The organism is Buchnera aphidicola (Brevicoryne brassicae) (assembly GCF_005082825.1).
In the GTDB taxonomy this organism is placed as follows: Bacteria; Pseudomonadota; Gammaproteobacteria; order Enterobacterales; family Enterobacteriaceae; genus Buchnera; species Buchnera aphidicola_AK.
Window position 1 is genome coordinate 281,932 of sequence record NZ_CP034882.1, and the last position, 57,671, is coordinate 339,602.

Here is a 57,671-nt window from a genome sequence, read left to right on the forward strand (position 1 = left end):
AACAATTTTCATGTGTATATTCAACCTAATAGATTAATAGATACCGCAGCATTTAAGATACATGGTATTAGTAATAATTTTTTATTAGACAAACCCTCTTTTAAAGATATTTCTGATACATTTTTAAAATATATTAACGGTTCTGAATTAGTTATTCATAATGCCTCATTTGATGTTGGATTTATTAATCAAGAATTAGAGATATTAAAAAATAATATAAATATAGAAAAAATTGATACTATTTGTTCTATAATTGATACATTAAAAATAGCACGAAAATTATTTCCTGGAAAAAAGAATACTTTAGATGCTCTTTGTAAACGTTATAAAATAAATAAATCTCAGAGAAATTTACATAGTGCAATTATAGATGCTAACCTTTTAGGTAGATTATATCTTTTAATGACTGGTGGTCAAGAGTCTATGTTTTTCGATAACAAAAATAATAATAAAAATTTTTTTCAGAAAATAAAACATTCTGTTGTGACAACAAAAACTTTAAAAATATTGAATAGTACACAAAAAGAAATACTCTTACACAAAGAGTATCTTAAATATATGGAAAAAAATAGTATATGTTTATGGAATAAATTTTTTCATAAATCTTAAAAAGATTATTGACTGCTTTTTTAAAATATGTAAAATAGTAGTATACTAAAAAATAAGGTGCGGTAGTTCAGTTGGTTAGAATATCGGCCTGTCACGCCGGAGGTCACGGGTTCGAGTCCCGTCCGCACCGAAAAAATAAAGTATTTTTTTATAAAAAACAATAAATTTAGATTTTTTAGAACTAAGATGTTTAAATTATGTATAAAAAAACAATTTTTTCAGAATTAACTATTGCATCAAAGGTATTACAAAAATTTTTAAAAGATAAAAATCAAATATATAACATTCAAAAATCTGCTATATTAATTTCAAAATCATTTAAAAATGGGAAAAAAGTTATATCATGTGGAAATGGAGGTTCTCATTGTGATGCAGTACACTTTTCAGAAGAATTGACTAGTCTATATCGAGAAAAAAGATTAGGATATCCTGCAATATCTATCTCTGAAAGTAGCTATATGTCTGCAGTAAGTAACGATTTCGGATACGATCAGGTATTTTCACGATTTATTCAAAGCATAGGATGTTCAGGTGATACTCTTTTAGCTATCTCTACTTCCGGAAATTCCTTAAATGTTATTAAAGCAATAAAAGAAGCTAAGAAAAAAAATATTAAAACAATAGCATTAACAGGAAATAAAGGAGGACAAATTAAGGGATTATCTGATATAGAAATTTGTATTCCCTATTCTGGATATTCAGATCGAATACAAGAAATGCATATTAAAATTATTCACATAATGATATTAATTATTGAAACAGAAATGAAAAAAAAATAATTTATTTTAAGTATTAAATTCTTTTTTTTAAAACTAAAATCCTATAATAATTACAACTTATTTCCACTTTCTTAATAAATACTATTTTATAGTTTCGGAATTTCTTTATATGAGTGAGAAATACATTGTCACCTGGGATATGCTTCAAATTCATACTAGAAAACTAGCTAATCGATTACTAAAAATAAAATATTGTAATGGAATTATTGCTGTAAGCCGAGGCGGTCTTGTTCCATCTGCTTTATTAGCAAGAGAATTAGGCGTTCGATGTGTAGACACTGTATGCATTTCAAGTTACAATTATGATTGTCTAAAAAAAAATAGAAAAATTATCAAAAAAGCAGAAGGTAATGGAGAAAAAATTATTGTAATAGATGACTTAGTAGATACAGGTGGTACTGCAAGAATTATTAGAAATTTATATCCAAAAGCATATTTCGTTACTATTTTTGCAAAACCCATGGGTCGTTTATTAGTTGATGATTACGTTATAGACATTCCTCAAAATGTATGGATCGAACAACCATGGGATATGTCAATTTCTTATATTCCTCCTCTAATTCAAAACTATAAAATTCAACAAACATCTTAAAAATAAATCATATAATATTTTCTAATAGATTTTTAAAAAAATTAAAAATAACATTGAAAAATATTTTTTTTTATAAAATAAACACATAGTGAAAAGAGATATGTTTATGATAAATAAAGAAGAAAAAAAAGCAGAAAATATTAAAAATGAAGAATGCAAGCATGAAAATGATGATTTTGTGCAAACTAATTTAGTTAAATTTTTAGAAATTCAATTAAAAGAATCTAAAGAAAAAATACTAGAAAAAAAAATTTCTTCTGAAAAAGAAATAGTAATTATCACAAATAGATTAAATAAAGAAATTGATCAAACTAAAAAATTCGCATTAGAAAAGTTAATTATAAATTTTCTTCCTATCTTTGATAATATTGAACGCGCATTAAATTTAATAGAAAATAATAAATCCAACAAAGTCTTTAATAAGATTAAAGATAAATTAGAAGTTATATTAAATTTATTCAAAGAATGTTGCAAATTATTTCATATAAAAAAAATAGATAATATAAACGTATCTTTTAATCCAAGTATTCATGAAGCTATGTCCGTTCATTATACAAATGATATGGAACCTAATAAAATAGTAAATATTATGCAAACTGGTTATATTTTATATAATACGCGTTTATTACGTCCAGCGATGGTTATAGTTTCAAAACAAAAAATATAAATATAATATTTTTTAGATTTAATAATTTTATAAATATTTATAATTTTTATTAAATCTAAAATTAATATTTTTACTTTAAAATTTATTGTTTTTTAAATAATTTATGTTTTTTTATTCTTCTTTCTTTTGGATCAATTATTAAATTTCTATAGATTTCAATTCGATCTCCATCTTGTATTGTTGAATTTAAACTTACTAATTTGTTATAAATTCCAACTTTTAAACTGTATAATGAAAGATTATTTACTGAAATTAATACATTTGATTTTAATATAACATCTTTTACAGTTGCTCCTATTTTTGTATTAACCTTAAAAAAATATTGAATATCTGGTAGAGCGTATACAACTATTACTTGAATAATATTCATATTTTACTTATCTTTTATATTTTATAAATTATAATTATTTTTTAATAAATAATATTTTTGAGTTTTAATATTTATTAAAACTTATTATTTTGGAATACATTTAGTTATGTTAAATAAAAAAAAATATCATGTAAAATCTTTTAAGATTGTTAATAAAAAAGCTTATTATAATTATTTTATAGAAGAAAAATTTCAATCTGGTTTAGTGTTAGAAGGATGGGAAGTAAAATCTATTAGATCAGGTAAAGTTAACATTACAGAAAGCTATATAATTAGTTATCTTAATGAAATGTATCTTTGCAATTCTTTAATTCAACCATTAAAGGTATCTTCGACACATATTTTATACAATCCCATACGAAAAAGAAAATTATTATTAAACAAAAATGAAATAAATTTTTTATCTAATAAAAAAAAATATGTAGGATATACTCTAGTTTCATTATCTTTATTTTGGAAGAACTCTTGGTGTAAATTAGAATTCGGATTAGCAAAAGGAAAAAGTATTCAAGATAAAAGAATAGATGCAAAAACTAAAGAATGGAAAAAAGAAAGACTTAATATAATTAAAAAAAAATGAGGTGTTAAAAACATTTTATGATACATCATAATAAAGATGAAAAATGGATGAAAGTTGCTTTGAAATATGCATATTATGCAGAAAAACAAGGTGAAATTCCTATCGGTGCTGTATTAATTTTTAATGAACGTATTATAGGAATAGGTTGGAATAGTTCTATTTCTCAAAACGATCCTACTGCACATGCAGAAATTATGGCATTGCGCTATGCAGGAAAAAGAATAAAAAATTATCGATTAGTTGATAGTACATTATATGTTACTTTACAACCTTGCATAATGTGTTGTGGAGCAATTATACAAAGTCGTATCAGACGTTTAGTGTTTGGTGCAAAATCTAAAAAATTAGATGATCAATATCATTTAAAAAATATTTTTTTAAAAATTCAAAAAAAAACAAATTGAATATTACAAAAAACGTTATGAAAAAAGAATGTTCTAGTATTTTAACAAACTTTTTTCAAAAAAAAAGAAACAAATAATATTAAAATATATAAATAAATTTTAAATAATATTAATTTTCTAGAATAACTAGGGCACATGCATATAATTTTTGATCAGATATACTTACATGTATAGACGTACATTGTATTTCTTTAGATTTTTTTAAAGCACGTTTTAAAAAACGTAGTTGAGGTTTTCCCAATTTATTATTATATAATTCTAATTGATTAAATGTTATTCCATGATTTATTCCTACCCCTAAAGCTTTGGAAGCGGCTTCTTTAACTGCAAATTTTTTTGCAAGAAAAGTAATTTTATTTTTACTTAAAATATACCTTTTCAATTCTTTTAAAGATAAAATTTTTTTAGCAAAAATATCTCCATAATTAAAAAAAATTTTTTTTATACGTAAAACTTCTACTATATCTATACCTACACCTACAATTGACATTATAATAATACTCTATAAGATAAAAACTACTTTTTTAGATATAATTATTTTTTTAAAATTAGTTAAATATTCAAGTTTTTAACTAATTTTGAAAAATTAGCAATGTGTTTAGATTTTTTGTTTTTATCACATTTTATTTTTTTTAAAATTTACTTTCACCCATAAAGCAAGATGAGTTTTTATAGAAAATTCTTTTTCTATATTATATCTTGATATAATACTAATTTTTTTTATTTTTTCTGCATTATTACCAATAACAATTTTTTTTTGTCTTGTATTTTGTACTAAAATAATTGCTCTAATATATAATTCCTTATTTTTTCTTTGAAAATATTCAATTTTTACTTTTACTATAGAAGGTAATTCATCAGCTAAAAATGATATTAATTTTTCCCTAATGATTTCAGAAGTTGTAAAAAAATGAGAATTTTCTGTAATATAATCTTTAGGATATATATGAGTATTTTTTGGTAAATAAGATTGAATTATCTTATTTAATAAAACAATATTTTTTGTTTTTTTTGCAGAAATAGGTACAATTTCTGTAGTAATATTTTTTGTTTTTAAAAAATCAATAAAGGGTAATAAAATATTTTTATTTTGGATTTTATCAATTTTGTTAATTATGATAATAATAGGAATTTGAATTTTTTTTATTTTATATAAAATATGTTCATCATTTTCTGTCCAAAATAATCTATCTATAACAAGTATTATCAAAGCAGAACTTTTTATTATTTTATAAAAATAATTTTCTTTATATGTAATTTCTTTACCTTTTTTGTCAAAAATTATTCCGGGTGTATCAATATAAATACTTTGATAAGACGTTTGTGTTTTCACACCTATGATATTGTTTTGTGTTGTATTTTTTTTTCTTGATACAATAGAAATTTTTTTTCCAATTATTTTATTAATTAATGTTGATTTACCAACATTTGCTTTTCCTATAATTGTTATGTATCCGCAATATTTTTGTTTTATATTCACTCTACACCTAATTTAATTAACGCTTTTTTTGCTGCATCTTGTTCAGCTTTTCTTCTACTTGAACCAGTTCCAATTAAAAATTCTGAGATGATGCTAATTTTACAATGAATAGTAAATAATTGATTATGAGCTTCTCCAAAAATTTCAACTATAAAATATGTAGGTAAAGACAAATGTTTTGATTGTAAGTATTCTTGCAATCGTGTTTTGGGATCTTTTTGTGTATCTCCAGGACTTATTTTTTCTAAACGTTTTTCATACCATTTTAATATTAATTCTTCTACTGTTTTAATATTACTGTCTAAATAAATACTTCCAATTAATGCCTCTACAGTATTTGCTAAAATGGATTCACGACGGAAACCTCCACTTTTTAGTTCACCTTGTCCTAATTTTAAATATTCTCCTAAATCGAATTCATATGCAATTTCAGCTAAGGTATTACCACGTACTAAAGTAGCTCGCATTCGACTCATATCTCCTTCATTGATATACGGAAAATGTTGATATAAAGCATTAGCAATTACAAAACTCAAAATAGAATCACCTAAAAATTCTAATCTTTCATTATGTTTACTACTAGCACTTCTATGTGTTAATGCTTGTCTTAAAAGATCTTTATGAGTAAAAGTATATCCTAGTACTTTTTGTATTTTTTTTGTTACGATATAGTTCATGTTATACCAGTTTTAATGATATTTTAATTAATTTTACATATATAACAGGAAAAACAGAAAAATTTGATAAATTTGAAGATATACATCAATATTTATCTTAAAAAACTAATCAAATAAAAAATTTCTAATATATATTTCCAATTCTATTGATACGTATGCCAGTAGGCCATTCGTTTTCATTTTTATCAAAACTCATCCATATTTTAATAGCTTTTCCTACTAAGTTTTTTTCAGGTACAAAACCCCAATAGCGACTGTCTAAACTATTATCACGATTATCTCCCATCATAAAGTAATGATTCTCAGGTACAATCCAATTTAATTTTTTCATGTTTTTTTGTTGATAAAAATCTTTTTGAGAGTTTTTAATTATATTCAAAAATAGTATATTATGTTTTATATTATTAATATTTTCCTCTACAAGATCAAAATTAAATGAATTATATATTTTTTCTTGTGGTATTGAATTTTTTCTATCAATGAAATATATTTTTTGAATAAATTCACTTGATTGAGGATTTGAATATTTAATAGATAATTTTTCTTGACAATGATTCTTAATTAAATAATTTTGACAAATTTTTATATGCTTAGTTTTTGTATCATATTCAATTTTATCTCCAGGTAATCCTATTACACGTTTAATATAGTCGGTATTGTAATCGATAGGATGTTTAAACACTACAATATCACCACGTTTAGGAAGATTCATTTTTATCAGTGTTTTATGTGTAATAGGATCTTTAATACCATATGAGAATTTTTCTACTAAAATAAAATCACCAACTAAAAGTGTGGGCATCATAGAACCCGAAGGAATTTGAAAAGGCTCATAAATAAAAGAACGTATAATAAATATTATAAAAAAGATTGGAAAAAATGAGGCTAAAGATTTAAAAATTTTTTTTTTATCTTTTGTTTCTATTACACATTTTTTATTTAAATTATCTTTAAAAAATTTTTTTTCTAAATAATAATTTTTAATCTTTTTAAGATTATAATAAACCCAGAATACACCAGTAACTAATGTACTAATTAATAAAAAAATAGTTAATATATTAGCCATTTTAATTCCTTATATTATTTTTTACTAATATTTAAAATTTGAAGAAAAGCCGTTTTAGGCATGTTAACATTACCTATTTTTTTCATTCTTTTTTTTCCATCTTTTTGTTTTTTCAATAATTTCTTTTTTCTACTGATGTCACCACCATAGCATTTCGATAGTACATTTTTTCTTAATTGTTTAATAGTTGATCGTGCTACAATAGAATTATTAACAGTAGCTTGAATAGAAATATCAAATTGATGTCGGGGTATTAATTCTTTCATTTTATCTACTATTTCTCGTGCATGATATTGTGCTTTTTCTTGATGAGTTAAAGTTGTCAATGCATCTATTCTTTCTGAGTTAATCAAAATATCAATTCGTACCATTTTTGCAGATTTAAAGTATTTAAAATCATATTCTAATGATGCATATCCACTAGAAACAGATTTTAATTCATCAAAAAAATTTAATACCACTTCATTCATAGGTATATGATATTTTAATAAAACTTGATGAGTATGATAAACCATATTAGTTTGATAACCTCTTTTTTTTATGCATAATTTTATTACTGCGCCAAGAAACTGCGGTGGCGATAAAATATTACATTCAACTATAGGTTCTCGAATTTTTTTTATAGTATTCATCATAGGAAAATTAGAAGGCGTATCCAAATAAACTATTTTCCCGTTTATTAATTCTATTTCATAAATTACTGTTGGTGCTGTTGAAATTAAATCAATTGAATATTCTCTTTCTAAACGTGCTTGAACAATTTCCATATGTAATAAACCTAAAAATCCACATCTAAAACCAAATCCAAGAGCACTAGAATTTTCTGGTTCATAAAACAATGAAGAATCATTCAAACTTAACTTTCCTAACGCATCTCGAAATGTTTCATATTGATCAGATGATACAGGAAATAAACCAGCATATATTTGAGGTTTAACTTTTTTAAATCCAGTTAGTATATTTTTTGATGGATTTATTGTTGTTGTCAATGTATCACCAACTCGTGCTGCAGAAATATTTTTAATTCCACAAATAATCCAACCTACTTCACCACATTTCAATTCTTTTCGTTTAATTTTTTTAGGAGTAAAAATTCCCATTTGTTCAACAAAGTAATCTTTTTTTGTACTCATAACTTGAATTTTATCTTTTTCAAATAAAATTCCATTTTTAATTCTTACTAAGCATACTACACCTAAATAATTATCGAACCATGAATCGATAATTAAAGCTTGTAAAGGTGCTTCTCTTGAACCATTGGGAGAAGGGAATCGTTCAATAATATGTTCTATAAGATCCTCTATACCTTCACCTGTTTTAGCTGAACATCTAATTATATTTGATGTAGATATACCTATAACGTCTTCAATTTCTTTAGATACTCTTTCTGGGTTTGAATTAGGTAGATCTATTTTATTTAATACTGGAATAATTTCTAAGTTCATATCTAATGCAGTATAACAATTTGATAATGTTTGTGCTTCTACGCCTTGAGTAGAATCAACAATTAATAATGCTCCTTCACAGGCTGATAATGATCGAGATACTTCATATGAAAAATCTACATGACCTGGTGTATCAATAAAATTTAAATTAAAAATATTACCTTCTTTGTTTTTGTAATTAATCATAACACTTTGAGCTTTAATGGTAATTCCTCTTTCCCTTTCTAAATCCATTGAATCTAAAACTTGATTGAACATTTCTCTTTCAGATAACCCGTTACATATTTGTATTAATCGATCAGACAAAGTGGATTTTCCATGATCAATATGAGCTATAATAGAAAAATTCCTTATATTTTTCATATTTAATATTATACCGTATTTATTTTTTATATATTTTAACACGCACTAAAAATATTTTTTGTGATTTTTTTTTGAGTTTTTAATTAAAATTTTTTTTAAAAAGAATTTATAATATTTTTTAAGATTTTTAATATATAATGTATTTATTTTTTTTATAATATATAATATATTTTCTTATTAAAAAAATATACGTTAAAAAGATAATATAATCAGCAATTTATGAGTCTAAATAAAAACAAAAAAGTAATTGTTGCTATGTCTGGAGGTGTAGATTCATCAGTTTCTGCTTGGATTTTAAAAAAACAAAATTATCAAGTAGAAGGTTTATTTATGAAAAATTGGGAGGAAGATGATAAAGAACAACATTGTAACTCAGCTCAAGATTTATTTGATGTTGAAAATGTATGTAAAAAGTTAAATATATATCTTCATAAGATAAACTTTTCTGTAGAGTTTTGGGAAAACGTTTTTAAAAAATTTTTAAATGATTATAAAAATGGTAAAACACCCAATCCCGATATATTATGTAATAAAGAAATTAAATTTAATGTTTTTTTAAAATATGCTATTACAAATCTTCAAGCAGACTATATTGCAACAGGTCATTATGCACGTATAAAAAAAATTTCTGGGGAATATTTTCTTTTAAAAGGTATAGATCTTCATAAAGATCAGACTTATTTTCTATATACATTAAATAGTTTTCAACTTAAAAAAATTTTATTTCCGATTGGATCTTTAAAAAAAAGTAAAGTTCGTAATATTGCTAAAAAATTAAATTTAACAGTCGCTGAAAAAAAAGATTCCACTGGAATTTGTTTTATTGGACCTAGAAAATTAAGAAATTTTCTTAATCGATATATTTCTGAAAAACAAGGTGATATAATCACTACTTATGGAAGAGTTATTGGAAAACATTATGGTGCTTTTTATTATACATTAGGTCAAAGAAAGGGATTGGGGATTGGTGGAATTAAAGGAGAATATAATATTCCATGGTATGTAGTAGATAAAAATATTAAAAAAAACATATTAATTGTTGCTCAAGGATCTTATAATAAATATCTTATGTCTATTGGTTTAATTGCTAAAAATATTCATTGGATAAATAAAAAAAATTTATCTTTTCCAATGTCATGTATGATAAAAACACGATATCGTCAAAAAAATATCAGTTGTAATATAGAATATATAAATGATATTTATGTAAAAATTTTATTTGATGTACCAGTTTCAGCAGTTACACCAGGACAATCAGTTGTATTCTATTTGTCAGAAATATGCATAGGTGGTGGAACTATTAAATCTAGATTACCATTATTATAATTTTTTAATAATTTGAAAATAGTAAGGAGATAATTGTGATTAAAAAAATACATTCAATTACATTATCACTTGCAGGTATATGTCAATCAGTTTATTTAGTACAACAGTTAGCTCATTCAGGAAAATGTAATAATCATGCATTTAAAGCATGTTTAGAAAGTACTTTAGAAATAAATCCTACCTCCGTGATTGCAATATACGGGAATGATGAAAAAAATCTTAATTTAGGATTAAAAATTTTAATATCCATTTTAACGTTTTCTAGTTTTTCTTATTCATATTCTGAATTTATTAAATACATTTTTAACATGATAATTCTTGAAAAAAAGTTCAAAAAAAATCGTATAGCCATCTATGCATCAAAAAAAAAATTGTCAATTATATCTAGAGAATATTATGTTCATCGTAATATCAATTGTTTAATAAATCATTTAGCAAATTTATACGTTGAAATTATTAGTCCCTTAGGTTCTAGAATTTCAGTGAATGGAACAAAAATGTTTTTACAGGATAGTGAAATACAAAAAAAAATCCGATGTTTATTATTATCAGGAATTCGTTCTATAGTATTATGGAAACAATTTGGTGGGAATGAATTAAAGTTAATACTTTTTAGATGCTATATTATTAAAAAAGCAAAGAAAATATTATATAATTAAAAAAAATATAAGTTAAATCTTTAAAAAATCAGGATATAACATATGAAGTTAACTTCATTAACAGCTATTTCACCGATTGATGGTCGATATAGTAATTCTACTATATTACTAAGAGACATTTTTAGTGAATTTGGTTTTTTAAAATATCGAATTAATGTAGAAATTCAGTGGTTTAAAAAAATAATAAGTATGTCTAATATTTTAAAAATTGAGTGTATCAATTATAAAGAAACATATTTACTTGATGATATTGTTAAAAATTTTAATGAAAAAGATGCAATTTCAATTAAAAATATAGAAAAAACAACTAACCATGATATAAAATCATTAGAATATTTTTTAAAAAATAAAATTTCTAAATTAAATATTTTTTCATCAATTTTAGAGTTTATACATTTTGGTTGTACTTCAGAAGATATTAATAATATAGCTTATGCATTAATGTTAAAAGATGCTCGTGATAAAATAATTTTACCATTATGGCACAAAATAATTAAATGTTTAAAGGAAATAGTTTTTAAGTATCAACATATTACCTTATTATCTTTAACTCATGGACAACCAGCTACTCCATCAACTATGGGAAAAGAAATAGCTAATTTTTATTACCGAATGAAACGTTGTTGTATAAAAATCACAAATATAGAAATTTTAGGAAAAATGAATGGAACTACTGGTAATTATAATGCACATTTAGCTGCATATCCTAAAGTTAACTGGCATGAAATAAGCAAAAATTTTATAACATCATTAGGAATTTCTTGGAATCCATATACTACACAAATTGAACCTCATGATTATATTGCAGAATTTTTTGGCTGTATGTCATTGTTTAATACCATACTAATTGATTTTAATCGCGATATGTGGGGATATATTTCTCTTAAATATTTCAAACAAAAACTAGTAGATGATGAAATAGGTTCTTCAATTATGCCTCATAAAATCAATCCTATTGATTTTGAAAACTCTGAAGGCAATTTAGGCTTATCAAATGCTTTAATGAATCATATGATCAATAAACTACCTATTTCTAGATGGCAACGTGATCTAAGTGATTCTACAGTATTACGTAATTTAGGTGTAGTTATATCCTACTCTGTTATTGCATATAATTCTCTTTTATCAGGAATAAAAAAATTACAAATCAATGAATCGGAAATATTGAAAAAATTAGATGAAAATTGGTCTGTTTTGTCTGAACCTATACAAACGATTATGCGTCGTTATGGTATTAAAAATGCATATGAAAAATTAAAGAAATTAACTCGTGGAAAAAAAATAAATAAAAATATTATGCATATGTTTATTTCTAGTTTAGATATACCAGAAGAAGAAAAACAACGTTTAAAAAAAATGACACCTTATAATTATATTGGTTATGCAAGCCAAATTATCAATGAATTGAAATAAACAATTGATTATTTATTTTATGATACTTTATTTAAGTAATTATTTTAAATAATTTAATAAAAAAAACTAAGGAAAATTTTCTTGTGATATCGGTAATGTTAATTATCTCTCTTATTTTTTTAACTGGATATAATAATTTTATTCATGTAGAAAAAAAATTAAAAATTAATTATTTTTTAAATAAAAATATTATAGAAAAGAAGATACATAATTGGAAGAGTTTTATAAAAACTTCATCATATAAATACAATGTTGATGATAAATTAATCAAATCTGTTATTTATGCTGAATCTTCTGGTAATCCTTATGCTAAAAGCAATTCGAATGCAATCGGCTTAATGCAAATAAAACCATCTTCTGCAGGTGTTGAAATATATCGTTTAAATGGGAAAAAGGGTCAACCTTCTATTCAAGAATTATACAATCCAAAAATAAATATTGATATAGGTACTGCTTATATTAGTTTATTGCAAAAAAAAAACTTTTTGGTATCAAAAACAAAGATATAATGAGATGTGCTACTATTGTTTCGTATGTTAACGGTACTAACGCACTTCTTAAAATATTTTCTAAGAACAGAAAAGAAGCAATATCTATAATAAATAGTATGACAATAAAATCTTTTTGTGCATATATAAAAAAAAACATCCAGCAAAACAAGCATCTCATTATTTAATGAAAGTTATAATGATTTATAATTTGCTTTAAAGTGTTTTTTAGATATTTCTTAATAATAAAAAACATTATAAATTAATAGATTAATATATAAAAGATAATATCTTTTTTAGAGATTTAAAAATGGGATTTTTAAAAGACAAAAAAATTTTGATAACCGGAATTTCTAGTACAAAATCAATTGCTTTTAACATAGCAAAATCTATGTATAGTCAAAAAGCAGAATTAGGATTTGTATGTCAAAATGAAAAAATTAGCAATAGAATAAAAAAAATAGCAGCATCAATGAAATCTAATATTGTACTTTCATGTGATTTTAGTGATGATAAAAATATAAGAAAAATGTGTTCAAATTTATTTAAGGTGTGGAAAAAGTTTGATGGATTAGTTCATTCTATTGCTTATTGTCCTAAAAATTTTTTTTATGGAGATTTTATTGATAATATTACTAGAGAGGGTTTTAATATTTCTCATGAAATTAGTTGCTATAGTTTTTTAGGATTAGTAAAAGAATGCAGAACAATGTTAAATGATTTTTCTTCTTTATTAACTTTATCTTATCTAGGGTCACAACGTGTAATACCTAATTACAACATCATGGGTTTAGCTAAAGCTTCATTAGAAGCAAATGTTCGTTATATGGCTTATACACTAGGTAAAAAAAATATTCGTGTTAATGCTATTTCATCCGGTCCCATTAAAACTGTTTCTTCTTATAGTATTAAGGATTTTAGTAAAATACAAGAATATCATCATTCATGTTCATTGATAAAAAATCCTATTACTGGTAAAAATATAGGAAATGTTGCATCTTTTTTATTGTCTGATTTATCTATTGGTATTACTGGTTCAGTTATTTATGTTGATAATGGTTTTAATGTTAGTGCTATAAAATAATATATTTTATTGTTTACATATATAAAAAAAATCATATATTTTTTAAAATTAAAAAATGTATATGTTTAAATAAAAAATTTATAATTTTTTATTTTTTAAAAATAAGTTATTATATAAAATCAATAATTAAAATTTTTTATAAATTTTATCTAAAAAAATATCTATGCTATTTTACAAATAAGTTATATATTTAAATCAATTTTTAAATTTATAAAATTATTAATTTTTTACTATGACAATTAGGTTTTACTATTATGTTCCAAAACAATCCATTACTTGCACAGTTAAAAAAAAATATACATGCTAAAATACCTCGTGTTGAAGGCATAGTAAAAAGCACTGAAAGAGGATTTGGATTTTTAGAAATTGATACCCAAAAAAGTTATTTTATCCCTCCTAAAAATATGAAAAAAGTTATGCATGGAGATCGAATAATCGCTTTATTAAAAATAGAAAAAGATAGGGAAATAATTGAACCTGAGAAATTAATTGAACCTTTTTTAAATAGATTTGTAGGGAAAATAGAAAAAAAAGATAAAAAAATATTTATTTTGCCCGACTACCCATTTTTAAAAAATCTGATTATATGTCAAAATGAAAAAAACTGTACAAATATTTTTCAAGATGGAGATTGGGCTATAGCGAGACTAACAAAACATAAACTTAATGGAGATCATTTTTTTTATGCCGAATTAATTGAAAAAATAATAAAAAAAGATGATCCTTTTATACCATGGTGGGTAACTTTAGCACGTCATAATCTTGCAAGAAATGAACCTTTAGTAAATACAAAAAATTTTGAACTAAGAGAAGATTTTGATAGAAAAGATTTAACAAATTTAGATTTTATTACTATAGACAATAGTAACACAAAAGATATTGATGATGCTCTTTTTATTGATGAAACTCCTAATGGAGAATTTTGTTTAACTGTAGCAATAGCTGATCCCACTGCTTATATAAGAAATGGTAGTAAATTAGATCTCATTGCATATAACAGAAGTTTTACAAATTATTTACCTGGATTTAATATTCCTATGTTACCTAGAAACTTATCAGAAGACATATGTTCATTAAATCCAAATGAACGTCGTCCAGTATTAGCATGTCATATCAATATTTTAAAAGATGGAAGTATATCAAATAACATTAAATTTTTTTTAGCATGGATAAAATCCAAATCGAAATTATCTTATGAACATGTTTCAGATTGGATCGAAAAATCTGGACCATGGATACCACCTACAAAATCTATAGAAAATCAAATAAAACGCTTATATCATCTGTGTTTACTACGAATAAAGTGGCGTTCAAAACATGCTGTATTATTTAAAGATAGTCTAGAATACCGTTTTCATCTATCTGAAAACGGGAAAGTTATAGATGTTTTTGTAGAAAAAAGACGTATTGCTCATAAAATTGTTGAAGAATCTATGATTATTGCAAATATGTCTGCAGCTAATTTTTTATCTAAAAATCTTGGTTTTGGTATATATAATGTACATTCTGGATTTGATCTTACTAATGCTGAAAATGCAGTTGCTTTTTTAAAAAATTACGATTTAAACTTTACTGTTCAAGAAATTACTACACTAAAAGGTTTCTGTAAACTTAGACGTATTTTAAATATGTTATCTAATAGATATATTGATAGTCGAATTCGTCGTTTTCAATCTTTTGGTGATTTTAGTACAGTACCAGGACCTCATTTTGCACTTGGTTTTTCAGAATATGCAACTTGGACTTCTCCTATCCGTAAATATAGTGATATGATTAATCATCGCTTATTAAAATCTATTATTAAAAAAGAAAAATCAATTAAACCCAGTGAAGAAATTAAATTAAAAATAAGCGAACAAAAAAGACGTAATAGAATTGCTGAACGAGATGTTTCAGATTGGCTCTATACTATATTGTTACAAAAAAAAGAGCATAGAAATAAAAAGTTTAATGCTGAAATTATTGATATTTCAAAAAATGGAATGAGAGCTCGTTTAATAGAAAATGGTGCTAATGTTTTTATTCCCGGTGCTTTCTTACATACAATTAGAGATGAATTAATATTTAATCAAGAAATGGGGAAAGTTTTTATCAATGGTGTTATGAACTATAAAGTTTCTGACTTAATCCCTGTGACTTTATCAGATATTCGATTAGAAACTCGCAGTATTATTGCTAAACCTGAAAATTAATTTATATATTAAAAGATATTATACACATAAAAATTTTTTTAAATAAAAAAAATATTTTCAAAAAAGTTATAAAAATTTAACATACATTAGGAGTATGATATATGAATATTTCTATTTTTGATTTATCTATATATATAAAGTTTTTTATAGGATTATGTGCTTTAGTTAATCCAATTGGAATGATTCCTATTTTTACAACTATGACTCATGGTCAATCTGTTCTAGAAAAACAAAGAACTAATTTAGTTGCCAACTTCTCAGCATCATTAATTTTAATTATATCATTATTTTTTGGAAGTAGTATTTTAAATGCATTTGGCATATCTATTAGTTCTTTTCGCATTGCAGGAGGAATTCTTATTATTAGTATAGCTTTTTCTATGATTACTGGAGAATTTATAAATCAAATAAAAAAAATAAAAGAAAATAAAATATCACAAAACATAAGTGTAGTTCCATTAGCTATGCCTTTAATTGCAGGACCTGGAGCAATTAGTTCAACTATTGTCTGGAGTACTTATTATTCTACTTGGATAAATTTATTTGGATGTAGCCTAGCGATTTTTTTATTTTCATTAGTATGTTGGTTATGTTTTCAAGCAGCTCCATGTGTAGTAAAAATTTTAGGCCAAACAGGAATTAATATTATTACTCGTATTATGGGTTTATTATTAATGTCTCTAGGAATAGAATTTATTACTATTGGTATTAGTACTGTTTTTCCTGGGTTATTAAATTAATTATTTTTTATATAAATCTTATGAATGATTTTTTACAAAATAAAATTATTTTTTTTCGTAATTTAGGAATAGAGAATTGGTCAACAACTTTTAAAAAAATGCATGATTTTACGATATTACGTAATGTTTATACATTTGATGAAATATGGTTTGTAGAGCATTATCCAATTTTCACACAAGGTCAATCATATAATAATGAAAAAGAAAAAAATTTAATTCATATTAATAATATACCTTTGATAAAAACTAACAGAGGGGGGAAAATCACTTATCATGGACCTGGTCAACAGATAGTATACTTTTTAATTGATCTTAAACGTCGACATCTTACTATTCGTCAATTAATAAATATAATGGAAAAAACGATAGTAACTGCTTTAGAGAAACTGTATATAAAAGCATATACTAAAAAACAATCACCCGGTGTATACATAAATAAAAAAAAAATATGCTCTTTAGGATTAAGAGTAAAAAAAAATTTTACACTTCATGGTTTAGCGATTAATGTAAATATGGATTTGACACCTTTTAATTATATTTATCCTTGTGGAGATATAAATATAAAAATGACACAAATAAAAGATTTTAATAAAGAAATTAAATTAGAAGATTTAAAAATTATTTTAATTAAAACATTATCTGAATTTTTTCAAGTTTTTATGATAAAAAAGGGTAAATAATGAAATTTTTATAAGTAAATATCATAATATGTAAATATAAATTTTGTTAAAAAAAATCTTATACATTATCATATAATATATATTTTAATACTCGTAATTGAGATAATAAATTTTATGAAGATAAATAAAGATATTTTATTAAAAAAGAATATATCAAAAAAATTAAATATTATTCCAACTAAAAAAATTTATAATTTTACAAAAAAATTAAAAAAACCTAATTGGATAAAAGTCAAAATACCGATTAATACATCTCGTATAAATCAAATAAAAAATGCTTTACGTAAAAATAATTTACATTCTGTTTGTGAAGAAGCACATTGTCCTAATCTATCTGAATGTTTTAATAAAGGAACTGCAACATTTATGATTCTTGGATCAATATGCACACGAAATTGTCCGTTTTGTGCAGTCTTTCATGGAACACCAAATCCTGTAAATATAGAAGAGCCTGAAAAATTATCTAATACAATTTTTGACATGGGTATTGATTATGTTGTAATAACATCAGTAGTACGTGATGATTTATATGATGGAGGAGCTCAACATTTTGTTAATTGTATTCAATCTATTAGAAATAAAAATCAGGTAAAAATTGAAATACTAGTTCCTGACTTTCGTGGAAAACTAAAATTAGTTTTAAATATATTTAATACATCGTTACCTGATGTTTTTAATCATAATATAGAAAGTATTCCTAGAATATATAAAATAATTCGTCCTGGAGCAAATTATAAAAAGTCATTGTCTTTATTAGAAGAATTTAAAAAAAAATATATTAATATTCCTACAAAATCAGGTTTAATGTTAGGACTTGGTGAAAAAGATTGGGAAATCACTCAAGTTATGAAAGATCTTTATTCAAGTGGGGTTACTTTATTAACAGTAGGACAATATCTCCAACCCAGTATTCGTCATTTTCCAGTACAACGTTATATACCACTTGAAGAATTTGAAAATATAAAAAAAGAAGCCTTGTCTATTGGTTTTTCTAATGCTTTTTGTGGTCCTTTTGTTCGTTCATCATATCACGCTAGTTTTCAATCGCTTTTGTCTGTTAAGAAATAATATTGATATCATTTCAAGATGAATTTTTATAAATATTTTTATACATTATGCAATTAGTATTTTTGCATAAAAAATGTATAGAAAATAATATATTTTTATTGATGTATATTATATATATTAGAGGTTATATAGTGTTAAATCCTATTTTTTTCAAAATGCCTAAAATTATCATTGCACTAGATTTTTCTGATAAAAAATCAGCTATGAAGTTAATTGATCTTTTAAATCCATCTATTTATTTTTTAAAAATTGGTAAAGAAATGTTTACAATTTTAGGTTGTAAATTTATACAAGAATTACATCGACTAGGATTTAGTATATTTCTTGATTTAAAATTCCATGATATCCCTAATACTGTTTTTAATGCTACAAAAGCAGCTGCAGATTTAGGGATATGGATGTTAAGTGTTCATGCATCTGGAGGTAAAAAAATGATGATTTCAGCAAAAAAAGCATTAAAATCTTTTAAAAAACCACCTTTATTAATAGCTATAACAGCTTTAACTAGTTTAAAAGAAGAAGATTTAAAAGAAATTGGAGTTAAAATGTCATTAACAGAATATATTTTAACTTTATCAAAGTTATCCAATGATTGTGGTTTAGATGGAATTGTATGTCCAGGAGAAGAAGCAAAGAAAATAAAATTTTTATTTGGTAATAAATATAAAATTATTACACCGGGGATTAGATTTTCTAAAGATTTGTTATATGATCAAAATAACATAATCACTCCTAAAAAAGCTAAAGAATATAAAATAGATTATATAGTCGTAGGACGCTCTATCACCAAGTCAAAAAATCCAATTAAAAAATTAGATTTGATAATAAAATCTATGCAATAAAAAAACAAATGTGTCATTCTTGATTAGGAGTTTTTATGCAATTAATAAAAATAGAAAAAGCAATGTTGCCTACTCCTTGGGGTAATTTTTTTATTTTTGGTTTTGAAGAAAAGAAAAATGGTAAAAATCATGTTGCTCTTGTATATGGAAATATCAAAAAAAATACTCCTATTCTTTCTAGAGTACATTCAGAATGTCTTACAGGAGATGCACTTTTTAGCTTAAGATGTGATTGTGGTACTCAATTAGAAATGGCAATGAAGATAATTTCTAAAGAAGGAACAGGTGTGTTGATTTATCATCGTCAAGAAGGAAGAAATATTGGTTTACTAAACAAAATAAAGGCATACGCCTTACAAGATCAAGGGTTAGATACTGTTGAAGCTAATGAAAAATTAGGTTTTTCTGCAGATGAAAGAGATTTTTCATTATGTGCCGATATATTTAAAATATTAAATATTAAAAAAATTCGCTTATTAACAAACAATCCATTTAAAGTAAAAATGCTTACTAACGCAGGAATAAATATTGTAGAACGTGTACCTATTATAGCAGAAAAAAATTCAAAAAATTCTTTTTATTTAAAAACCAAAGCTAAAAAAATGGGTCATTTATTATATGAATAATTGTTTTTATGTAAATTTTAAACCCTTAGTTATTTTAAAGTATTTTACTAAATTAAAAAAAAATAAAGTTTTAAAAAAAGCAACTATGAATTTTGACTTATAAAAAAAAATATTAATATTGTTATATATTAATATTTTTAATATAAAAAGTCATATTATTTTTAATAATCAAATCTTTATTAAAAACTATATAATTATAATAAGGGACTTAAAAAATAAAATATTTTCTCTAATATTCTTGTCCAATATGCTCGCATAGACCAAACTTTTTTATCTAATAGAACAGAATCAGAAATATATTGTTTTTGTATACAAAACAAGTTTTTTCCAAAATGACTATCATCAATAACTAAGGTGATTTCAAAATTCAACCAAAGGCTTCTCATATCTAAATTTGCAGTGCCAATTAAACTTAATTGTTGATCTACTAAAATACTTTTACTATGTAATAAACCTTTTTTAAATTGATAAATTTTTACACCTGCTTCTAATAATTCAGTAAAAAAAACTCTACTTGCCCATTTAACTAAGATAGAATCATGATATAAAGGTATGATAATACTCACTTTAACACCTCTTTGAGCCGCAGTGCAAATAGCATACAATAAATCTTCACTAGGCACTAGATAAGGTGTAGTCATAATTAATTCATGTTTAGCAGAATAAATAGCAGTTAATAAAGCTTGATGAATCATATTTTCAGGAAAACCTGGACCAGATGCAATAACTTGAATACTAGAATTTTTATTAGAATTATCTTTTAAAATTGTTTTATTTGGTAATGGAGGTAAAATTTTTAAACCAGTTTCAATTTCCCAATCACATGAATAAATAATTCCCATGGTTGCTGCTATAGGTCCTTCTATTCTTGTCATCAAGTCGATCCATTGACCAATACCAGAAGATTTTTTAAATAAAAAAGGATCAACAAGATTCATACTTCCAGAATATACAATATAATTATCAATTAATATAATTTTTCTATGTTGTCTAACATCTAATCTTCTTAGAAAAACTCGTAATAAACTAACTTTTAACGCTTCTACTACTTGGATTCCAGATTTTCTCATAATGTCAACCCAAGGACTTCGAAAAAACGCTATACTTCCTGCAGAATCTAACATTAATCTACAATGTATTCCGCGTTTTGCAGATTTAATTAAAGCCATTGCTACATCATCTGCTATTCCACCAGGTTTCCAAATATAAAATACCATTTCAATATTTTTACGGGCTAAGGAAATATCACGTATTAGAGTTTCTATAATTTTATTAGTGTTAGTTAAAAGTTTTAATTTATTACTTTTTATTCCAGAAATTCCTTGTCTATGTTTACATAATTGAAATAAAGAAGTCGCTACTTCACTATTTTTTATTTGAAAAATATATGTACGAGACTTTAGTTCATTAAGCCATGTGTTAGACATAGACCAAATTCTATTTGCTATTTTTTTTTGTCTTTTATCTAAATATAATTCACCAAAGAAAAACCAAATAAAAATTCCAATAAATGGAATAATATAAACACTTAGCAACCAAGACAAAGAAGAAGCTATACTACGTCTTTTTTTAATTAAAACACGAAAAGTAATATTAGCAATTAACAACCAATATATTAGAAAAATTAAACATTTTATTAAACTAAAAAAAATATTCATTCATTAAAAATCCTATTTATACTTGTTAAAAAAGAATTTTTATTCTAAATTTAATTATGTAAATACTTTTAAAATATTTTATATCAGATAATAAGTTTTATTAAATTTATTTTATACTAAAAATTAAAAAATATTTTTTTAAATAATACTCATTGGTAACAATTCGCAAGATTTTCCTTGTTTGTCAATTGCTACATAAATAAATTCAGACTCTGCTGCACAGTAATATTGACCTAATGGTTTTGAATAAATTTTTTTAATCCAAGTTTCTACATTAATTTTCATAGAACTTTTCCCAATTTTAATACATTGTGCGTAACAACTAACAATATCTCCCACTGATACAGATTTTAAAAAAGTAATATTAATTACTCTTACAGTAACCACTTTACCACATGCGATTTCTTTTGCTAATATTGCCCCACCCATATCCATTTGAGACATGATCCAACCACCAAAAATATCACCATTAGAATTGGTATCTTTAGGCATTGCAAGTGTTTTTAGTACTATTTTTCCTTTTGGTAATACTTTTTTTTCTAACATTATTAAAATATTCGCTCTATTGTTATGATATAAAAAAAATTATTTTTCTTTTAATATTTTATAATTTATGTAAATACCAGTTATTAAAATTAGAAGAAATGTTAAAGTTGTAAATCCAAAAACTTTAAAAATCACCCAAGTTTTTTCTGAAAACCAAAATGCTATATAAATATTTAAAATACTGCAAAGTAAAAAAAATAAAGACCATGCTAAATTAATTTTACGCCAACAAATTTTAGATATATTTATATCTTTTTCTAAGAATCTTTGTATAATTGGTTTACTTGTGAAAAATTGACTAATTAATAAAAGTATAGAAAAAACCATATAAACTATTGTGATTTTCCATTTAATAAATTGACTATTATGAAAAAATATTGTAAGAAAACCAAAAAAAGCAATTGTAAAAAAACTAAATAAATTAATTTTGTCTATTTCATTATATAAAATCCAATAAAATACACATATTAATCCTGATGTAATAATTAAAGCTCCAGAAGCTATAAAAATATCATAAAGATTATAAAAAATAAAAAAAACAATCATTGGTAAAATATTTAATACTTGTTTCATAATACAAACCTAAATTATATTTAAATTTGGAGAACGCAAAAAAATCATATAAAAACGAAATAAATATATAATTAAAAGTGAATATAATATATTTACACTCATATTTAAAATTAAAAACATAATATTTTTGTTGATAAAATAAATATTAGAAAGTATTGTTGTTGCAATAAACTTATTACACATCCACAATAAAACACCTGATCCTATTATTTTTATATATTTCCACGAAATAGACATACTAAAACGAATCGATTCTATTAAATTATGTTTTTTAAAAGAAAAAATAATAGGTGCTAAAGATAATATTATTGATAACAATATACCTGGAATTATAAAAAACATAAAACCTAATTGAATAAGAAAAGTTGTAAGAAAATTTAATAAAAACAAATTAGGTAAGAATGTAAATAAAGAAGATATTGAAGATATAATTGATTCTTTTTTAGAATTTGATAAATTAGAAATTAAAGTAATCATACTTCCTAATAATAAAGTTTTACTTAATAATAACTCTATAATTTTAAAAATAGAATATTTTAATAGTTCATTTTTTTCTTCTAAATTCATATTATTAATTAAATCTAATAATGAATGTGCGTTGATAAATTTTTTGTTTTCAATAACAGAAATAATATGCATATCTGGTTTTATAAACATATCAGTTAATATGCTAACAAATGTAATAAAAAATGATATAAAAAAAATAGCCCCCATTTGTTTAGAAAAAAAATGATATGTATCACTACGTATTTCACTTGCCGTAATAATCACATGTATATTCCTTATAAACATTATATATAATTTAAAGATTATACGTATTATTTTTAGAGAAATATATTTTTTATATAAAAAAAATTTATACTAATTTAGTAGAAATTTTTAAACTTTTAATAAAATTTTTTATTTTAATAAGCATTATATCTTCTTTAGTTAAATATTTTTCAATAATATTTATTATTGCAGAACCACATATTACACCAGAAAGCCCTGATAACATGGCTTCCTTTATTTGAATTACATCTGAAATACCAAAACCTTGCAATAAGGGTAGAGAATTATATTTTTTGATTTTTTTTATAAAATTTTTAGATATTAATATATTGTTATTTTCTGTTCCTGTTACTCCAGAGCGAGATAGTACATAAATATATCCTTGTGCATATAAAGAAATTTTATTTAAAAAATCATCATCTGCATTAGGAGGGCATATATAAATAGAATTAATTTTATATTTATTTGCAGTTTGATAAAAAATTTTTGATTCTTCAATAGGTACGTCCGCTATTAATACTGAATCTACACCAGAATTACGACATTGCAAATAAAAATTATCAATACCTTGATTATATATAAGATTAGCATATATTAAAATACCAATAGGTAATTTTGTATTTTTTTCTCGTAAATTTTTTAATACTTTAAAATATTGAAAAAAATTATTTTTTTGAGATAATGCACGTAAATTAGCTTTTTGAATAGTTGGTCCATCAGCTAATGGATCTGAAAAAGGGATTCCAATTTCTAAAGCATCTGCTCCATTTTTTATCAAAACTTCAATTATTTTTACCGATTGTTCTAAGGAAGGATCTCCTAAAACTACAAAGGGTACAAAACATCCTTCTTTTATTTTAGATAATTGTTCAAAAACTTTTTGATATCGATTCATGTTTTTTTTCCATTTTTTTTAAAATATCATCCACTATAAAAATATCCTTATCACCTCGTCCAGAAAGATTAACAACAAAAATTTGTTCTTTTTCTGGAGACATATTCATTAATTTTAATGCATATGCTAATGCATGAGAAGATTCTAAAGCAGGTATTATACCTTCTTTTTTACACAGTATTTTAAATGCATCAAGTGCTTCTGCATCTGTAATAGAAACGTATTGAGCACGATTAATGCTTTTTAGCCAAGCGTGTTCTGGGCCTACAGATGGAAAATCTAATCCGGCTGAAATCGACCAAGATTCTTGAATTTGACCTTCTTCATTTTGCATTAACTGAGATTTCATACCAAAAAAAATTCCGGTTCTACCATATTGCAAAGGTGATCCATGCTTTCCTGTTTTTATACCGTAACCACCTGGTTCTACACCAATTAAATTTACTTTTTTATCATGAATAAATTCCGAAAAAATACCAATGGCATTAGAACCACCACCAACACAAGCAATTATTGAATCTGGCAATTTATTTTCTTGTTCTAAAATTTGTTTTTTAGTTTCTTCTCCAATCATTTTTTGAAATTCTCGAACAATAGTAGGATAAGGATGAGGTCCTGCTGCGGTTCCAATCATATAGTGAGAATTTTCATAATTATTAGACCAATCACGTAGTGCTTCATTACAAGCATCTTTTAAAGTTCCAGATCCGTTTTTTACTGATATAACTTCTGCTCCCATCAATTTCATTCGAAAAACGTTAGGATGTTGTCTTTTGATATCTTTAATTCCCATATAAATTCTACATTTTAAATTCAATAATGCACAAACCATTGCAGTAGCTACACCGTGTTGACCAGCTCCTGTTTCAGCAATTATTTGTTTTTTGTTCATTCTAATTGCTAGTATAGCTTGTCCTAAAACTTGATTAGTTTTATGAGCACCACCATGTAATAAATCTTCTCTTTTAAGGTAAATACGTGTTTTTGTATTTTGAGTTAAATTATTACATAAAGTTAATGGCGTCGGTCTTCCTGCATAATTTTTAAGCAAATTAAAAAATGTTTTATGAAAATTAATATCTTTTTGTGCATCAACAAAATTTTTCTCTAATTCTAACAAAGCTGGCATTAATATTTGAGGAACATACATACCACCAAATTCACCAAAATAAGGATTTAGTAAAGTCATGTGATTATTTCCTGTTTTTTATTAAAAAAAGCATTAATAATATCTTAATTTTTGAAAAACTAACTTTATCTTCTTATGATCTTTAATACCAGGAGAAATTTCTACACCAGAATTAAAATCTAATCCTGAACAATTAAATTTTGATGCTTGAATACAATTATCAGGATTAATTCCTCCAGCTAAAATTACATTATCTAAAACATGTTCTTTTAAAATAGACCAATTAAAAGACGTATTACTTCCTCCAAAACGAGAATCAAATACATACATATTTACATTTTTCCAATTGAGATTTGGTAATGTTGCATTAATAGAAAAAGCTTTCCAAATTTTAATATTTATAGGTAGTGTTTTCCTGAGTTTTTCAATATACATTAAATTTTCGTGTCCATGTAATTGAACTGCGTATAAAGAAAGTGATTCGGCAATTTTTGTAATAATATTTATATCTTCATTTTGAAAGATACCTACATATCTTAATACGTTATTTATCATAATGTTTTTTGCTATTGTTTGACTTATATTTCTAATAGAATGTTTTATAAAAATCAATCCTCCGTAAATAGCTCCATGTTTTTCAACAATTTCTACATCACAACTTCTAGTTAATCCACAAACTTTATTTATTCCTAAAATTAAAGAACGTGTACCTATCTCTAAATTTTCTTTAGACATTAAATGTGAACCAATTAAAAAACCGTGTACACATTGACTTAATTCTTTTATCTGACTATATTTTTTTATACCAGATTCACTAATTATTATTGTATGTTTAGGAATTAAAGAAGATAGTATACGAGTACGATTTAAATCAATTGATAAGTCATGTAAATTACGATTGTTAATTCCAATAATATTTGCATTTAATTTAATAGCTCTTTTTAATTCTGTGATATTATTTACTTCAGTTAATATTCCCATATTTAATTTTTTTGCTATTTTAGATAATTTTTCGTATTGTAAATCATCTAAAATCGATAACATTAATAAAACAGCATCTGCATTATAATATCTTGCTAAATATATTTGATATGGATCAATAAAAAAATCTTTGCATAAAATTGGTTGTAATACATGTTGTCGTACTATATTTATAAATTCTAAATTTCCATCAAAATATTGTTCATCTGTAAGCACCGAGATAGCAGAAGCATATTTTTTATACACGTTAGCAATCTTAATTAAATCAAAATTTTTTCTAATAACTCCTAAAGAAGGAGATTTTCTTTTACATTCTAATATAAAAACGGGATTTTTCTCTTGTAAAGAATTATAAAAATTACGTGTTTTCTTATTTATATGATATTTAAAACTAGTTAAGGGTTGTTTTTTTTTTCTAAATGTAATCCATTCATTTTTATTTCGTACGATTTTTTCAAGTATTGTTTCTTTCATGTTCATCTTCTTTTAACATATTAGCAACATTGATTATATGTTTATATACATCTCCGCTACGAATTTTATTTAATGCTAATTTAGTATTTTCTTTTAAATCTTCATAACCAAATATTTTTAATAACATAGCTACATTGACCGCTATTAATTCCTCATTCAATCTATCACCTTTTCCTTTCATGATTTCACTAATAATGTGATAATTTTCTTTCGATGAACGTTCTATAAATATTTTTTTATCATGTATTTCTAAACCAAAATCTTTTGGTTGTAATTTATATGATGAAATTTTTTCATTAAATAATTCAGCAACATATGTAGTTCCATGTAATGTTACTTCATCAGTATCATGACCATGTAAAACTATACCTCGTTTGTATTTTAAATTTTTTAAAATTTCAATTGAGGAATTTACTAAATTTTTACTATATACACCAATTACAGAAAAAGGTGGTATTGCAGGATTAAGAAAAGGTCCTAATAAATTAAAAATAGTTCTAGTTTTTAAAATTTTACGAACGTTTCTAGAATAGTGAAAACTATCATGATATTTAGGAGCAAATAAAAAACAAATATTTAATTTATCTAACGTTTGACGAGATTTTTGTGAAGATGCATATAAATTTATATTAAATCTTTTTAATAAATCAGAAGAACCTGATTTACTAGAAACTCCTTGATTACAATGTTTTACAATTTTTAAACCACAACTCGAAGCAACAAAAGCACTTGCAGTAGAAATATTCATAGTATTTTTAATATCTCCACCTGTGCCTACTATATCAGCAAAAAGATAGTCAGGTCTTGGAAAATATTTTATATTTTCTGAAAATGCGAGTATTGCTCCTATTATTTCTTCTTTTGATTCACCTCTTATTTTCATTGCTGTTAAAATAGATGATAATTTTATATCTGTTATTTTTCCAAAAGAAATGAGTTTGAACAATTGATAACTTTCTTCTTGATTTAAATATTTCGATTCATAAATTTTATTCAAAATATTTTGCATTTTTTACCTTTTAAGTTTTTCTGTAAAAATTTATATTTATATATAAAATATTTTGATACATATTATTTTTTATTTTCAACAATAATCTATTGATATAAACAATTCAATTTAAATTTTTAAAACTTTTTATTAAAATTTTTTAAAATAAATATAAAACTAAAAAATAATATGACAATACTATTTTAATGAATTATATATCATAACTTTACTTTTGGAGTTTTTAAAATGAACAAATTCATAATATTATTATTGTTTTCTTTAGTATCTATTACTTGGGGCACAACTTGGATTGCAATGAAAATTGTAACGGAAACAATACCTCCATTTTTTGCTACTGGAATACGTTTTTTAGTGGCTTCTCCTTTGTTAATTATGCTTGCTTTTTATACAAAAACACCTCTTTTGTTTCCATTAGGACAAAGATGGTTTCAATTTATTATTTCAATTTTTTATTTTTCTATACCATTTACATTAATGTTATATGGAGGTATTCATGTGAGTTCTTCTATAGCTTCTATTATATTTTCAAATATGCCTGTAGCTGTATTAATAATATCTTTTTTATATTTAAAACAAAAATTATTTTTAACTCAGAAAATTGGACTAATAATTTCTTCAATTACATTACTAATTGTTTTATTGATAGAATTAGAATCAAAATGTTTTGTACAATGGAAAGCTATTTTAGCTTTACTTTTTGCTTTAATTAGTCATGCTATAATTTATGCTGAATGTCAAAAAAAATCTTGTAATGTATCTGTTATTACTTTTAATGCCTTACCATCATTAATATCTGGAATATTATTATCTACTATATCTTGGTTTTTGGAATCTCCTAATATCGATAACTTTTCTAATAAATCTATTTTAGCTCTATTTTATCTAGGAGATTTTTCTGGTATTTTTGGCATTTTATCATATTTCTACTTACAACAAAAAGTAAGTGCTTTTTACGCTTCTACTGTATTTTTAATTTTTCCAGTAATTGCAGGTTTTTTAGAAAATTATATTTATAAAAATACGATTTTATCATGTGAAATATGGTTTATTTTTCCACTTTTGATAGGAATATTACTAACTTTAATACCAGTTAATATATTTAAAACACAAAATAAAATATAAATTTTAATATATTCTCAAGATTTTAAGGAATTTTTATATATGTGTGAAAAAATACAAAAAATTTTATCTTTTTTTGGACATAGTTCTCGTCGTGAAATTGAAAAAATGATTAAATCTGAAAACATATTAATTAATGATAAAAAAGCATTTATTGGTCAACGTTTCGATAAAAATAAAATTGATAAAATTACAATTAAAGGAGAAGTAGTTTCTATTAAAAAAAAAGAATTCAATACTAAAGTGTTAATTTACAATAAACCTGAAGGAGAAATTTGTACTAGATATGATTTTAAAAAACGTCCTACAGTATTTGATAAATTACCAATTTTAAGAATGCAAAGATGGATAAGTATTGGACGATTAGATCTTAATACTAGAGGTTTGTTATTGTTTACAAATGATGGATATTTAGCTAATGAACTCATGCATCCTCGAAATCAAATAGAACGAGAATACTATATTCGCGTTTTTGGAAAAATTGATAAAAATACAATGAATATTTTAAAAAATGGAGTTAGAATTAAGGATGGTTACGCGTCATTTAAAGAAATTCAATCTATTGATCTTAAAAAATCATCAAAAAATCAATGGTTCAAAGGTATAATATGTGAAGGAAGAAATCGTGAAATTAGATTTATGTGGAAAAAAATGAAATGTCAAGTTAGTCGATTAATTAGAATACGTTATGGTAATGTTATTTTACCTAAAACTTTAAAATTGGGTAAATATTTGGAATTAAATTCTGTATTAATCAATAAATTATATAATTTAATTCCTAAAAAATCATTTTTATAATCATTTTTTATCTATTTTAAAAAGGATAAATTTATGGATCTACTTGTTAATTACGGATTGTTTTTAGCAAAAATTATTACTTTTCTTATAATTAGTGTAAGTTCAATTACATTGTTTTTTACCATTATGAAAAGAAAGAAAAACAATCATAATAAATTAAAAATTACTTTACTAAAAGATCATTATAAAAAAATAAAAAATAACGTTTTGTTGTCTAAAATGAATAATTTTGAAAAAAAAGAATGGCTAAATAGAGAAAAAATAAAAAACAAAGAAATAATGAAAGAAAGAAAAAAGAACATGTTAAGAAACAAAGAAAAACACTTTACTAATCAAAAGAAAACATTATATGTACTAGATTTTAAAGGTGGTGTTTATGCAAATGAAGTAGTAGGATTAAGAGAAGAAATATCAGCTATACTTTCAGTTGCAAATAAAAATGATGAAGTTTTATTACGTTTAGAAAGCTCTGGAGGAGTTATTCATGGATATGGATTAGCAGCTTCTCAATTAAAGAGATTACGAGAAAAAGGAATACGATTAATTGTATCTGTAGATAAAATAGCCGCTAGTGGAGGATATATGATGGCATGTGTTGCAGATTACATTGTTTCAGCACCATTTGCTATAATAGGATCAATTGGTGTAGTAGGTCAAATACCTAATTTTAATAAATTATTAAAAAAATGTAATATAGATATTGAACTTCATACCGCAGGAGATTATAAACGTACTTTGACAGTGTTAGGTCATAACACCGATTCAACACGTAAAAAATTTTGTGAAGAATTGAATACAATTCATCAACTTTTTAAAAATTTCATTAAAGAAATGAGACCTTGTTTAGATATTGAAAGTGTATCTAATGGAGAACACTGGTTTGGAACAATGGCTTTAGAAAAGAAATTAGTAGATAAAATTAGTACAAGTGATGATCTTTTAATTTCTAAAATGGAAGAATATACTTTATTAAGTATTCAATACGTTTATAGTAAAAAAATATTGGAACGTTTTACTTCTTCTATAATAGATAGTTTTAGCAAAGCTTTACTTAAATTATTTTTTTATAAAAATTATTTTTAGTTTTTAAAAATCAAAAATATTTTAATAGTTTTTTTCATTATTAAATAAATTAATACAATTAAATATGATTTACTGGATAAAAATATGCAAAAATCTCTTGTTATAGTTGAGTCTCCAGCAAAAGCAAAAACTATAAATCAATATTTAGGTTGTAAATATATAGTTAAATCTAGCATAGGACACGTACGAGATTTACTTACTAAAAAAAACAAAAAAAAAGATAAAACTAAAAAATCTACTTCTAATTCTACTGAACAAGATACTTTAATACATCAGATAGGAATAGATCCTTATCAAAACTGGAAAGCTGAATATCATATTTTACCTGGTAAAGAAAAAATAGTTTCTGAATTAAAAAATATTGCTAAAAAAGTTGATTGTATATATCTAGCTACAGATCTAGATCGAGAAGGAGAAGCGATAGCTTGGCATTTAAAGAAAGTCATTGGAGGCGATTCTTCTAAATTTAGACGTGTGGTGTTTAATGAAATAACGAAACGTGCGATAAAAAATGCATTTAAAAATGTAAGTCATATAAACATGAATCGAGTAAATGCTCAGCAAGCACGTCGATTTATGGATCGTATTGTAGGTTATATGATATCACCTTTGTTATGGAAAAAAATTTCGAGAGGTTTATCTGCAGGACGTGTTCAATCTGTAGCAGTTCGTATAATATCAGAACGCGAACATGTAATAAAAAATTTTATACCAGAAGAATATTGGAAATTAAGTATATCTCTTATTTTTGAAGAGAAAAAAAATATTATTGTAGATGTGACTCATTATAAAAATAAAATATTTCGTCCAACAAACAAAAAAGAATTAGATATCGCTATAGAAAAAATTAAAAAATCATGTTTTATTGTTAAAAATCGTGAAGATAAAATATTGTATAGAACATCACCACCTCCTTTTATAACTTCTACTTTACAGCAATCATCTAGTCTACGTTTAGGATTTAGTGTAAAAAAAACAATGTTTTTAGCACAAAAATTATATGAAGAAGGTTATATAACTTACATGAGAACTGATTCTACTTTTCTCAGTAAACATGCTGTTAAAAAAGTTCGAACATATATAAAAAATTTTTATGGAGATCATTATCTACCTAAAGAACCTAACATTTATTCTAATATACAAAATTCTCAAGAAGCTCATGAAGCTATTCGACCATCTGATGTTAAGATAAAAAATGTAAATTCAAGTAATTTAAATTCAGATGCTCAAAAATTATATAGACTTATTTGGAATCAATTTATAGCATCTCAAATGTCATCAGCAAGATATCAATCTACTGCTATTATAATTATAGCTAACGAATTTAAATTACAAAAAAATGAAAAAATAGTAATATTTGAAGGTTGGACAAAAATTTTAAAAGAAGAAAAAAGTATAATTTCTGACATTGCTTCACTAAAAATAGGAAGTTTATTATTGTATAATAAAATTATACCTATTCAAAAATTTACTAAACCTTTACCTCGCTTTAATGAAGCCTCTTTAGTACGTCAATTAGAAAAAAAAGGTATAGGAAGACCTTCTACTTATGCGGCAATTACATCAAAAATACAAGAAAAAGGATATATAAAAATAAAAAAAAATCAATTATATGCAGAAAAAATGGGTCAGATTATTACTGTTCGATTGAAAAAAAATTTCAGTAATTTGCTTGATTATAATTTTACGGCTCATATGGAAAAGAAACTTGATCAAATAGCTGAAAATAAAATTCAATGGAAACATGTTCTTAATTCTTTTTTTGAAGATTTTTCTAAAAAATTAGAACAAGCAAAAAAAAGTCCAGAAGAAGGAGGAATGGAACCAAATATTATTGTTATGACATCATTTGAGTGTCCTGTGTGTTATAAAAACATGGGAATAAAAAATGCCATAACTGGTGTTTTTCTGAGTTGTTCAGGATATAATTCTGAACCAAAACAGCGTTGTAAACAAACTATAAATCTTATACCATTAAATGAGTTTAATCAAAATCAAAAAGAAGAAAAAACAAAAAAAATTAATCGATGTGAAAAATGCAAAATGGCTATGGATAGTTATTTTATTAATAAAACACTAAAGTTACATATTTGTATTAACAATCCTAGCTGTATTGGTTATAAAATTGAAAAAGGAGATTTTAATAGTCCTGTTTATTTGTCTAAAATAATTCAATGTGAAAAATGTGATAGTAATATGATATTAAAAACTGGTCGATTTGGAAAATTTTTTCTTTGTATAAACAAAGAATGTAAAAATACAAGAAAAATTTTATCTAATGGGGAAATATCAGATCCGAAATTAGAACCTATTCCCTTTCCAGAGTTATTATGTGAAAAATCTAATGCATGGTTTGTTTTACGAGAAGGAGTATCTGGTATTTTTTTTGCTGCAAATACTTTTCCCAAATCTCGTGAAACTAGATCTCCTTTTGTAGAAGAACTTGCTAAATTTCAACATTTGTTACCACAAAAAATACTCTATTTAGCGAGTGCTCCTCTAATTGATGATAAAGGAAATAAAACTATAGTTTGTTTTAATAGAAATATTAAACAATATTATATTGGTTCTAAAAAAGAAGGAAAATTTACAGGTTGGTCAGCTGTTTTTATTAATCAAAAATGGTGTATTTTAAAAAAAAACTAATAAACTTATATTAAACATAGCATTCGCGTATTTTTTCAGTAATTAACCTAATGATTTTTGGGCTGCTAGTTAGATTTCCAGAATGACAATTATTGTTTTCATGTCCTCCTGTAAAATCACTAATTAAGCAACCCGCTTCTCTTACTTGTAACTTTCCTGCTATAAAATTACTAGGATTTAGATTAAAGTCAAATAAACAATCTATTCTTCCGGCTGCGACATAAGCCAAATCAAGTACTGTAGAACCAGTGGATCTAAAAGAAATTCCACATAAAATTAATTTTTTATATATTTCAAAATAGTAAAATGATTGATCATAAATATGATTAGGTAGATTAACGGCAACTGTAGTATATTTTAAAGTGTTAATACTACTGCATCTTGTTCTATATCCATTTAACTGAGATCCTTGTCCTTTTACGGCAGTAAACAAATCATTTCTCAAAGGATCATATATTACGGAAATTTCCGTCTTTTTTTTTACAATTACAGCAATAGAAATACAGAAATGTGGAAAATTTTTAATAAAATTTTTCTTTCCATCTAGTTCATTAATAATCCAGATAGTAGTTTTTTCATTTTTTTTAAAAATTATATTTTCATTTTTATTTAAAATAATATGACGAGGATAAGATTTGTAAATAATTTCACTAATTATTTTATATGTTTTATACATGATATTTTTTATAAATATTTTGTTTTTTTCTATATCTTCTTTCATGAATTTTTGTGTATCATAGTTTTGAATAATAATGTTTCCTCCTTTTCGTACTGCACGAATCGCAATATTTAACATCGGATGCATTTAAATCTCCTAAATTTTTAAATTTATCAAAATAATATCATAATTTAAATATCTTTAATATTTTAATCATAAAAAAACGATTAATTTACTTTAATAAGTATACTTGAAAAGTAGTAAAATAATTTTTACTAAATTTATTTAGGATTTTCTTATGAAAAACAACGTGAAGATATTAAATACTCCAAATGATAAAATTAATTTATTAAATTTAAATCCTCAAGATTTATATTTTTTTCTTGATTCTTTAGGAGAAAAAAAATTTTCTGTAAAACAAATTATGAATTGGATTTATAAACATTATTGTAATGATTTTAATAAGATGCTTAATCTTAGTATAAAAACAAGAAAAAAGTTAAATGAAAAATCTTATATTTTTGCATCTGAATTTCTAGAAGAAAAAATTTCTTCTGATGGTACTATAAAATGGATTACAGAAATTAATGATCAAAAAATTGAAACAGTTTATATTCCAGAAAAAAAACGTTCTACACTTTGTATTTCTTCACAAATAGGCTGTGCTTTAAAATGTGATTTTTGTGCTACTGGAAAACAAGGTTTTAATCGAAATTTAAAAGTTTCTGAAATTATTGCTCAAATTTGGCAAGCAAATAAAAAATTAAAACAAAAAAATATCAAAAATTGTATTACTAATATAGTTTTTATGGGTATGGGTGAACCTTTATTAAATTTAAATAATGTTGTCTCTGCTTTAAAAATAATATTAGATGAATATGGTTTTGCTTTATCTAAACGTCGTATTACTGTATCTACTTCTGGTATAGTACCGGCTTTAGATAAAATGAAAAATATGATTGATGTCTCTTTAGCTATTTCTCTGCACGCATCTAATGATGCCATTCGTAATACTATTATGCCAATCAATAAAAAATATAATATAAAATCAATTTTAAATTCAGCATTAAAATATTTAAAACATTCAAAAGCTAATCGGGGTGGAATAACAATAGAATATGTTATGTTAAAAGGAGTTAATGATTCTAATAAAAATGCAAATGAGTTAAGTTTTTTACTACATAAAATACCTAGTAAAATTAATCTTATCCCTTTAAATCCTTTTTTAGGTTCATCTTTTTTATCTAGTGATATTAATAGAATTAATATCTTTGCAGATATTTTAAGAAGAAAAGGATTTACGACTGTAATTCGAAAAAACAGGGGAGAAGATATTAATGCGGCATGTGGTCAGTTAACTGGAAATATAACTAATCGTTTTAAAAATTAGAGTATTATTATATTAATTAAAATAATACTTGAAAAAAAATATATCTATTTTATATTACATAAGTCTTTTATTATTTAAGTTTTAAATTATTGACGTTTATTTAAAAAAATATATTTTCTATATATATGCAATATGAAATGTAAAAAAATACAATATGAAAAAATGTAAAATTATTACTCGAAGAAAATCTAATCGTATTTATGTTGGAAAAGTTCCGATTGGGAAAAATGCGCCTATTTCAGTACAGTCAATGACTAATACTCATACAGAAAATATTCCAGAAACTGTTAAACAAATTTTAGATTTAAAAAAAGTAGGTGTTGATATTGTCCGTGTTTCTATACCTAATTTAGAATCTGCTAAATCATTTAGAGAAATTAGAAAGCAGGTAAAAATTCCATTAATTGCAGACATACATTTTGATTACAGATTAGCTCTAAAATCAATAAAATATGGTGCAGACTGTTTAAGAATAAATCCTGGTAATATTGGAAATAAAAAAAGAGTATCAGAAATTGTAAATGCTGCAAAGGACAAAAACATACCAATTCGTATAGGTGTTAACTCGGGATCATTAGAAAAAGACATATTAAATAAATATGGAACTCCTACTCCAGAGGCTTTAGTAGAATCAGCTATAAGACATGTTGAATACTTTGATTCTTTAAATTTTAATACATTCAAAGTAAGTGTTAAATCCTCTGATGTTTTTTTAGCTGTTGAAGCATATCGAATATTAGCACAAAAAATTATACAACCTTTACATATTGGAATAACAGAAGCTGGTGGTTTAAGAACTGGAACAGTAAAATCTTCTATTGGACTTTCATGTTTATTATTACAAGGTATTGGTGATACAATACGGATTTCATTAGCAGCAAACCCAATTGAAGAAGTAAAAGTAGGTTATGATATTTTAAAAACTTTGTCCATACGATCTAGAGGAGTTAATTTTATTGCTTGTCCTACTTGTTCTAGACAAGAATTTGATGTGATTAATACAGTTAATCAATTAGAAAAAAAATTAGAAGATATTTCTACTCCTATAGATGTGTCAATTATTGGGTGTATTGTTAATGGTATAGGAGAAGCTAAAATAGCAACATTAGGATTAACAGGAGGACATAAAAAAAGTGCGTTATATAAAGATGGAATACGTCAAAAAAATAAAATAAAAAATGAAGAAATTATTGAACAAATGGAAATGCAAATTAGAAAAATAGCAAAAAATAAATTTTTAAAAAAATAATATTTAATTAAAATTAATAAAATTGTTTTATATAATACAAGAGAATATAGTGAATATTAGAGAAATTACATCGATTAGAGGTATGCATGACTACTTTCCAGAACAATTAAAATTATGGAGCTATATTGAAAATATTTTAAAAGAAGTATTAACTAGTTATTGTTATTCAGAAATTAGGTTACCTTTATTAGAAAAAACTCAAGTTTTTAAAAGAGCAATTGGAAATGTTACTGATGTAGTTGAAAAAGAAATGTATTCTTTTAAAGACCGAAAAGGTAATAGTTTAACTTTACGTCCAGAAGGAACTGTAGGATGTGTTCGAGCTATAATACAAAATGGTTTATTACAGACGAAAAAAAATCATAGATTTTGGTATCTTGGTCCTATGTTTCGATATGAAAGACCTCAAATGGGGAGATATCGTCAATTTTATCAATTAGGTGCTGAAGTATTTGGATTAAATACAGAAGATATTGATTTAGAAATCATTTTGTTAACAAATCGTTTATGGAAAAGAATTGGTATTCATTTACATGTGACATTAGAAATTAATTCAATTGGTTCCAGAATTGATCGAATACAATATAAAAAAGCATTGGTGTTTTTTCTAAAAAAGTATGAACATTTATTAGACGAAGATTGTAAAAGACGATTACATACTAATCCTTTAAGAATTTTAGATTCTAAAAATAAAGAAATTCAAAAAATATTACAAGATGCTCCATTATTGAACGAATATATTGATGCTACCTCACAAATTTATTTTAAAAATTTATGTAATATGATTAGTTCTCATGGAATAAAATATATACATAATCCAAAACTAGTAAGAGGATTAGATTACTATAATAACACTGTATTTGAATGGAAAAGCGATAAATTAGGTTCTCAAAATACTATTTGTGCAGGTGGACGATATGATTCTTTATTTGAAGACATGGGAGGAGAAAACACCCCTGCTATAGGATTTGCTATAGGAATAGAACGATTAATTTTATTAGTAAAATCACTTGAAGTTTTTTCTAATATTCAAGAAGAGGTTAATATTTATATTATTTTTTCAGAAGAAAAAGACAAAAATTCTGCTGTAAATTTATCTGAAGAAATAAGAAATTTATATCCAAAATTAAAAATATTTATTAATTTTTTTAATCAAAATATCAAAAAACAACTAAAAAATGCTATAAATACTTTAGCAAGAATTGCTATTTTAATTGATAATAAAAAAATGAAAAGAGGATGTTTTTTAATGAAAGATTTGAAAAAAAGAAAAGAATATTATCTTTCAAAAAGTGAAATAATTGTAAAAATTAAAGATTTTTTTGGAAAATAATTTATTTTTTATTAAAATAAATTATTTTAAACAACTTTTTAATAAAACTTAATTTTTAGGAAAAAAATGTTTAATAATAAAATATTATTTTCAAAATATGATCCAGAATTATGGGCTGCAATAGAAAAAGAAAAAAAAAGACAGGAAAATCATATAGAATTAATTGCATCAGAAAATTATACCAGTAATTACGTTATGGATGCTCAAGGATCACAATTAACTAATAAATACGCAGAAGGATATCCTGGAAAACGCTATTATGGTGGTTGTAAATATATAGATATAATTGAAGAATTAGCGATTAATCGTGCAAAAAAATTATTTCATGCTGATTATGCGAATGTTCAACCTCATTCTGGTTCTCAAGCTAACTTTGCCGTTTATACAGCATTAATAAATCCTGGTGATACAATATTAGGTATGAAACTATCACATGGAGGTCATTTAACTCATGGATCTCATGTTAATTTTTCAGGAAAAATATATAATGTAATTTCATATGGAGTTGATAAATATGGTGACATTGATTATAAAGAACTATTAGTTTTAACTAAAAAACATAAACCAAAGATAATTATTGGTGGTTTTTCAGCATATTCTGGGATTTGCGATTGGAAGAAAATACGTGAAATTGCAGATGAAGTAAATGCTTTTTTTGTTGTAGATATGGCTCATATTGCTGGTTTAGTAGCAGCAGGAATTTATCCAAGTCCAATCAATTATGCACATGTAGTTACGAGTACCACCCATAAAACTTTAGCAGGCCCTCGAGGAGGATTGATTTTAGCTAAAAATGGGAATGATATTTTATATAAAAAATTAGATTTATCTGTTTTTCCAGGTGCACAAGGAGGGCCACTTATGCATGTAATTGCGGGAAAAGCTATAGCTTTTAAAGAAGCTTTAGAAGAAAAATTTCGAACATATCAGAAACAAATAATAAAAAACGCTAAAATTATGGCCAAAATTTTTTTAGAAAAGGGATATAAAATAGTATCAGGAGGAACTTATAATCATTTATTTTTAATTGACTTAAGTGATAAAAAAATAACCGGAAAAGATGCTGATATTGCTTTAGGAAAAGCTAATATAACTGTTAATAAAAACACTGTTCCTAATGATTTAAAGAGTCCTTTTATTACTTCAGGAATACGGATTGGAACACCTGCAGTTACTAGACGAGGTTTTAAAGAAAAAGAAATTTCCGAAGTATCTAATTGGATGATTAGTGTTTTAAATAATATTCATAATTATGATAATATTTTAACTATTAAACATAAAGTGTTAAAATTATGTTCAAAATATCCTGTTTATAAATAATATATATAGAAATATCCATCTTTGTTAAAAATAATATTAAAAATTAAAGAATAATACTTTTAATATATGTTAACCTTTTAAATTTATTTAGGTAATTTAATTTTTATTTTTTTTAAATTTATTCGATCCTTATTCCTTAAATAAGGAACCACGCCTAATAGTGGAGACTTAATATATTTTAGCAAAGTTTGGATGTAATATAAATTATATTTATCTTCAGGCATGATATTATTAGCAATCCAACCTGCACATTTTAATTTCTCAGAAAGAATAGCTTTTTCTGTCAAGATAGCATGATTTATACATCCTAATTTAATTCCAACAACAATGATCACAATCAATTTTTCTTTTTTAACCCAATCTGAAAAAGTGTTTGTATAAGATAAAGGGGTATACCATCCACCAGCCCCTTCTATTAAAATCCAATTGCTTTTTTTCATAATTTTTTTTAAACCGATAGAAAGATGCTTTATCTTGATATTTTCATTATAAATTTGACTTAAAATATGAGGAGGAGCATTTTCAAAAAAGAAAATTGGATTAACTTCTTTATAATTCAATATTACAGAACTATTTTTTTTTAATATTAATGCATCATTATTTAAAAAACCAAATGATGTTTTTTTACATCCAGAAGATACTGGTTTATATCCAGCTGTGTTATATCCATTTTGAGTAGCTTTTTTTAATAAGATTTGACTTACAAATGTTTTTCCTATATTTGTATCAGTTCCAGTAATAAAAAATTTTTTAATCATAGAAATCCTATTTTCTAAAAAAAATTGTTGATTGTAAAACATTTGTATTAAAGATATACAGATATTTATTTTTAATACTCATTAAAAAAATAGTATGTTATTAATAATTGAGTAACTCGATATAGTTAATTTTGTGTATTTAATGCCATAACACATAACTATAATATTGAGTTACTCTTATATATAAAACAAATACAATAATTTTAGTTGTAAGAAAATAATCAATTTTTTAAAGAACAAAAAATTTTTGATATATATTTTTTAAATAATTAATAATGTATTTTTAAAATATTAAAATATTGCTGCATTATAGTATTGATCTTTTTTGATCTTTGATCCTTGAATAATCAAATTATCACTGTTTTTCTTTGATATAATTTCTTTTTTATATTCAGGATGTAAATTTAATTTTTGTAATAACTTTAAATCATTTTTTTCTTCTGGATTATTTGCAGTAAGTAATTTACATCCATAAAAAATAGAATTTGCACCAGCCATAAAACACATAGCTTGAGTTTGATCATTCATATTTTTACGTCCGGCAGATAATCTAATATAAGATTTTGGCATCATAATGCGAGCAGCAGCTATAATACGAATAAAATCAAATGGTTCTATATTTTTATTGTTTTCCATCGGTGTTCCTGGAATTTTCACTAACATGTTAATAGGAACACTTTCTGGATGAATAGAAAAATTAGAGAGTTCCATTAACAATTCCATACGATCTTGTATTTTTTCTCCTAAACCTATAATACCTCCAGAACAAATTTTCATACCAGCACTTCGAACTATATTTAATGTATCTAATCTTTCTTGATATGTACGAGTAGTAATAATACTACTGTAAAACCTAGAAGATGTATCTAAATTATGATTGTAGAAATCTAAACCTGCAGAAGCTAATTTTTTCGCTTGTAGAGTATTTAAAGTACCTAAAGTCATACAAGTTTCCATTCCCATTGACTTAATTTTTTTAATAATCTTTTCTAAATAAGGCATATCTTTGTCTTTTGGATTTTTCCATGCAGCACCCATACAAAATCTACTAGAACCAGAAGCTTTTGCTTTTTTTGCTGCATTAAGAATTGTTTCTATTTTTAGTAAAGGTTCTTTTTTTAAACCTGTTTTATATCTAGAACTTTGTGGACAATATTTACAATCTTCGGGACAGGCTCCTGTTTTTATCGAAAGTAATGTACTTATTTGTATAGTATTTGGATTAAAATTTTTTCTATGTTGTTTTTGAGCTTCAAAAATAAGATCAAAAAATGGTTTATTGAAAAGTGCTTTTGTTTCATCTAGAGTCCATTTTTTTTTCATCTTTCCTCCAAAAAATTATGATTTTATTTTACTAAAGGTTTATACTTAAATTATTTAATGTTTTTTATACATAAATAACAATGAATCAATCCGATAAAAATTTTGATTATAAACATATCTGGCATCCCTATTCATCTATGACTAATCCTCTTCCTTGTTATTCTGTTTTATCTGCTAAAGGAGTCTATTTAAAGCTAAATAACGGAAAAAAAATTATAGATGGCATGTCTTCATGGTGGTCTGCAATACATGGTTACAATCATCCTGTTTTAAATAAAGCTTTAAAAAAACAGATAAAAAAAATGTCTCATGTTATGTTCGGAGGTATCACACATCCTTCTGCAGTTTCTCTTTGTCGAAAATTAATTTATTTAACACCTAAAAAATTAGATTGTGTTTTTTTTTCTGATTCAGGTTCAGTTGCCATTGAAATAGCAATAAAAATGTTAATACAGTATTGGCAATCATTAGGCCAAAAAAGAAAACTTTTTTTAACTATTCGTCATGGATATCACGGTGATACTTTTGCTGCAATGTCAATTTCTGATCCCGAAAATTCTATACATAAAATATATAAAAAATTTTTACCAAAAAATTTTTTTGCTAATGTACCTATTTCTTCTTTTCACAGTAAATGGAATGAAAATGATCTTATATCTTTTAAAAAAATAATAGAGAAAAATTCTTTAAAAATAGCTGGTGTTATATTAGAACCTATAGTACAAGGAGTAGGAGGGATGAAATTTTATCATCCTACATATTTAAAAAAAATAAAAGTTTTATGTGATTATTATTGTATTCCTTTGATTTTTGATGAAATTGCTACCGGTTTCGGTCGAACTGGGAAATTATTTGCTTTTGAACACGCTAATGTTGTACCAGATATATTATGTTTAGGAAAAGCAATGACAGGTGGTACAATCACTTTTGCAGCAACAATATCTTCAAGACATATTGCTAATACTATTAGCAATGGTAAAATAGGCTGTTTTATGCATGGTCCAACTTATATGGGCAATCCATTAGCATGCGCTGCTGCTAACGCTAATATAAAAATATTACAAAAAAATAAATGGCAAATTCAAGTATCTAATATTGAAAAGCAATTATATAAAGAATTATCACCACTACTTAAGCACGAAAATGTCATTGATGTAAGAATATTAGGAGCTATTGGTGTAGTGGAATGTGTGCGTTTAGTTAATATGGCTTCGATACAGAATTTTTTTGTAAAAAACGGAGTTTGGATTAGACCATTTAAAAAATTAATTTACATTGTACCACCTTATATTATTACTCCTAAAGAATTAAATATTCTTACTAATGTTATTAAAGAAGCTTTAGATAATCCTTCACTTTTCATATAAATTATCTGATTATATAATAAGCTATGTCTATCTGTTTTTTAATTTAATTTATATGTAAGTATCCATGAAGGCCCTTCACTTGTATTATATATGTTTAATATTTTCAATTCTCCAGTGTTTTTTGAAATGCTATAAATAGCACATGTGTTATTTTTCTCACCCGCAACTATTAAATATGAATTACTACAATCAATACAAAACGATCTAGGTTGTTCTACTGTCTTATAAATTTTAATAAAAGTAATTGTATTATTTTTATTAACATGAAATAAAGAAATAATATTAAATAATCGATCAGAAACATATAAAAAACGACCGCATGATGTTATGTGAATATCAGAAGACCAATAAATTTCTGAAGAACGAACATTTTTATTCAAAATATTAACATTTTGTATATTTTGTATATTTACTATGTTATTAATTTTCTCTATTTTCCATACATCTATAGTTCCATTTAATTCATTAATAGTATAAACAAAATCTTGATTAGGGTGAAAAACAATATGACGTGGACCTGATTTTTCTTTAGTTTTAACTAACTTTTGTTCTGTACTTTTTAATATTCCAAAATTTGTTAAATCATATAAATAAATAGAATCTTCTTTAAGAGACATAACAAATAATATATTATATTTATCATTTACTCTAGCAGCATGGCAACCCTTTATATTATAAACAATTTGAATTGGATTTTTAGGGATACCATATTTATTTAATGGACTTACACTAACACAATTTGAATGATATGAACTACAAAATACAAACTTATTAGTTTTATCAAAAGAAATATAATTAGGTTTTCCTGGAATAAAACTTTCATCTTTTTTTTCAATATAGCCATTTTTTTCTATAGAGTACGTAATAATTTTATTATCAGGTCTAATTCCTGCATATAACAAATTGTTATTTTTAATAATATTTATAGGTTGAATTTGACCATTTGTTGAAATTTTCTGAAGTAAATTCATACTTCCATGATCAGATAAATTCCATATTTCTATATTTTCACTTTTTGAATTTACAATGTATACCACTTGTTTCATATAATTCCCTTAACATTTTTATTAATACCTTTATATTGTAAATAATGATTATTATAAATAGTATATATAAGAAAATATTATTTTAATAAAATTAAATTATTTTTTTTCTAGATGCTGTAGTAAATTTAAAATCCATAAAAGACGTAAATGATCATTATCTGAATTATATAAAAATTTTAATTTTATAGAATTTTCCATTTTCCAAACATCAGGTTGCTCTTTAAATATCTGCAATAAATATCGTGTATTTACTAAATTATCGTCATTAAACTCTATAATACCCATTTTTTTATTACATTTAATAAATTTAATACCAATTCTATATGCTATTAACCGAATTTTAGCAATAACAATTAAATTCTTAGAAAATACGGGTAATTTTCCAAAATTTTTAATTAATTCATCTTTAATTTTTTCAACTTCTTTTTCGTTTTCAGCATTTGCAAATCTTTTATAAAAGAATAGTCTTGTATTAACATTTGAAATATAATTATCTGGTAACAAAGCTGAAACATATAATTCAATTTCTACTGAATTTTTTGATAATTCATTAAAAGATAAACTTCGTCCATCTTTTAATAACTTAATAGCATTTTTTAAAAGTTTCATATATAAAGAAAAACCTATGCTTTTTATATGTCCACTTTGTTCTTTTCCTAATATTTCACCTATACCCCTAATTTCAAGATCTTGATTAGATAAAGAAAAACCTCCTCCAAAATTATCAACTGATGCAATAGCTTCTAATCTTTTTTTTGCATCAGAAGTTATTTTTTTAAAATCCTTAATAAGAAATAAAGCATATGATTGATGATTGGATCTACCGATTCTTCCACGTAATTGATGAAGTTGAGATAATCCAAAATGATCAGCATTTTCAATAATAATTGTGTTTGCTCTCGGTATGTCAATACCACTTTCAATAATAGTAGTACAAATTAAAACATTGAACTTATTTTTATAAAACTTGTTCATAACTTTTTTTAAATCAATGTCGTTCATTTGCCCATGACCTATTTTAATATTAGCTTCAGGTATTAATTTTGATAATTTTTCAGCAATATTGATAATATTTTGTACTTTATTATATATATAATAAACTTGTCCACCTCTTGATATTTCACGTAATATTGTCTTTCTTATTAATAAAGGATTATATTCTTGAATATAAGTTTTAATGGCTAATCTTTGAGCTGGTGGTTTTTCTATAATTGATAAGTCTTTTATACCAACCATAGTCATATTTAAAGTACGAGGTATAGGTGTAGCTGTTAAAGTTAATATATCAATGTTACAGTATCTTTTTTTAAAAATTTCTTTGTGATTAACACCAAATCTATGTTCTTCATCAATAATTAATAAACCTAAGTCATACCATTCTATTTCTTTTAATAAAAGTTTATGAGTTCCTATTAAAATATTAATATGACCACTTTTAGTATTTTTAAAAATTAAATTTTGTTTTGTAGTATTTTGAAATCTAGATAATATTTCAATATTAATACTCCAGTTAGAAAAGCGTTTTTTAAAATTTTCATAATGTTGTTGTGCTAATAAAGTAGTTGGTACTAAAATAACTACTTGCTTATTATTAGATACAGATATAAAAGCTGCTCGCATTGCTACTTCTGTTTTTCCAAAACCTACATCTCCGCAAATTAAACGATCCATAGGAATAGAACTACACATGTCTTTCAATACAGATTTTATAACTTTATTTTGATCTAACGTTATTTCGAACAAACAATCTTTACAAAAGACATGGTATTTTTTTTCATTTTTTTTAAATGAAAATCCCTTTTGAAATTTTCTTTTAGCATAAATATCTAACAATTGTGCAGCATGATCATAGATGGTTTTATTTATTTTTTTTTTAATTTTATTCCATTCATCACCACCTAATCTATGAAGAGGAGCGTTTTCTATTGATGTTGTCGTATAAGGTGAAATAAGATGTAAATACGCAACAGGTACATATAATTTATCTTCTCCTGCATATGAAATAATTAAATATTCTGATTCAATACTAGCTGTTTTTATAGTTGTCAGTCCTTGATAACGGCCAATGCCATGTTCAACGTGTATAATTGGATAATTTATAATTAATTTAGACAAATAGTTGTTTTGAACATTAGAAATATTATCCTTAGTATTTAAAGCATATTTACTATCGATTATTGGTAATAAATCTTCTGTGTAGATAAATAAAAAATTATCTTTTCTATTTATATGTTCTTGTTTAAACTCATTTGTCATATAAAAATGATTAAGATTTTCTTCGATATCAATAGTTGTTTTTATATATTTTGGATGAATTTTATATTTCATGAGAAAAATTAAAATTTTTTTTAGAAATTGTTTCTTGTTTAAAGAAAATATTATTTTCCCTGAAAATGTATGTAAAAAAGATAAGAATTCATTAAACTTTTCTTGATCATTAATATTATTAAATAAATTTGGTAATTTTTGATATTTACAATTAATGATTTTTTTATTTTTTAAAATTTGATTTTCTGTGATTTTCATTAGAAGAAAGTTTATTTAAAAGAATATAATAATATTTTAGTAATAATTAATATTATTTTTCTATTTTTAGAATAGAATTTTAATTATAAATAAGAAATTAAATCTATTTGTATATATACAAAATTTTTAACGTATTAAATGATTTTTATGTTTAATAAAAAATAAATTATTTTTTTAAAAACAAAATAATTTTATTAAATATTAAAAAAATAATAATTAATACTAAGAATTAAATTTTCTAATTTTTAAGATTAAAAAATTTTTTTTCAATCAATTTAATATATTTATATTAGAATAATATATATTATATATTTTAATTCATTTCATTTATATTAGATTTTTTTTAATTTTTTAAAAATAGAAACAAAATCTAAGTATTTTTATTACACATATTTTCATATTTTAAGAAAAAATTATGTATAAACCTGTATATCTATTTATTGGTTTACGTTATTTGTGGAATTCTCATTTACCAAAATTTAAAAAATTTATTACTTTATTATCTATTATAGGTATTATTATTAGTACAGCTTCACTTATTATTGTAATATCTGTAATTAACGGTTTTGAAGAAAATTTCAAAAAAAACATTTTATCTTTTATTCCACATTTAATAATTACTAATAAAAATAAATGTATTAATAAATCAGAATTTCCTAAAAATATTGTAAATTTATACAATTTTGAAAAAGTTTCTGATTTTATTAACCAAGAAGTGATTTTAAGAAGTAAAAATGATATAACCATAGGAGAAATAATAGGTATTGATAATACTAATAATGAAAATATTACTAATTATAATCTAAAAAACGTTCTAAATACACTTCAACCTAAACAAAAAAATGCGATTTTAGGTATAGAATTAGCAAAAAAGTTACATGTTCATATTGGTGATAAAATCAAATTAATTCTTTTACCGGATAAAAAATTTTTTTTTAAAGAAATTTTTAACGAAAAAACGTTTAAAATTGTAGATTTTTTTTCTACTAATAATGAAATTGATTATTATCAAATATTAATTAATAAAGAAGATAGTTTAGAATTTTTACACTTTCCTAAAAATTTTATTACTGGTTGGCGAGTATGGTTTAAACAACCTCTATCTTTAAATCTAGATCAAATTAAAAAATCCTTAAATAACTTTGTTTTATTAGACTGGAAATCGCAAAAGGGTGAAATATTTAAAGCAATGACTATTGAAAAATATATTATACTACTTTTATTTATTTTAATTTTAATAGTGGCAATTTTAAATATATTTATTACTCTTACTGTTTATACAATAGAGAAAAAGAGTAGTATAGCGATTTTACAAACACAGGGATTGGCAAATTGGAAAATTATATTAATTTTTATTATCATTGGTTCTAGTACAGCTATTATTGGAAATATACTTGGTACAGTAATTAGTGTTTTATTAATTATGCAAAATGATTTTTTAAAATTTCTTATAAAAATATTTTTTGATGAAATTGATATTTCTATCATTATAGTACCTCATCAAATTTTTTTTATTAATATCATATCTATATTCATTACAAGTATTTCTACATTATATCCAGCTTATAATGCTATAAAATTAAAACCAGCTAAAATTTTATCTCATGAATAATATTATCAAATGTATAAAATTAACTAAATCTTACAAAGATGGCGATGTAATTGTACATATTTTAAAAGGTATATCATTTGAATTACAACATGGAGATATATCTGCTATTATCGGAAAATCTGGTTCAGGAAAAACTACATTATTGCATTTACTTGCAGGTTTAGATGTCCCCAATTCTGGTGATATACTATTTGATGGAGAATCAATAACTTCTATGTCATCTAATCAAATAGCAACATTTAGAAATAAAAAATTAGGATTTATTTATCAATTTCATCATTTAATGTTAGATTTTAATATATTAGAAAATGTTGCAATGCCTCTTTTAATTAGCAATGAAGGTAAAAGAAAATCAGAAGAAAAAGCATATGAAATGCTTAAAATAGTTAATTTAGAAAAAAAAATAAAAAAATACCCCTCTGAAATTTCTGGAGGTGAAAGACAACGTGTTGCTATTGCTCGAGCTTTTGTAAACAAACCTTCTTTGATAATAGCAGATGAACCCACTGGTAATTTAGATCAATATAATGCAAATGTTATTTTTAATTTAATATTAAAATTTAATAGTTGTTATAATACTTCTTTTTTAATTGTTACACATGATTCTAGTTTAATAAAAAAAATACCTGTTTTATTCAAAATAAAAAATGGTAAATTATATAATTATAATAATTAACAAAAAAAGAAATGATCAATGAATTTTTTACCTTTCCTAATTGCAAAACGATTGTATCTTAATCAAAATAAAAAAAATAAAGTATTAATAATTTCTATATTATCTAAAATAGGAATATCTATTTCTGTATTTGCATTAATTTTAAGCTTAAGTGCATTAAATGGTTTTCATGTTTTATTAAATAAAACACTCTTATCTAGTGTGCCTCATGGAATTATTCAATTAACTGATAAATCTTTACTAAAATGGCAAGATATAGTTAAAAAATTAAAGTTTTTTCCAGGAATTCTCTATTGTGAACCTTATATTATTACCAACGGATTGCTAGTAAATAAAAACATAGTAAAAATAGTTGAAATTAAAAGTTTTAAAGATATAAAATATTTTGAAAACGACTTTTTAAAATATATAAATAATGATTTTTTAAAAAAAAAAATAATATTATTCTTTCGTCAAGTTTAGCGGAAAAATTATCAATTAAAGAAGGTGATTCAATTAATTTAATTATTTTAAATAAACAAGAAAAATTCATTAAATCCAATTTAAAATATTTTTCTTTGAATGTTATAGGAATATTTCGAGAAAATAGCATATTAAATTCAAATGTTGGATATATACCTTTTGAATTTTTTAAAAAATTTCTTATCAAAGAAGATGTAATTAATAAAATTGAATTACATATGTCTAATCCTCTTGATGCAAATAAAATTATTATAAATGCAGCGAAAAAAATCCATATACCTCTTCTTTTATATACTTGGATTAATGACTATAAATATATATATCATGATATTAACACAGTAAAAGCAATTATATATTTATCTTTATTATTTCTAATAATTATGTCATGTTTTAGTATTACATCTATTTCTTTAATGACCATATCTAAAAAAACACAAGAAATTGCCATACTACGTAGTATGGGTGCTAATAATTTTCTTATTCAAACAATTTTTTTATATTACGGTATGAGATCTATAATTATTTCTGCTTTAATTGGTTTGTTTTTAGGAGTAATGACAATATTAAATTTTAAAAAAATAGTATTTTTTTTAGATAAATTTTTTAAGAATAATATATTATTAGATAATATCTATTACAAAAATTTTTTTCTATTAGAATTGAATTTATTAGATGTATTTATTATTTTTATAAGTACTTTAATAATGGGTATTATAATTAATTGGTATCCAGCATATTATGCTTCAAATCTTAATCCTAGTGAAATATTAAAGGAATATTAAAAGAATATTTCTTAAAAAATAAACTTTTATATGTGAAATGGTGTGAATAATGACTATTAAAGTAGGTATTAACGGATTTGGTCGTATTGGACGAGTAATATTTCGACTTGCTCAAAAACGTAAAAATATTGAAGTTGTAGCTATTAACGATTTATTAAGTCCTGACTATATAGCTTATATGTTAAAATATGATTCTACTCATGGAGCCTTTAAAAAAATTATTGAAGTTGATAAAGAAAGTATCATAATAGATGGAAAAAAAATTCGTATTACTTCAATAAAAGATCCTGAAAAATTAAAGTGGAGTGATTTATCAATTGATGTCGTAATTGAATCAACGGGATTATTTTTAACAAAAAATACAGCTTATAAACATATTTTAGCAGGAGCAAAAAAAGTAGTTATTACAGGTCCTTCAAAAGATGATATACCAATGTTTGTAAGAGGTGCTAATTTTGATAAATATAAAGGTGAAAGCATTGTATCAAATGCATCTTGTACTACTAATTGCCTAGCTCCTTTATCTAAAGTAATAGATGATAATTTCAATATTATTGAAGGCTTGATGACAACAGTACATGCTAGTACAGCCACTCAGAAAGTTGTAGATGGGCCATCTTATAAAGATTGGAGAGGAGGAAGGGGTGTATTGCAAAATATTATTCCATCTTCTACTGGAGCTGCTATTGCAGTAGGTAAAGTTTTACCAAATTTAAATGGTAAATTAACAGGTATAGCATTTCGAGTACCCGTGTCAAATATATCTGTTGTAGATTTAACAGTACGTTATGAAAAATCAGCTACATATAGTGAGATATGTGAAGTAATTAAAGAAGCTTCTAAAAAAGAAATGAAGGGAATTTTAGGATATACTGAAGATGAAGTAGTTTCTACGGATTTTAATGGAGCAGAACTGACTTCCATCTTTGATATTAAAGCAGGTTTATCTTTAAATAAAAACTTTGTTAAATTAATTTCATGGTACGATAATGAAACAGGTTATTCTAGCAAGGTTCTTGATTTAGTATGCTTAGTATGTAAAAAATAGATGTTTTACTAAAAAATTTTAAAAATCTTAAATAATATTTTATCTTTTAAATATATATAAATGATAAATATATTTTATTTTGATTTAAAATATACAAGCAGTATTAAGTTTATAACTTAATACTGCTTTGTGATAATCAAAAATTGATTTACATTGTTTTTATTTTTAAATAACTATAATTTTTTTATTGTCTAGCCATTCGTACAAGACAAGGTGTAAAGATAGCGCTTGTACGCCATGGATTAATATCAATTCCACCCCTACGTGTGTACCTTGCATATACAGTAAGTTCTTGAGGTTTGCAAATATTTTGAATATCATAAAAAATTCTTTCAATACATTCTTCATGAAATTCATTATGACATCGAAAAGAAATCAAATAAGAGAGTAATCCTGAATGATCGATTTCTTGTCCAGTGTATATAATTTGTATTGATGCCCAATCAGGTTGTTGAGTTATAGGACAATTAGATTTTAATAAATGACTATATAAAGATTCTTTTAAAATATTTTCAGAACAATGAGTAAGTAATAGTGGATTATATTCATAAGATGAAATTTTAATATTTTGATTATCTATACAATGACCGTAAAATTCTGATATATTTTCATTTTTAATTTCATTTAAATTAAATAATTTTATACATACTTTTCCACATACACATTTCATAAGATCATATTTTAATATTTCAAGAAGTTGTATATAACTATCAAATTTAGTTTGATTAAAACTATTAATATACATTTTTAAACTTTTAGATTCAACAATGTTTGTACTAGTTATATTAATTTCTAATTTAGCAATAGCAACTTGTGGTAAACCATTTTTATTTAGCCAAGATAATTCATATAATGTCCAAACATCTTTTCCAATAAAGGGAAGATTAAAATTATCTAATTTTAAAATATCACGATGTTTTTTTCTCGGTATACTTTTTAACAAACTAAAATTATTTATTTTTAAACTCATATTTTGTCTTTTTTATTAGATTTTTCAAGAATAAAATTATTTTATATTTTTTTACTTGGTTTTAAAAGCAAGGCAGAATTTTTTTTAGCCATTTTGTAATTCTTTCTTTGGTCTTTTCTGCTTGTCTATCTTCGTCTAAAACTAATCCCATAAAATATTCTTTATTTAATAAAGCTTTGGAATTTTCAAAATTATATTCTTTTGTTGACCATTTTCCAATTATATTAGCATTATTTTTTTTAATAACTTCATATATTATACCTAATGCATCGCAAAAATATTCTCCGTAATCTTCTTGATCACCACATCCAAATAATGCTACAGTTTTATTTGAAAAATCAATTGTTTTTAAAACAGGTAAAAAATCGTCCCAATCGCATTGAACTTCACCGTAGTACCAAGTAGGAATTCCTAATATTAAACAATCAAAATTTTCAATATCTTTTTTACTTGAATTGCTGATATCATGCAATATACAAATATTTTTACCTATAGATTCTTGAATTAATTTTGCTATATTTTCTGTGTTTCCGGTATCACTTCCAAAAAAAATACCTATTTTTTTCATTTTAAATACCTATAATAAAATTATTTATCAAAAATAGATATTACATGAATATATTAATATTTATCAAAAAATATTATTAAAATTAAATATATTTATTAATGAGTATTTCATTTTTTTTAATACATATATGTTAATATTTATACTTGAAAATTTTTTTATGAAAATTATTATATAATTTTAATACATTTTTAAGAAAAAATATTTTTACTTAGTGTTTTTATCTCTGTTATGTTGATTAAATGTTTTAACTTTATTATTTAGCAAAAAAATATTTTTTTAGATAAAAAAATTTATATTAAAGATACATAATAAATATTTTTCTCATTTAAAAGATAAAAATTATGCAAAAAAATTTAATTTGGTTTCGTAATGATTTGAGATTGTACGATAATATAGCTTTATATGAAGCATGTAGATATGAGAAAGATAAAGTTATAGCTTTATTTATTTCTACTCCTAAACAATGGTACAATTATTCTATATCTAATAAAAAAATATCTTTTATATATCATAATTTAATTTCTTTAACACAAGAATTATTCAAATTAAATATTATTTTACATTATCATGAATCTACTGATTTTCTAAATTCTATAGAATATTTAATATATTTTTGTGAAAAAAATAAAATTAATAATTTATTTTATAATTATCAATATGAAATAGATGAACGTAATCGAGATTGTTTAGCAAAAAAAAAATTATCTCAAAAAAATATAATTGTAAAAGGTTTTCATAGTAATATTTTAGTTTCTCATAAATATATAAAAAACCAAAAAAATGAAACATACAAAATATATTCTTTTTTTAAAAAAAAAATAATACAAAATTTATATAGTCATATACCAAAATGCGTTCCTAACCCCCTAAAAAGAAAACCTGATAAAGATTGTTTTGCAAATTCTCTTTATTTGAAAAATTTAACTTTAAAATTTAATAAAAATATTTTTCCAATTGGAGAAAAAGCTGCTATTAGTCGATTAAAAAACTTTTTATCTGATAAAATTAATAAATATTCATTAAATAGAAATTTTCCTTTTTTATTTAGTACTAGTATGCTATCTCCCTACTTATCTTCAGGAATATTATCATCTCGATATTGTCTTATGATGCTTTTAAAAACAAAGAAAAATTTTCCTTTAAATATTATTTTAAATTGTTCTTGGTTTAATCAATTATTATGGCGTGAATTTTATTATCATTTATTAATTGGTTTTCCAATACTAAGTAAATTTGAATCATTAGTTAAATGGGAAAAAAATATTCACTGGAGTAATAACGCAAAACATTTTCAAGCTTGGAAACAAGGAAATACAGGATATCCTATAGTAGATGCTGGTATGCGACAGTTAAATAAAATAGGTTGGATGCATAATCGATTAAGAATGATCACATCAAGTTTTTTAGTAAAAAATCTTTTAATAGATTGGAGAGAGGGTGAAAAATATTTTATATCTAATTTAATCGATGGAGATTTGGCTTTAAATAATGGAGGATGGCAGTGGTCAGCATCTATTGGATGTGATTCTGTGCCTTATATAAGAACTTTTAATCCATATAATCAATCAAAAAATTTTGATATATCAGGTGCTTTTATAAAAAAATTTATTCCAGAATTAAAAATTGTACCAAATAATTATATTCATCAACCACATGAATGGTCTAAACAAAAAAATTGTAAATTAGATTATCCTAATCCAATTATAAATTATAATGAAAGTAGAAAAAAATTTATATTGATTTTTAATCGAGCACGTTTATTTTTTGAAAAATAGGTTTATAAATTAATGAATAATTTTTTTTTAGAAAATATTATAAATCAGAAATTACTTACTCATCAATATGCGGATGTAGTTCCTAATGGATTGCAAATTCAAGGATCAAAAATTGTAAAAAAAATTATTACAGGTGTTACTGCATGTCAAAAACTATTAGATATATCCTTATCTTACAATGCTGATACTATAATTGTTCACCATGGTTATTTTTGGAAAAATGAATCACGATATATACATAATATACAAAGAAAAAGATTAAAAACAATACTTTCAAATAATATTAACTTATACAGCTGGCATTTGCCTTTAGATATTCATCCTCAATTAGGAAATAATGCACAAATTGCTAAAAAATTAAATATTTGCATTAAAGGTAATATTTTACCTTATGTTTTTTGGGGAGTGATAAAAAAAACTACAGGTTTTAAATTTGCAAAAAAAATAGAAAAAGCATATAAAAAACGTCCTATACACCTATATGAAAATGCTTCAATTTACATTAATCGTATTGCTTGGTGTAGTGGTAAGGGACAAGGTTTTATCAAAAAAGCATATACATTTGGAATAGATGCTTTTTTAACAGGTGAAATTTCAGAAGAAACCATTCATATTGCTAGAGAACTAGGAATTCATTTTTTCGCTTTAGGACATCATGCTACTGAAAAAGATGGTATTCGATATTTAGGAAAATGGTTACATAAAAAATATAATCTAGATGTTGATTTTATAGATGTTTACAATCCTGCATAATTTTAAAAATATAAAATTTTTATAATATTTAATATTATGACAATTCCCTTAAAAAGAAAATCATGAACAAAAAAAAGATAGAATACTGGTTAAATTCTTCCTGGTTATCTGGAAATAATCAACAATACATAGAAAAAATGTATCAAAAATTTTTAATAGATCCCCAGTCTATTGACATTATTTGGCATAGTAAATTTTTAAAAATGTCTAAAAAACAAAATATTATTAAGGATAACTACAAAAGAGACGATTTATATTTACTTATTTATAAAGCAGATCAGATAATTAATTCATTTCGTTCATATGGTTATAAAAAATCTTTGATTAATCCACTAGAATTAAAAAATAAACAAAATATTCAAGAATTAGAACTTGAATCATATAATCTAACCAAAAAAGAACTAGAAGAAAAGATTAAAATAAATTTTAAAAAAAGTACTAATTTTGAAACAAACATTTTAAATTTACATAAAATATTATCTAATAAATACTTAAATTCTATTGGTTTTGAATATATGTATATAGATAATCTATTAGAAAAAGAATCAATTACTAATTATATTGAATCGTTTTTTAATGAAAATCTATTGAAGACAAGTGAAAGAATAAATTTTTTAAAAAAAATCACTTATGCTGAAACTTTAGAAAAATATCTTGGAAAAAAATTTCCTGGTGCTAAAAGATTTTCTTTAGAAGGAGCTGAAACATTAATCCCAATGCTCCATGAAGTAATAAAATATTCAAAAAAAAATAATATATCTGAAATAATACTAGGAATGGCTCATAGAGGTCGGTTAAATGTATTAGTAAACGTTTTAAATAAAAATCCTAAAATTTTATTTGATGAATTTTCTAATATTGATATTGTTCAAAAAAATAGTGGTGACGTTAAATATCATATGGGAGGAATTACAGAAATAAAAAATGAAAAAAAAATAATATTTAAAATGGCATGTAACCCTTCTCATTTAGAAATAATTAATCCAGTTATTTCAGGAATAGCACGAGCATCTATTGATCAATTAAAAAATAATAGTTCTATTTTACCGATTAGTATTCATGGAGATGCTTCTATAATGGGCCAAGGTGTAGTTCAGGAAACATTAAATATGTCTCAAACAGATGGTTATAAAGTAGGAGGTACTATTCATATTGTTATTAACAACCAAATTGGTTTTACTGCTTCTAATCCCAAATATCTTCGTTCTAGTGAATATTGTACTGATATTGCTAAAATGATTCAAGCACCTATATTTCACGTTAACGCGGATGATGTAGAAGCTTCTATTTTTGCTATTCAATTAGCTCTATATTTTAGAAATAAATTTAAAAAAGATGTTTTTATAGATTTAGTTTGTTATAGACGTCATGGACATAACGAAGTAGATGAACCTTCTGTTACACAACCTGTTATGTATCAAAAGATAAAAAATCATCCGACAGTAAGAGAAATATATTCTAATCTATTAATTTTACAAAAAGTAATTACACTTACAGAAGCAAAAGAAATTATTAATCAATATTCTTACAAATTACATTTAGGTAAAAATATATTTTCAAAAAGTACAAACATAGATTTTCAACATGGAATAGATAAAACTTTATTAAAAAAAATAAAAACAAATAATAAAAATACTTATCATCTTAAAAATTTATCTATTTTAATTAATAGTATTCCTAATTCGATTAATATGCATCATAGAGTTAAAAAAATTTATAAAGAAAGATTAGAAATGTCTAAAGAATTAAAATTATTCGATTGGGGTGCAGCTGAGACTTTAGCTTATGCAACTATTCTTAATGAAGGTATTTCTTGTCGTATTTCTGGAGAAGATGTAAGTAGAGGTACTTTTTTTCATCGTCATGCTTTTATTCATGATCAAAGTGATGGTTCTATTTACATTCCACTAAATAATATTAACAAAAAACAAGGGCAATTTTACATTTGGGATTCTGTTTTATCAGAAGAAGCAGTATTAGCTTTTGAATATGGATATTCTTTATTTCCATCTAAAACATTAACTATTTGGGAAGCTCAATTTGGTGATTTTGTTAATGGAGCTCAAATAGTGATTGATCAATTTATCATATCTGGAGAACAAAAATGGAATCAAAAATGTAATTTGATTCTTTTTTTACCTCACGGATATGAAGGACAAGGACCTGAACATTCATCTTCTAGAATTGAAAGATTTTTACAACTTTGTGCAGAAGAAAACATAA

The 57,671-nt window shown here is 23.8% G+C and carries 56 protein-coding genes and 1 tRNA gene (2 of these 57 only partly in view); 36 read left to right on the plus strand and 21 right to left on the minus strand.

The features are described 5' to 3' along the window. The 5 genes from dnaQ to D9V66_RS01295 all read left to right on the plus strand — a co-directional run. Nucleotides 1-609: the 3' portion of a DNA polymerase III subunit epsilon gene (dnaQ, locus tag D9V66_RS01275; RefSeq protein WP_187308382.1), read on the plus strand. Its footprint begins 129 nt before the window's first position; only the last 609 of its 738 coding nucleotides appear in the window; its start codon lies beyond the left edge, outside the window; it ends in the stop codon at nt 607-609. A gap of 56 nt (nt 610-665) precedes the next feature. Then, nucleotides 666-739, plus strand: a tRNA-Asp gene (locus tag D9V66_RS01280). A gap of 67 nt (nt 740-806) precedes the next feature. After that, the gene (gene lpcA, locus D9V66_RS01285; protein WP_158365644.1) at nt 807-1,388 is read left to right on the plus strand and encodes a D-sedoheptulose 7-phosphate isomerase; all 582 of its coding nucleotides are present in this window, start codon (nt 807-809) and stop codon (nt 1,386-1,388) included. A 109-nt stretch (nt 1,389-1,497) separates the two neighbouring features. After that, a complete protein-coding gene (gene gpt, locus D9V66_RS01290) occupies nt 1,498-1,980 on the plus strand; it encodes a xanthine phosphoribosyltransferase (RefSeq protein WP_158365645.1) in 483 nt (160 codons plus the stop codon). A gap of 106 nt (nt 1,981-2,086) precedes the next feature. Further along, complete coding sequence (locus tag D9V66_RS01295; RefSeq protein WP_158365646.1) at nt 2,087-2,647, plus strand: nucleotide exchange factor GrpE; 561 nt, start codon at nt 2,087-2,089, stop codon at nt 2,645-2,647. A gap of 82 nt (nt 2,648-2,729) precedes the next feature. Here D9V66_RS01295 and D9V66_RS01300 read toward each other — a convergent pair whose 3' ends face one another. Continuing rightward, nucleotides 2,730-3,017 carry an RnfH family protein gene (locus D9V66_RS01300; protein ID WP_158365647.1) on the minus strand — a complete coding sequence of 96 codons (288 nt, stop codon included), beginning with the start codon at nt 3,015-3,017 and terminating at the stop codon, nt 2,730-2,732. Between the two features lie 106 nt (nt 3,018-3,123). On the opposite strand from D9V66_RS01300, the gene smpB reads away from it, so the two are divergent. Together smpB and tadA are read left to right on the plus strand one after the other, a co-directional pair. Further along, the gene (gene smpB, locus D9V66_RS01305; protein WP_158365648.1) at nt 3,124-3,597 is read left to right on the plus strand and encodes an SsrA-binding protein SmpB; all 474 of its coding nucleotides are present in this window, start codon (nt 3,124-3,126) and stop codon (nt 3,595-3,597) included. Nucleotides 3,598-3,614: 17 nt separating this feature from the next. Further along, nucleotides 3,615-4,001: a tRNA adenosine(34) deaminase TadA gene (gene tadA / locus D9V66_RS01310; RefSeq protein ID WP_410051772.1), complete on the plus strand. Its 387-nt coding sequence runs from the start codon at nt 3,615-3,617 to the stop codon at nt 3,999-4,001. Nucleotides 4,002-4,110: 109 nt separating this feature from the next. Here the strand turns inward: tadA and acpS are convergent, their stop codons facing one another. The 5 genes from acpS to lepA all read right to left on the minus strand — a co-directional run bounded on the left by acpS (nt 4,111) and on the right by lepA (nt 9,032). Beyond that, the gene (acpS, locus tag D9V66_RS01315) at nt 4,111-4,491 is read right to left on the minus strand and encodes a holo-ACP synthase (protein ID WP_158365649.1); all 381 of its coding nucleotides are present in this window, start codon (nt 4,489-4,491) and stop codon (nt 4,111-4,113) included. Between the two features lie 126 nt (nt 4,492-4,617). Then, nucleotides 4,618-5,481, minus strand: coding sequence for a GTPase Era (era, locus tag D9V66_RS01320; protein WP_158365650.1), 864 nt, complete (start codon nt 5,479-5,481; stop codon nt 4,618-4,620). Beyond that, nucleotides 5,478-6,158: a ribonuclease III gene (rnc, locus tag D9V66_RS01325; protein ID WP_158365651.1), complete on the minus strand. Its 681-nt coding sequence runs from the start codon at nt 6,156-6,158 to the stop codon at nt 5,478-5,480. The genes era and rnc overlap by 4 nt, the downstream gene beginning before the upstream one ends. 124 nt (nt 6,159-6,282) lie before the next feature. Further along, nucleotides 6,283-7,224: a signal peptidase I gene (gene lepB / locus D9V66_RS01330; RefSeq protein ID WP_158365652.1), complete on the minus strand. Its 942-nt coding sequence runs from the start codon at nt 7,222-7,224 to the stop codon at nt 6,283-6,285. A 14-nt stretch (nt 7,225-7,238) separates the two neighbouring features. Continuing rightward, nucleotides 7,239-9,032 carry a translation elongation factor 4 gene (gene lepA, locus D9V66_RS01335; protein WP_187308381.1) on the minus strand — a complete coding sequence of 598 codons (1,794 nt, stop codon included), beginning with the start codon at nt 9,030-9,032 and terminating at the stop codon, nt 7,239-7,241. 219 nt (nt 9,033-9,251) lie between these two features. Here lepA and mnmA point away from each other — a divergent pair, with 219 nt between their 5' ends. The 12 genes from mnmA to ribA all read left to right on the plus strand — a co-directional run bounded on the left by mnmA (nt 9,252) and on the right by ribA (nt 20,150). Further along, a complete protein-coding gene (gene mnmA, locus D9V66_RS01340) occupies nt 9,252-10,358 on the plus strand; it encodes a tRNA 2-thiouridine(34) synthase MnmA (RefSeq protein WP_158365654.1) in 1,107 nt (368 codons plus the stop codon). Nucleotides 10,359-10,393: 35 nt separating this feature from the next. Then, nucleotides 10,394-11,017 (plus strand): high frequency lysogenization protein HflD, encoded by a 624-nt coding sequence (hflD, locus tag D9V66_RS01345; protein WP_261979333.1) that lies wholly within the window; start codon nt 10,394-10,396, stop codon nt 11,015-11,017. A gap of 42 nt (nt 11,018-11,059) precedes the next feature. Further along, nucleotides 11,060-12,430: an adenylosuccinate lyase gene (purB, locus tag D9V66_RS01350; RefSeq protein ID WP_158365655.1), complete on the plus strand. Its 1,371-nt coding sequence runs from the start codon at nt 11,060-11,062 to the stop codon at nt 12,428-12,430. A gap of 95 nt (nt 12,431-12,525) precedes the next feature. Continuing rightward, the gene (locus D9V66_RS01355) at nt 12,526-12,939 is read left to right on the plus strand and encodes a transglycosylase SLT domain-containing protein (RefSeq protein ID WP_261979334.1); all 414 of its coding nucleotides are present in this window, start codon (nt 12,526-12,528) and stop codon (nt 12,937-12,939) included. Beyond that, nucleotides 12,939-13,106, plus strand: coding sequence for a hypothetical protein (locus D9V66_RS03220; RefSeq protein WP_261979335.1), 168 nt, complete (start codon nt 12,939-12,941; stop codon nt 13,104-13,106). The genes D9V66_RS01355 and D9V66_RS03220 overlap by 1 nt, the downstream gene beginning before the upstream one ends. Nucleotides 13,107-13,228: 122 nt before the next feature. Further along, a complete protein-coding gene (locus D9V66_RS01360; RefSeq protein ID WP_158365656.1) occupies nt 13,229-14,002 on the plus strand; it encodes an enoyl-ACP reductase in 774 nt (257 codons plus the stop codon). 254 nt (nt 14,003-14,256) lie between these two features. Beyond that, nucleotides 14,257-16,194 carry an exoribonuclease II gene (rnb, locus tag D9V66_RS01365; RefSeq protein WP_158365657.1) on the plus strand — a complete coding sequence of 646 codons (1,938 nt, stop codon included), beginning with the start codon at nt 14,257-14,259 and terminating at the stop codon, nt 16,192-16,194. 101 nt (nt 16,195-16,295) lie between these two features. Continuing rightward, nucleotides 16,296-16,934, plus strand: a complete 639-nt coding sequence (locus D9V66_RS01370) for a YchE family NAAT transporter (protein WP_158365658.1) — start codon at nt 16,296-16,298, stop codon at nt 16,932-16,934. A 20-nt stretch (nt 16,935-16,954) separates the two neighbouring features. Continuing rightward, entirely contained in the window at nt 16,955-17,614 is a 660-nt protein-coding gene (gene lipB / locus D9V66_RS01375; protein WP_158365659.1) for a lipoyl(octanoyl) transferase LipB, read from the plus strand. Nucleotides 17,615-17,728: 114 nt separating this feature from the next. Next, on the plus strand, nt 17,729-18,682 hold the full coding sequence (gene lipA / locus D9V66_RS01380) for a lipoyl synthase (RefSeq protein WP_158365660.1): 954 nt from the start codon (nt 17,729-17,731) through the stop codon (nt 18,680-18,682). 131 nt (nt 18,683-18,813) lie between these two features. Next, a complete protein-coding gene (pyrF, locus tag D9V66_RS01385; protein ID WP_158365661.1) occupies nt 18,814-19,524 on the plus strand; it encodes an orotidine-5'-phosphate decarboxylase in 711 nt (236 codons plus the stop codon). Between the two features lie 35 nt (nt 19,525-19,559). After that, complete coding sequence (gene ribA, locus D9V66_RS01390; RefSeq protein WP_158365662.1) at nt 19,560-20,150, plus strand: GTP cyclohydrolase II; 591 nt, start codon at nt 19,560-19,562, stop codon at nt 20,148-20,150. A 194-nt stretch (nt 20,151-20,344) separates the two neighbouring features. Here the strand turns inward: ribA and cls are convergent, their stop codons facing one another. From cls to trpD, 8 genes are all read right to left on the minus strand, one after another. After that, entirely contained in the window at nt 20,345-21,808 is a 1,464-nt protein-coding gene (gene cls, locus D9V66_RS01395; protein WP_158365663.1) for a cardiolipin synthase, read from the minus strand. A 138-nt stretch (nt 21,809-21,946) separates the two neighbouring features. Further along, nucleotides 21,947-22,354, minus strand: coding sequence for an acyl-CoA thioester hydrolase YciA (yciA, locus tag D9V66_RS01400; protein ID WP_158365664.1), 408 nt, complete (start codon nt 22,352-22,354; stop codon nt 21,947-21,949). A gap of 39 nt (nt 22,355-22,393) precedes the next feature. Beyond that, on the minus strand, nt 22,394-22,927 hold the full coding sequence (locus D9V66_RS01405; RefSeq protein WP_158365665.1) for a septation protein A: 534 nt from the start codon (nt 22,925-22,927) through the stop codon (nt 22,394-22,396). 9 nt (nt 22,928-22,936) lie between these two features. Beyond that, nucleotides 22,937-23,698, minus strand: a complete 762-nt coding sequence (locus tag D9V66_RS01410) for a YciC family protein (RefSeq protein WP_158365666.1) — start codon at nt 23,696-23,698, stop codon at nt 22,937-22,939. An 85-nt stretch (nt 23,699-23,783) separates the two neighbouring features. Continuing rightward, the gene (gene trpA / locus D9V66_RS01415; protein ID WP_158365667.1) at nt 23,784-24,593 is read right to left on the minus strand and encodes a tryptophan synthase subunit alpha; all 810 of its coding nucleotides are present in this window, start codon (nt 24,591-24,593) and stop codon (nt 23,784-23,786) included. Then, nucleotides 24,568-25,782, minus strand: a complete 1,215-nt coding sequence (gene trpB / locus D9V66_RS01420; protein WP_158365668.1) for a tryptophan synthase subunit beta — start codon at nt 25,780-25,782, stop codon at nt 24,568-24,570. The genes trpA and trpB overlap by 26 nt, the downstream gene beginning before the upstream one ends. Nucleotides 25,783-25,815: 33 nt before the next feature. Continuing rightward, nucleotides 25,816-27,177, minus strand: a complete 1,362-nt coding sequence (trpCF, locus tag D9V66_RS01425; protein ID WP_158365669.1) for a bifunctional indole-3-glycerol-phosphate synthase TrpC/phosphoribosylanthranilate isomerase TrpF — start codon at nt 27,175-27,177, stop codon at nt 25,816-25,818. Beyond that, nucleotides 27,158-28,186 (minus strand): anthranilate phosphoribosyltransferase, encoded by a 1,029-nt coding sequence (trpD, locus tag D9V66_RS01430; protein WP_158365670.1) that lies wholly within the window; start codon nt 28,184-28,186, stop codon nt 27,158-27,160. Before trpD ends, trpCF begins: the two co-directional genes overlap by 20 nt. A 225-nt stretch (nt 28,187-28,411) precedes the next feature. Here trpD and D9V66_RS01435 point away from each other — a divergent pair, with 225 nt between their 5' ends. The 4 genes from D9V66_RS01435 (at nt 28,412) to topA (ending at nt 33,832) form a co-directional block, all read left to right on the plus strand. After that, nucleotides 28,412-29,308 (plus strand): DMT family transporter, encoded by an 897-nt coding sequence (locus tag D9V66_RS01435; RefSeq protein ID WP_158365671.1) that lies wholly within the window; start codon nt 28,412-28,414, stop codon nt 29,306-29,308. 39 nt (nt 29,309-29,347) lie between these two features. Next, nucleotides 29,348-30,103, plus strand: coding sequence for a pseudouridine synthase (locus D9V66_RS01440; protein WP_158365672.1), 756 nt, complete (start codon nt 29,348-29,350; stop codon nt 30,101-30,103). A gap of 33 nt (nt 30,104-30,136) precedes the next feature. Then, nucleotides 30,137-31,186 carry a protease SohB gene (gene sohB / locus D9V66_RS01445; protein WP_158365674.1) on the plus strand — a complete coding sequence of 350 codons (1,050 nt, stop codon included), beginning with the start codon at nt 30,137-30,139 and terminating at the stop codon, nt 31,184-31,186. Between the two features lie 84 nt (nt 31,187-31,270). Continuing rightward, nucleotides 31,271-33,832, plus strand: a complete 2,562-nt coding sequence (gene topA / locus D9V66_RS01450) for a type I DNA topoisomerase (protein ID WP_158365676.1) — start codon at nt 31,271-31,273, stop codon at nt 33,830-33,832. Nucleotides 33,833-33,842: 10 nt separating this feature from the next. On the opposite strand, the gene D9V66_RS01455 is transcribed toward topA, so the two are convergent. Continuing rightward, complete coding sequence (locus tag D9V66_RS01455) at nt 33,843-34,637, minus strand: inositol monophosphatase family protein (RefSeq protein ID WP_158365678.1); 795 nt, start codon at nt 34,635-34,637, stop codon at nt 33,843-33,845. 151 nt (nt 34,638-34,788) lie between these two features. Here D9V66_RS01455 and rlmN point away from each other — a divergent pair, with 151 nt between their 5' ends. The 4 genes from rlmN (at nt 34,789) to glyA (ending at nt 39,782) form a co-directional block, all read left to right on the plus strand. Beyond that, a complete protein-coding gene (gene rlmN / locus D9V66_RS01460) occupies nt 34,789-35,880 on the plus strand; it encodes a 23S rRNA (adenine(2503)-C(2))-methyltransferase RlmN (RefSeq protein WP_158365679.1) in 1,092 nt (363 codons plus the stop codon). 154 nt (nt 35,881-36,034) lie between these two features. Further along, nucleotides 36,035-37,129, plus strand: a complete 1,095-nt coding sequence (gene ispG / locus D9V66_RS01465; protein ID WP_158365680.1) for a flavodoxin-dependent (E)-4-hydroxy-3-methylbut-2-enyl-diphosphate synthase — start codon at nt 36,035-36,037, stop codon at nt 37,127-37,129. Between the two features lie 82 nt (nt 37,130-37,211). Beyond that, nucleotides 37,212-38,462: a histidine--tRNA ligase gene (gene hisS / locus D9V66_RS01470; RefSeq protein WP_222837003.1), complete on the plus strand. Its 1,251-nt coding sequence runs from the start codon at nt 37,212-37,214 to the stop codon at nt 38,460-38,462. Nucleotides 38,463-38,528: 66 nt separating this feature from the next. Beyond that, entirely contained in the window at nt 38,529-39,782 is a 1,254-nt protein-coding gene (gene glyA / locus D9V66_RS01475; protein ID WP_158365682.1) for a serine hydroxymethyltransferase, read from the plus strand. Nucleotides 39,783-39,865: 83 nt separating this feature from the next. Here glyA and bioD read toward each other — a convergent pair whose 3' ends face one another. Beyond that, entirely contained in the window at nt 39,866-40,540 is a 675-nt protein-coding gene (gene bioD / locus D9V66_RS01480; RefSeq protein WP_158365683.1) for a dethiobiotin synthase, read from the minus strand. A gap of 291 nt (nt 40,541-40,831) precedes the next feature. Next, nucleotides 40,832-41,863 (minus strand): biotin synthase BioB, encoded by a 1,032-nt coding sequence (gene bioB, locus D9V66_RS01485; protein WP_158365684.1) that lies wholly within the window; start codon nt 41,861-41,863, stop codon nt 40,832-40,834. A gap of 80 nt (nt 41,864-41,943) precedes the next feature. On the opposite strand from bioB, the gene bioA reads away from it, so the two are divergent. Then, complete coding sequence (gene bioA / locus D9V66_RS01490) at nt 41,944-43,230, plus strand: adenosylmethionine--8-amino-7-oxononanoate transaminase (RefSeq protein WP_158365685.1); 1,287 nt, start codon at nt 41,944-41,946, stop codon at nt 43,228-43,230. Between the two features lie 38 nt (nt 43,231-43,268). Here the strand turns inward: bioA and pgl are convergent, their stop codons facing one another. Together pgl and mfd are read right to left on the minus strand one after the other, a co-directional pair. Continuing rightward, nucleotides 43,269-44,276: a 6-phosphogluconolactonase gene (pgl, locus tag D9V66_RS01495; RefSeq protein WP_158365686.1), complete on the minus strand. Its 1,008-nt coding sequence runs from the start codon at nt 44,274-44,276 to the stop codon at nt 43,269-43,271. Nucleotides 44,277-44,372: 96 nt separating this feature from the next. Then, on the minus strand, nt 44,373-46,802 hold the full coding sequence (gene mfd / locus D9V66_RS01500) for a transcription-repair coupling factor (protein ID WP_158365687.1): 2,430 nt from the start codon (nt 46,800-46,802) through the stop codon (nt 44,373-44,375). A 415-nt stretch (nt 46,803-47,217) separates the two neighbouring features. On the opposite strand from mfd, the gene D9V66_RS01505 reads away from it, so the two are divergent. From D9V66_RS01505 to gap, 5 genes are all read left to right on the plus strand, one after another. Then, nucleotides 47,218-48,414 carry an FtsX-like permease family protein gene (locus D9V66_RS01505; protein WP_158365688.1) on the plus strand — a complete coding sequence of 399 codons (1,197 nt, stop codon included), beginning with the start codon at nt 47,218-47,220 and terminating at the stop codon, nt 48,412-48,414. Further along, nucleotides 48,407-49,090: a lipoprotein-releasing ABC transporter ATP-binding protein LolD gene (lolD, locus tag D9V66_RS01510; protein WP_158365689.1), complete on the plus strand. Its 684-nt coding sequence runs from the start codon at nt 48,407-48,409 to the stop codon at nt 49,088-49,090. Before D9V66_RS01505 ends, lolD begins: the two co-directional genes overlap by 8 nt. Before the next feature lie 18 nt (nt 49,091-49,108). Further along, complete coding sequence (locus tag D9V66_RS03225) at nt 49,109-49,552, plus strand: hypothetical protein (RefSeq protein ID WP_261979309.1); 444 nt, start codon at nt 49,109-49,111, stop codon at nt 49,550-49,552. A 95-nt stretch (nt 49,553-49,647) separates the two neighbouring features. Then, nucleotides 49,648-50,334, plus strand: a complete 687-nt coding sequence (locus D9V66_RS03230; protein WP_261979311.1) for an FtsX-like permease family protein — start codon at nt 49,648-49,650, stop codon at nt 50,332-50,334. 49 nt (nt 50,335-50,383) lie between these two features. Next, the gene (gene gap / locus D9V66_RS01520; protein ID WP_158365690.1) at nt 50,384-51,382 is read left to right on the plus strand and encodes a type I glyceraldehyde-3-phosphate dehydrogenase; all 999 of its coding nucleotides are present in this window, start codon (nt 50,384-50,386) and stop codon (nt 51,380-51,382) included. A 184-nt stretch (nt 51,383-51,566) separates the two neighbouring features. On the opposite strand, the gene queF is transcribed toward gap, so the two are convergent. Both queF and fldA read right to left on the minus strand, forming a co-directional pair. Continuing rightward, on the minus strand, nt 51,567-52,352 hold the full coding sequence (gene queF, locus D9V66_RS01525) for an NADPH-dependent 7-cyano-7-deazaguanine reductase QueF (protein WP_158365691.1): 786 nt from the start codon (nt 52,350-52,352) through the stop codon (nt 51,567-51,569). Between the two features lie 61 nt (nt 52,353-52,413). Further along, nucleotides 52,414-52,920: a flavodoxin FldA gene (gene fldA, locus D9V66_RS01530; RefSeq protein ID WP_158365692.1), complete on the minus strand. Its 507-nt coding sequence runs from the start codon at nt 52,918-52,920 to the stop codon at nt 52,414-52,416. A 341-nt stretch (nt 52,921-53,261) separates the two neighbouring features. On the opposite strand from fldA, the gene phrB reads away from it, so the two are divergent. The 3 genes from phrB to D9V66_RS01545 form a co-directional block, all read left to right on the plus strand. After that, nucleotides 53,262-54,695 (plus strand): deoxyribodipyrimidine photo-lyase, encoded by a 1,434-nt coding sequence (gene phrB, locus D9V66_RS01535; protein ID WP_158365693.1) that lies wholly within the window; start codon nt 53,262-53,264, stop codon nt 54,693-54,695. A gap of 12 nt (nt 54,696-54,707) precedes the next feature. Continuing rightward, nucleotides 54,708-55,448, plus strand: coding sequence for a Nif3-like dinuclear metal center hexameric protein (locus D9V66_RS01540; protein ID WP_158365694.1), 741 nt, complete (start codon nt 54,708-54,710; stop codon nt 55,446-55,448). Between the two features lie 62 nt (nt 55,449-55,510). Further along, nucleotides 55,511-57,671, plus strand: partial view of a 2-oxoglutarate dehydrogenase E1 component gene (locus tag D9V66_RS01545; RefSeq protein ID WP_158365695.1) — the 5' portion only. The gene runs 560 nt beyond the window's last position; the window shows 2,161 of its 2,721 coding nt (coding positions 1-2,161); it begins with the start codon at nt 55,511-55,513; the stop codon falls past the right edge of the window.

Coding starts and splice junctions, on each gene's coding strand:
- lpcA (WP_158365644.1), top strand. CDS start 807: ATGTATAAAAAAACAATTTTTTCAGAATTAACTATTGCATCAAAGGTA.
- gpt (WP_158365645.1), top strand. CDS start 1,498: ATGAGTGAGAAATACATTGTCACCTGGGATATGCTTCAAATTCATACT.
- D9V66_RS01295 (WP_158365646.1), top strand. CDS start 2,087: ATGATAAATAAAGAAGAAAAAAAAGCAGAAAATATTAAAAATGAAGAA.
- D9V66_RS01300 (WP_158365647.1), bottom strand. CDS start 3,017: ATGAATATTATTCAAGTAATAGTTGTATACGCTCTACCAGATATTCAA.
- smpB (WP_158365648.1), top strand. CDS start 3,124: ATGTTAAATAAAAAAAAATATCATGTAAAATCTTTTAAGATTGTTAAT.
- tadA (WP_410051772.1), top strand. CDS start 3,615: ATGATACATCATAATAAAGATGAAAAATGGATGAAAGTTGCTTTGAAA.
- acpS (WP_158365649.1), bottom strand. CDS start 4,491: ATGTCAATTGTAGGTGTAGGTATAGATATAGTAGAAGTTTTACGTATA.
- rnc (WP_158365651.1), bottom strand. CDS start 6,158: ATGAACTATATCGTAACAAAAAAAATACAAAAAGTACTAGGATATACT.
- lepB (WP_158365652.1), bottom strand. CDS start 7,224: ATGGCTAATATATTAACTATTTTTTTATTAATTAGTACATTAGTTACT.
- lepA (WP_187308381.1), bottom strand. CDS start 9,032: ATGAAAAATATAAGGAATTTTTCTATTATAGCTCATATTGATCATGGA.
- mnmA (WP_158365654.1), top strand. CDS start 9,252: ATGAGTCTAAATAAAAACAAAAAAGTAATTGTTGCTATGTCTGGAGGT.
- purB (WP_158365655.1), top strand. CDS start 11,060: ATGAAGTTAACTTCATTAACAGCTATTTCACCGATTGATGGTCGATAT.
- D9V66_RS01355 (WP_261979334.1), top strand. CDS start 12,526: ATGTTAATTATCTCTCTTATTTTTTTAACTGGATATAATAATTTTATT.
- D9V66_RS03220 (WP_261979335.1), top strand. CDS start 12,939: ATGAGATGTGCTACTATTGTTTCGTATGTTAACGGTACTAACGCACTT.
- D9V66_RS01360 (WP_158365656.1), top strand. CDS start 13,229: ATGGGATTTTTAAAAGACAAAAAAATTTTGATAACCGGAATTTCTAGT.
- rnb (WP_158365657.1), top strand. CDS start 14,257: ATGTTCCAAAACAATCCATTACTTGCACAGTTAAAAAAAAATATACAT.
- D9V66_RS01370 (WP_158365658.1), top strand. CDS start 16,296: ATGAATATTTCTATTTTTGATTTATCTATATATATAAAGTTTTTTATA.
- lipB (WP_158365659.1), top strand. CDS start 16,955: ATGAATGATTTTTTACAAAATAAAATTATTTTTTTTCGTAATTTAGGA.
- lipA (WP_158365660.1), top strand. CDS start 17,729: ATGAAGATAAATAAAGATATTTTATTAAAAAAGAATATATCAAAAAAA.
- ribA (WP_158365662.1), top strand. CDS start 19,560: ATGCAATTAATAAAAATAGAAAAAGCAATGTTGCCTACTCCTTGGGGT.
- cls (WP_158365663.1), bottom strand. CDS start 21,808: ATGAATATTTTTTTTAGTTTAATAAAATGTTTAATTTTTCTAATATAT.
- yciA (WP_158365664.1), bottom strand. CDS start 22,354: ATGTTAGAAAAAAAAGTATTACCAAAAGGAAAAATAGTACTAAAAACA.
- D9V66_RS01405 (WP_158365665.1), bottom strand. CDS start 22,927: ATGAAACAAGTATTAAATATTTTACCAATGATTGTTTTTTTTATTTTT.
- trpA (WP_158365667.1), bottom strand. CDS start 24,593: ATGAATCGATATCAAAAAGTTTTTGAACAATTATCTAAAATAAAAGAA.
- trpB (WP_158365668.1), bottom strand. CDS start 25,782: ATGACTTTACTAAATCCTTATTTTGGTGAATTTGGTGGTATGTATGTT.
- trpCF (WP_158365669.1), bottom strand. CDS start 27,177: ATGAAAGAAACAATACTTGAAAAAATCGTACGAAATAAAAATGAATGG.
- trpD (WP_158365670.1), bottom strand. CDS start 28,186: ATGCAAAATATTTTGAATAAAATTTATGAATCGAAATATTTAAATCAA.
- D9V66_RS01435 (WP_158365671.1), top strand. CDS start 28,412: ATGAACAAATTCATAATATTATTATTGTTTTCTTTAGTATCTATTACT.
- D9V66_RS01440 (WP_158365672.1), top strand. CDS start 29,348: ATGTGTGAAAAAATACAAAAAATTTTATCTTTTTTTGGACATAGTTCT.
- sohB (WP_158365674.1), top strand. CDS start 30,137: ATGGATCTACTTGTTAATTACGGATTGTTTTTAGCAAAAATTATTACT.
- topA (WP_158365676.1), top strand. CDS start 31,271: ATGCAAAAATCTCTTGTTATAGTTGAGTCTCCAGCAAAAGCAAAAACT.
- D9V66_RS01455 (WP_158365678.1), bottom strand. CDS start 34,637: ATGCATCCGATGTTAAATATTGCGATTCGTGCAGTACGAAAAGGAGGA.
- rlmN (WP_158365679.1), top strand. CDS start 34,789: ATGAAAAACAACGTGAAGATATTAAATACTCCAAATGATAAAATTAAT.
- ispG (WP_158365680.1), top strand. CDS start 36,035: ATGAAAAAATGTAAAATTATTACTCGAAGAAAATCTAATCGTATTTAT.
- hisS (WP_222837003.1), top strand. CDS start 37,212: ATGCATGACTACTTTCCAGAACAATTAAAATTATGGAGCTATATTGAA.
- glyA (WP_158365682.1), top strand. CDS start 38,529: ATGTTTAATAATAAAATATTATTTTCAAAATATGATCCAGAATTATGG.
- bioD (WP_158365683.1), bottom strand. CDS start 40,540: ATGATTAAAAAATTTTTTATTACTGGAACTGATACAAATATAGGAAAA.
- bioB (WP_158365684.1), bottom strand. CDS start 41,863: ATGAAAAAAAAATGGACTCTAGATGAAACAAAAGCACTTTTCAATAAA.
- bioA (WP_158365685.1), top strand. CDS start 41,944: ATGAATCAATCCGATAAAAATTTTGATTATAAACATATCTGGCATCCC.
- pgl (WP_158365686.1), bottom strand. CDS start 44,276: ATGAAACAAGTGGTATACATTGTAAATTCAAAAAGTGAAAATATAGAA.
- mfd (WP_158365687.1), bottom strand. CDS start 46,802: ATGAAAATCACAGAAAATCAAATTTTAAAAAATAAAAAAATCATTAAT.
- D9V66_RS01505 (WP_158365688.1), top strand. CDS start 47,218: ATGTATAAACCTGTATATCTATTTATTGGTTTACGTTATTTGTGGAAT.
- lolD (WP_158365689.1), top strand. CDS start 48,407: ATGAATAATATTATCAAATGTATAAAATTAACTAAATCTTACAAAGAT.
- D9V66_RS03225 (WP_261979309.1), top strand. CDS start 49,109: ATGAATTTTTTACCTTTCCTAATTGCAAAACGATTGTATCTTAATCAA.
- gap (WP_158365690.1), top strand. CDS start 50,384: ATGACTATTAAAGTAGGTATTAACGGATTTGGTCGTATTGGACGAGTA.
- queF (WP_158365691.1), bottom strand. CDS start 52,352: ATGAGTTTAAAAATAAATAATTTTAGTTTGTTAAAAAGTATACCGAGA.
- fldA (WP_158365692.1), bottom strand. CDS start 52,920: ATGAAAAAAATAGGTATTTTTTTTGGAAGTGATACCGGAAACACAGAA.
- phrB (WP_158365693.1), top strand. CDS start 53,262: ATGCAAAAAAATTTAATTTGGTTTCGTAATGATTTGAGATTGTACGAT.
- D9V66_RS01540 (WP_158365694.1), top strand. CDS start 54,708: ATGAATAATTTTTTTTTAGAAAATATTATAAATCAGAAATTACTTACT.